The organism is Kribbella sp. NPDC104740, from assembly GCF_055583505.1.
Genome location: NZ_JBVJNV010000002.1, coordinates 1,089,740 through 1,146,224 on the forward strand (window position 1 = coordinate 1,089,740; position 56,485 = coordinate 1,146,224).

General features: G+C 71.0%; 53 protein-coding genes and 1 pseudogene (2 of these 54 cut by a window edge). 15 read left to right on the forward strand and 39 right to left on the reverse strand.

What is annotated here, in order from left to right:
* On the reverse strand, positions 1-29 hold the start of the coding sequence (locus tag ACZ6Z4_RS14555) for an HAD family hydrolase (RefSeq protein WP_465562822.1). The gene continues 595 nt to the left of window position 1, outside the view; only the first 29 of its 624 coding nucleotides appear in the window; its start codon is at positions 27-29; its stop codon lies beyond the left edge, outside the window.
* Between the two features lie 80 nt (positions 30-109).
* On the opposite strand from ACZ6Z4_RS14555, the gene ACZ6Z4_RS14560 reads away from it, so the two are divergent.
* The gene (locus ACZ6Z4_RS14560; protein WP_465562824.1) at positions 110-1,171 is read left to right on the forward strand and encodes a hypothetical protein; all 1,062 of its coding nucleotides are present in this window, start codon (positions 110-112) and stop codon (positions 1,169-1,171) included.
* Here the strand turns inward: ACZ6Z4_RS14560 and ACZ6Z4_RS14565 are convergent.
* Positions 1,106-2,326: an MDR family MFS transporter gene (locus ACZ6Z4_RS14565; protein ID WP_465562827.1), complete on the reverse strand. Its 1,221-nt coding sequence runs from the start codon at positions 2,324-2,326 to the stop codon at positions 1,106-1,108. The two genes, ACZ6Z4_RS14560 and ACZ6Z4_RS14565, sit on opposite strands and share 66 nt — an antisense overlap.
* Positions 2,327-2,420: 94 nt before the next feature.
* Here ACZ6Z4_RS14565 and ACZ6Z4_RS14570 point away from each other — a divergent pair, with 94 nt between their 5' ends.
* On the forward strand, positions 2,421-3,719 hold the full coding sequence (locus ACZ6Z4_RS14570) for an ArsR/SmtB family transcription factor (RefSeq protein WP_465562830.1): 1,299 nt from the start codon (positions 2,421-2,423) through the stop codon (positions 3,717-3,719).
* Here ACZ6Z4_RS14570 and ACZ6Z4_RS14575 read toward each other — a convergent pair whose 3' ends face one another.
* From ACZ6Z4_RS14575 to ACZ6Z4_RS14605, 7 genes are all read right to left on the reverse strand, one after another.
* Positions 3,720-4,193: a hypothetical protein gene (locus tag ACZ6Z4_RS14575; RefSeq protein ID WP_465562832.1), complete on the reverse strand. Its 474-nt coding sequence runs from the start codon at positions 4,191-4,193 to the stop codon at positions 3,720-3,722.
* Positions 4,194-4,322: 129 nt separating this feature from the next.
* Positions 4,323-4,853: a GNAT family N-acetyltransferase gene (locus tag ACZ6Z4_RS14580; RefSeq protein ID WP_465562837.1), complete on the reverse strand. Its 531-nt coding sequence runs from the start codon at positions 4,851-4,853 to the stop codon at positions 4,323-4,325.
* Between the two features lie 128 nt (positions 4,854-4,981).
* Entirely contained in the window at positions 4,982-7,015 is a 2,034-nt protein-coding gene (locus ACZ6Z4_RS14585) for a primosomal protein N' (RefSeq protein WP_465562838.1), read from the reverse strand.
* Positions 7,016-7,111: 96 nt separating this feature from the next.
* The gene (metK, locus tag ACZ6Z4_RS14590) at positions 7,112-8,305 is read right to left on the reverse strand and encodes a methionine adenosyltransferase (protein WP_465562841.1); all 1,194 of its coding nucleotides are present in this window, start codon (positions 8,303-8,305) and stop codon (positions 7,112-7,114) included.
* A 202-nt stretch (positions 8,306-8,507) separates the two neighbouring features.
* A complete protein-coding gene (locus ACZ6Z4_RS14595; protein WP_465562844.1) occupies positions 8,508-8,810 on the reverse strand; it encodes a winged helix-turn-helix transcriptional regulator in 303 nt (100 codons plus the stop codon).
* Positions 8,811-8,890: 80 nt separating this feature from the next.
* Positions 8,891-9,934 carry a winged helix DNA-binding domain-containing protein gene (locus tag ACZ6Z4_RS14600; RefSeq protein ID WP_465562847.1) on the reverse strand — a complete coding sequence of 348 codons (1,044 nt, stop codon included), beginning with the start codon at positions 9,932-9,934 and terminating at the stop codon, positions 8,891-8,893.
* A 434-nt stretch (positions 9,935-10,368) separates the two neighbouring features.
* Positions 10,369-11,379 (reverse strand): 1-aminocyclopropane-1-carboxylate deaminase, encoded by a 1,011-nt coding sequence (locus ACZ6Z4_RS14605; protein ID WP_465562851.1) that lies wholly within the window; start codon positions 11,377-11,379, stop codon positions 10,369-10,371.
* 342 nt (positions 11,380-11,721) lie between these two features.
* On the opposite strand from ACZ6Z4_RS14605, the gene ACZ6Z4_RS14610 reads away from it, so the two are divergent.
* The 3 genes from ACZ6Z4_RS14610 to ACZ6Z4_RS14620 are packed head-to-tail and all read left to right on the forward strand — an operon-like array spanning position 11,722 to position 14,063.
* On the forward strand, positions 11,722-12,510 hold the full coding sequence (locus tag ACZ6Z4_RS14610; RefSeq protein ID WP_465562854.1) for an ABC transporter ATP-binding protein: 789 nt from the start codon (positions 11,722-11,724) through the stop codon (positions 12,508-12,510).
* Complete coding sequence (locus ACZ6Z4_RS14615; RefSeq protein ID WP_465562857.1) at positions 12,507-13,268, forward strand: ABC transporter permease; 762 nt, start codon at positions 12,507-12,509, stop codon at positions 13,266-13,268. Before ACZ6Z4_RS14610 ends, ACZ6Z4_RS14615 begins: the two co-directional genes overlap by 4 nt.
* A 15-nt stretch (positions 13,269-13,283) precedes the next feature.
* Complete coding sequence (locus ACZ6Z4_RS14620; protein ID WP_465562860.1) at positions 13,284-14,063, forward strand: MerR family transcriptional regulator; 780 nt, start codon at positions 13,284-13,286, stop codon at positions 14,061-14,063.
* A 39-nt stretch (positions 14,064-14,102) separates the two neighbouring features.
* On the opposite strand, the gene ACZ6Z4_RS14625 is transcribed toward ACZ6Z4_RS14620, so the two are convergent.
* Both ACZ6Z4_RS14625 and ACZ6Z4_RS14630 read right to left on the reverse strand, forming a co-directional pair.
* Positions 14,103-15,062 carry a hypothetical protein gene (locus ACZ6Z4_RS14625; RefSeq protein ID WP_465562862.1) on the reverse strand — a complete coding sequence of 320 codons (960 nt, stop codon included), beginning with the start codon at positions 15,060-15,062 and terminating at the stop codon, positions 14,103-14,105.
* Between the two features lie 75 nt (positions 15,063-15,137).
* Entirely contained in the window at positions 15,138-16,148 is a 1,011-nt protein-coding gene (locus ACZ6Z4_RS14630; protein ID WP_465562865.1) for a helix-turn-helix transcriptional regulator, read from the reverse strand.
* A gap of 54 nt (positions 16,149-16,202) precedes the next feature.
* On the opposite strand from ACZ6Z4_RS14630, the gene ACZ6Z4_RS14635 reads away from it, so the two are divergent.
* Positions 16,203-16,589 carry a VOC family protein gene (locus tag ACZ6Z4_RS14635; protein WP_465562868.1) on the forward strand — a complete coding sequence of 129 codons (387 nt, stop codon included), beginning with the start codon at positions 16,203-16,205 and terminating at the stop codon, positions 16,587-16,589.
* 39 nt (positions 16,590-16,628) lie between these two features.
* On the opposite strand, the gene coaBC is transcribed toward ACZ6Z4_RS14635, so the two are convergent.
* The 15 genes and pseudogenes from coaBC to pyrR all read right to left on the reverse strand — a co-directional run.
* Complete coding sequence (gene coaBC / locus ACZ6Z4_RS14640) at positions 16,629-17,972, reverse strand: bifunctional phosphopantothenoylcysteine decarboxylase/phosphopantothenate--cysteine ligase CoaBC (protein WP_465562870.1); 1,344 nt, start codon at positions 17,970-17,972, stop codon at positions 16,629-16,631.
* Positions 17,973-17,981: 9 nt separating this feature from the next.
* A complete protein-coding gene (gene rpoZ, locus ACZ6Z4_RS14645) occupies positions 17,982-18,293 on the reverse strand; it encodes a DNA-directed RNA polymerase subunit omega (RefSeq protein ID WP_363668670.1) in 312 nt (103 codons plus the stop codon).
* Between the two features lie 2 nt (positions 18,294-18,295).
* A complete protein-coding gene (gmk, locus tag ACZ6Z4_RS14650; protein WP_465562875.1) occupies positions 18,296-18,964 on the reverse strand; it encodes a guanylate kinase in 669 nt (222 codons plus the stop codon).
* Between the two features lie 50 nt (positions 18,965-19,014).
* Complete coding sequence (gene mihF / locus ACZ6Z4_RS14655; protein ID WP_184795637.1) at positions 19,015-19,329, reverse strand: integration host factor, actinobacterial type; 315 nt, start codon at positions 19,327-19,329, stop codon at positions 19,015-19,017.
* Positions 19,330-19,388: 59 nt separating this feature from the next.
* Entirely contained in the window at positions 19,389-19,760 is a 372-nt protein-coding gene (locus ACZ6Z4_RS14660) for a hypothetical protein (protein WP_465562879.1), read from the reverse strand.
* Positions 19,761-19,838: 78 nt separating this feature from the next.
* Positions 19,839-20,207: a hypothetical protein gene (locus ACZ6Z4_RS14665; RefSeq protein ID WP_465562882.1), complete on the reverse strand. Its 369-nt coding sequence runs from the start codon at positions 20,205-20,207 to the stop codon at positions 19,839-19,841.
* A 142-nt stretch (positions 20,208-20,349) separates the two neighbouring features.
* A complete protein-coding gene (locus ACZ6Z4_RS14670) occupies positions 20,350-20,787 on the reverse strand; it encodes a hypothetical protein (RefSeq protein WP_465562885.1) in 438 nt (145 codons plus the stop codon).
* Positions 20,787-21,623 carry an orotidine-5'-phosphate decarboxylase gene (gene pyrF / locus ACZ6Z4_RS14675; RefSeq protein WP_465562887.1) on the reverse strand — a complete coding sequence of 279 codons (837 nt, stop codon included), beginning with the start codon at positions 21,621-21,623 and terminating at the stop codon, positions 20,787-20,789. Before pyrF ends, ACZ6Z4_RS14670 begins: the two co-directional genes overlap by 1 nt.
* 17 nt (positions 21,624-21,640) lie before the next feature.
* The gene (locus tag ACZ6Z4_RS14680; protein WP_465562890.1) at positions 21,641-22,699 is read right to left on the reverse strand and encodes a quinone-dependent dihydroorotate dehydrogenase; all 1,059 of its coding nucleotides are present in this window, start codon (positions 22,697-22,699) and stop codon (positions 21,641-21,643) included.
* Positions 22,696-26,004, reverse strand: coding sequence for a carbamoyl-phosphate synthase large subunit (gene carB / locus ACZ6Z4_RS14685; protein WP_465562892.1), 3,309 nt, complete (start codon positions 26,002-26,004; stop codon positions 22,696-22,698). Before carB ends, ACZ6Z4_RS14680 begins: the two co-directional genes overlap by 4 nt.
* A complete protein-coding gene (gene carA / locus ACZ6Z4_RS14690) occupies positions 26,004-27,125 on the reverse strand; it encodes a glutamine-hydrolyzing carbamoyl-phosphate synthase small subunit (RefSeq protein WP_465562895.1) in 1,122 nt (373 codons plus the stop codon). The genes carB and carA overlap by 1 nt, the downstream gene beginning before the upstream one ends.
* Positions 27,122-27,610 carry a PH-like domain-containing protein gene (locus tag ACZ6Z4_RS14695; RefSeq protein ID WP_465562897.1) on the reverse strand — a complete coding sequence of 163 codons (489 nt, stop codon included), beginning with the start codon at positions 27,608-27,610 and terminating at the stop codon, positions 27,122-27,124. Before ACZ6Z4_RS14695 ends, carA begins: the two co-directional genes overlap by 4 nt.
* Complete coding sequence (locus ACZ6Z4_RS14700) at positions 27,607-28,899, reverse strand: dihydroorotase (protein WP_465562900.1); 1,293 nt, start codon at positions 28,897-28,899, stop codon at positions 27,607-27,609. The genes ACZ6Z4_RS14695 and ACZ6Z4_RS14700 overlap by 4 nt, the downstream gene beginning before the upstream one ends.
* Positions 28,896-29,837, reverse strand: a complete 942-nt coding sequence (locus tag ACZ6Z4_RS14705) for an aspartate carbamoyltransferase catalytic subunit (protein ID WP_363668648.1) — start codon at positions 29,835-29,837, stop codon at positions 28,896-28,898. Before ACZ6Z4_RS14705 ends, ACZ6Z4_RS14700 begins: the two co-directional genes overlap by 4 nt.
* 386 nt (positions 29,838-30,223) lie before the next feature.
* Positions 30,224-30,784, reverse strand: a pseudogene (gene pyrR / locus ACZ6Z4_RS14710) (bifunctional pyr operon transcriptional regulator/uracil phosphoribosyltransferase PyrR); the annotation flags it as partial.
* Between the two features lie 215 nt (positions 30,785-30,999).
* Here pyrR and bldD point away from each other — a divergent pair.
* The gene (bldD, locus tag ACZ6Z4_RS14715; RefSeq protein WP_344173399.1) at positions 31,000-31,515 is read left to right on the forward strand and encodes a transcriptional regulator BldD; all 516 of its coding nucleotides are present in this window, start codon (positions 31,000-31,002) and stop codon (positions 31,513-31,515) included.
* Positions 31,516-31,977: 462 nt separating this feature from the next.
* Here the strand turns inward: bldD and nusB are convergent, their stop codons facing one another.
* A complete protein-coding gene (gene nusB, locus ACZ6Z4_RS14720; protein ID WP_184795649.1) occupies positions 31,978-32,388 on the reverse strand; it encodes a transcription antitermination factor NusB in 411 nt (136 codons plus the stop codon).
* Positions 32,389-32,421: 33 nt separating this feature from the next.
* Complete coding sequence (gene efp, locus ACZ6Z4_RS14725) at positions 32,422-32,985, reverse strand: elongation factor P (RefSeq protein ID WP_363668645.1); 564 nt, start codon at positions 32,983-32,985, stop codon at positions 32,422-32,424.
* A gap of 139 nt (positions 32,986-33,124) precedes the next feature.
* Between efp and ACZ6Z4_RS14730 the strand changes: the two genes are divergently transcribed.
* Complete coding sequence (locus ACZ6Z4_RS14730) at positions 33,125-33,937, forward strand: hypothetical protein (protein ID WP_465562907.1); 813 nt, start codon at positions 33,125-33,127, stop codon at positions 33,935-33,937.
* Between the two features lies 1 nt (position 33,938).
* Here ACZ6Z4_RS14730 and ACZ6Z4_RS14735 read toward each other — a convergent pair whose 3' ends face one another.
* Both ACZ6Z4_RS14735 and fxlM read right to left on the reverse strand, forming a co-directional pair.
* Positions 33,939-34,373, reverse strand: coding sequence for a VOC family protein (locus ACZ6Z4_RS14735; protein ID WP_465562910.1), 435 nt, complete (start codon positions 34,371-34,373; stop codon positions 33,939-33,941).
* Between the two features lie 9 nt (positions 34,374-34,382).
* Complete coding sequence (fxlM, locus tag ACZ6Z4_RS14740; protein ID WP_465562913.1) at positions 34,383-35,585, reverse strand: methyltransferase, FxLD system; 1,203 nt, start codon at positions 35,583-35,585, stop codon at positions 34,383-34,385.
* 460 nt (positions 35,586-36,045) lie between these two features.
* Here fxlM and ACZ6Z4_RS14745 point away from each other — a divergent pair, with 460 nt between their 5' ends.
* The gene (locus ACZ6Z4_RS14745) at positions 36,046-39,198 is read left to right on the forward strand and encodes an ATP-binding protein (protein ID WP_465562916.1); all 3,153 of its coding nucleotides are present in this window, start codon (positions 36,046-36,048) and stop codon (positions 39,196-39,198) included.
* On the opposite strand, the gene ACZ6Z4_RS14750 is transcribed toward ACZ6Z4_RS14745, so the two are convergent.
* The 3 genes from ACZ6Z4_RS14750 to aroQ form a co-directional block, all read right to left on the reverse strand.
* Positions 39,175-39,813 (reverse strand): histidine phosphatase family protein, encoded by a 639-nt coding sequence (locus ACZ6Z4_RS14750; RefSeq protein WP_465562919.1) that lies wholly within the window; start codon positions 39,811-39,813, stop codon positions 39,175-39,177. The two genes, ACZ6Z4_RS14745 and ACZ6Z4_RS14750, sit on opposite strands and share 24 nt — an antisense overlap.
* 760 nt (positions 39,814-40,573) lie before the next feature.
* Positions 40,574-41,245 carry a helix-turn-helix transcriptional regulator gene (locus ACZ6Z4_RS14755; protein ID WP_465562922.1) on the reverse strand — a complete coding sequence of 224 codons (672 nt, stop codon included), beginning with the start codon at positions 41,243-41,245 and terminating at the stop codon, positions 40,574-40,576.
* Positions 41,246-42,497: 1,252 nt separating this feature from the next.
* On the reverse strand, positions 42,498-42,938 hold the full coding sequence (gene aroQ, locus ACZ6Z4_RS14760; RefSeq protein ID WP_465562925.1) for a type II 3-dehydroquinate dehydratase: 441 nt from the start codon (positions 42,936-42,938) through the stop codon (positions 42,498-42,500).
* A 60-nt stretch (positions 42,939-42,998) separates the two neighbouring features.
* Between aroQ and ACZ6Z4_RS14765 the strand changes: the two genes are divergently transcribed.
* The gene (locus ACZ6Z4_RS14765) at positions 42,999-43,646 is read left to right on the forward strand and encodes an RNA polymerase sigma factor (protein ID WP_465562927.1); all 648 of its coding nucleotides are present in this window, start codon (positions 42,999-43,001) and stop codon (positions 43,644-43,646) included.
* Positions 43,643-44,611 (forward strand): hypothetical protein, encoded by a 969-nt coding sequence (locus tag ACZ6Z4_RS14770; protein WP_465562930.1) that lies wholly within the window; start codon positions 43,643-43,645, stop codon positions 44,609-44,611. Before ACZ6Z4_RS14765 ends, ACZ6Z4_RS14770 begins: the two co-directional genes overlap by 4 nt.
* 609 nt (positions 44,612-45,220) lie before the next feature.
* Here the strand turns inward: ACZ6Z4_RS14770 and aroB are convergent.
* The 3 genes from aroB to aroC are packed head-to-tail and all read right to left on the reverse strand — an operon-like array spanning position 45,221 to position 48,242.
* The gene (gene aroB, locus ACZ6Z4_RS14775) at positions 45,221-46,414 is read right to left on the reverse strand and encodes a 3-dehydroquinate synthase (protein ID WP_465562933.1); all 1,194 of its coding nucleotides are present in this window, start codon (positions 46,412-46,414) and stop codon (positions 45,221-45,223) included.
* Positions 46,411-47,040 (reverse strand): shikimate kinase, encoded by a 630-nt coding sequence (locus tag ACZ6Z4_RS14780; RefSeq protein ID WP_465562935.1) that lies wholly within the window; start codon positions 47,038-47,040, stop codon positions 46,411-46,413. The genes aroB and ACZ6Z4_RS14780 overlap by 4 nt, the downstream gene beginning before the upstream one ends.
* On the reverse strand, positions 47,037-48,242 hold the full coding sequence (gene aroC, locus ACZ6Z4_RS14785) for a chorismate synthase (RefSeq protein WP_465562939.1): 1,206 nt from the start codon (positions 48,240-48,242) through the stop codon (positions 47,037-47,039). The genes ACZ6Z4_RS14780 and aroC overlap by 4 nt, the downstream gene beginning before the upstream one ends.
* 312 nt (positions 48,243-48,554) lie before the next feature.
* Between aroC and ACZ6Z4_RS14790 the strand changes: the two genes are divergently transcribed.
* Genes ACZ6Z4_RS14790 through ACZ6Z4_RS14805 form a run of 4 tightly spaced genes read left to right on the forward strand, consistent with a single transcriptional unit; the run spans position 48,555 to position 53,768 of the window.
* Complete coding sequence (locus tag ACZ6Z4_RS14790) at positions 48,555-50,654, forward strand: DUF4135 domain-containing protein (protein WP_465562944.1); 2,100 nt, start codon at positions 48,555-48,557, stop codon at positions 50,652-50,654.
* Positions 50,651-51,694: a hypothetical protein gene (locus ACZ6Z4_RS14795; protein ID WP_465562947.1), complete on the forward strand. Its 1,044-nt coding sequence runs from the start codon at positions 50,651-50,653 to the stop codon at positions 51,692-51,694. Before ACZ6Z4_RS14790 ends, ACZ6Z4_RS14795 begins: the two co-directional genes overlap by 4 nt.
* The gene (locus tag ACZ6Z4_RS14800) at positions 51,691-52,650 is read left to right on the forward strand and encodes a JmjC domain-containing protein (protein WP_465562950.1); all 960 of its coding nucleotides are present in this window, start codon (positions 51,691-51,693) and stop codon (positions 52,648-52,650) included. The genes ACZ6Z4_RS14795 and ACZ6Z4_RS14800 overlap by 4 nt, the downstream gene beginning before the upstream one ends.
* Before the next feature lie 20 nt (positions 52,651-52,670).
* On the forward strand, positions 52,671-53,768 hold the full coding sequence (locus ACZ6Z4_RS14805) for an ADP-ribosylglycohydrolase family protein (protein ID WP_465562953.1): 1,098 nt from the start codon (positions 52,671-52,673) through the stop codon (positions 53,766-53,768).
* A 114-nt stretch (positions 53,769-53,882) separates the two neighbouring features.
* Here the strand turns inward: ACZ6Z4_RS14805 and ACZ6Z4_RS14810 are convergent, their stop codons facing one another.
* The 3 genes from ACZ6Z4_RS14810 to ACZ6Z4_RS14820 form a co-directional block, all read right to left on the reverse strand.
* Positions 53,883-55,466 (reverse strand): FAD-binding oxidoreductase, encoded by a 1,584-nt coding sequence (locus ACZ6Z4_RS14810; RefSeq protein ID WP_465562955.1) that lies wholly within the window; start codon positions 55,464-55,466, stop codon positions 53,883-53,885.
* A 100-nt stretch (positions 55,467-55,566) separates the two neighbouring features.
* The gene (locus ACZ6Z4_RS14815; RefSeq protein WP_465562958.1) at positions 55,567-56,265 is read right to left on the reverse strand and encodes a prepilin peptidase; all 699 of its coding nucleotides are present in this window, start codon (positions 56,263-56,265) and stop codon (positions 55,567-55,569) included.
* Between the two features lie 54 nt (positions 56,266-56,319).
* Positions 56,320-56,485, reverse strand: the 3' end of a protein-coding gene (locus ACZ6Z4_RS14820) for a DUF2330 domain-containing protein (RefSeq protein ID WP_465562961.1). The gene runs 854 nt beyond the window's last position; 166 of the gene's 1,020 nt are visible here — the last part of the coding sequence; its start codon lies off the right edge, out of view — the gene reads right to left on this strand; it ends in the stop codon at positions 56,320-56,322.

Genomic DNA, 56,485 nt, shown 5'->3' on the forward strand with positions numbered 1-56,485 from the left:
ACCACCACGTCGATCGTCGGCTCCGTCATGGGGCAACCCTATGCGACGGGGTTGGCGAGGAGTCGCCGCGTCCGGGCGGGTGGCGGGGGTCGGTGGGTAGGTTCGGAGAGTGGTCGCGGAGGAGCTGCACGAGGTGGTGCGGAGGTTGCTCGAGGTCGACCAGCGGTGGGGTGGGGCGGAGGCGGCGCGGGTGGCGCGGCCGGTGGTGCGTACGGCGTACGAGCGGTTGGCGAGGGCGGCGGTCGGGCGTGGGGCCGGCGCGGTGGCGGAGCGCGGGGAGAGCGCGGCCGCGGAACGCGGGGAGAGCACGGCCGCGGAACGCGGGGAGAGCGCGGGTGCGGCCGCGGAACGCCGGGCGAGTGCGGCCGCAGAACGCGGGGAGAGCGCGGCCGCGGAGCGCGGGGTCGGGCGGGACCTGCTGGCGGGGCTGGGCGAGTTGCTCGAGGTGTACGGGTGGTTTCTGCACGATGCGGGGCATGCGGCAGCGGCTGAGCGGGTGAGCTGGCAGGCGCTGGGGTTGTTGCGGCGGGCTGGGCATCGGAGCTTGGAGCTGCTGACGGTGCAGAACCTCGCGTTGCAGGCGCAGACGTCCGGGCACCCGGAGCGGGTGCTCGAGTTGGTGCGGCCGGTGCTGGATGGGGCGAGTGGGCTGGTGTCGGCGTTGTTTCTGGCGCGGGAGGCTCAGGCGCTGGCGCTGATGGGGTTGCGTCGCGAGGCGACGCGCGCGTTCGCGCGGGCTGAGAGCCGGTATCTGGATGGCCTCTCGGCCTCGGATCCGGAGTGGGCGGGGTGGGTGGATCCGCGGCAGTTCGCGATCTTCGAGGCGACGATGTGGGCGGGGCTCGGGGAGGACGAGCGAGCGGCCGGGATCTTCGCGGAGACGCTGGAGACGGCAACGGGTGCGCGGAGTCGGTACAGCTTGTCGGGGTATCTGCTGGCGTCGCTCGTACGGGCCGGGGACCTGCGGAGTGCTGTCGAGCTGGTGCCGGAGATCGTGCCGCAGGTCAGCGGGTTCGCGGTGTCGCGGGACTCCGAAGTCTTGCTGCGTGCAGCTTCAAGAATGGGTTCCAACGACGCCGGCCAGCATCTGCAAGAGATCCTGTGGTCAGGGCGCGGGAACAGTGGCGGCGTTCTCGGCGGCTCTTGCGTGCAAGGCCGGGGAGAGCGCTAGCTGGCCGAGGAACAGCACGGCGCCGAGCCCGGCGCAGGCCAGCCAAACGACGATCGGGCCGGCGTGCTCCAGCGTGTTGGTGCCGAGGAGCGGGCCGATCACGCTGCCGAGGCCGAAGGACATGCTCCCGGCCAGCCCCATGTACCCACCCCGCAGATCGACCGGCGCGAGGTCCGCGAAGACCGCGCCGATCACCGCCGCGAAGCCGATCTCACCCACCGTCCACACGACGACCGACAAGCCATACCCCCACCAACTGTCGACCGCAGCCCCGATCCCGAAGCCAACGCCGACGATCAGCATCGAGCCTGCCAGCAGCTTCGGGCGGTCCAACGCGGCGAGCCGCCGGTTGACGAACGGCTGCACGACGACGATCACCACGCCGTTCAGCCCGATCACCAACCCGTACGTCGAGCTCGGCAACCCGTCCGCGGCCATCGCGAGCGGGAGGGTCGAGTAGCCCTGGAAGTAGATCGTCGCGTAGCCGATCTGCAGCAGGACCATCAGCAGGAACGTCGTGTCGCGCAGGACGACGGGCAGCAGCGCGCGCCGCGGGGTTTCGTCGTCGAGCACCGGCCGGGTCTCCGGGACCATCCGCCAGATCACCAGCGCCGCGATCACCGACGTACTGGCGTTGATCCAGAACAGCAGGTTGTAGCCGATGCTCGCCAGGACGCCGGCGCTGACCGTGGAGACCGAGAAGCCGAGGTTGATCGCCCAGAACAGCAGTCCGTACGCGCGAACGCGCTCTCTCGGCTGGAGCAGGTCGGCGACCGTGGCCTGCACGGCCGGGCGGAACAGGTCGCCGGTCAGGCCGACCACGAACGCGGCGGCGGCGATCGTCTCCAGCGAGCGCGCCGAGCCGAGCAGGATCAGCGCGGCCGCGGTGCCGAGGAAGCCGATCAGCATGGTCCGGCGGCGGCCGATCCGGTCCGAGAGCCAGCCGCCGACGAGCTGGGAGACCACCGACCCGGCGCCGACGGCCGCGGCGACGGCGCCCGCCGTACCGGCGGACAGGTGCCGGTCCTGGGTCAGGTAGAGCACGAGGAACGGCTGGACGAAGCTGCCGAGGCGGTTGACCAGCTGGCAGACCCAGAGCGCCCAGAACGCGGTGGGCAGCGGAGAGCGCTCCCTCGGAGAGCCGATCACAGTCATGGGACCAAGCCTTCCGGTACGTCGCGACGCTGTCGAACATTAGTTCCTGGGCTAATCCTCGCCCGGGCGTCAAGCGGGTTTTAGAGTGGTGGGCGTGATCAGCATCAGGCTCAACACCGACGACGTCAGCCGGATCCGGTTCGCGTTCTCGCCGGTCTGGGAGACGGTCACCAGTGTGCGGGCCCTGAGCAACAACTCGTCAGGCAGCGTGCACGGGCCGTGGTTGCGCAAGGTCCGCCCGCTGCTCGGCGACGACGTCATCAACCGCACCTCGACGTCGTCCAGCGCCGCGATCCGCCCGCGCAGCAACACCGCGGACCGCCGGGGCACCAGCCCACGCGCCGGCGACGACCGCCGGGGCACCACCCCGCGAGCCGGCGACGACCGCCGGAGCACCACCCCGCGAGCCGGCGACGACCGCCGGGGCACCACCCCGCGAGCCGGCGACGACCGCCGGAGCATCACCTCGCGCGCCGGCGACGACCGCCGGGGCTCCACCTCGCCTGCCGGCGATAAGCCCCAGGGTTTCGCTGCAGGCGGCGGCGACGAGGTCGCGGAGGCGCTGCGGTTGCTGCGGGCCCTGATCCCGCCGGTCGGCTACATCCCGGACTTCATCACGCCCGCGCCGCCGCGGCGGTCTACCGGGTTCGACGCCGGACTGGCCGCGATTGAGGCGACGCCGTACGAGCTGGTGGTGGACGAGCTCGGGCGGACGCACGAGGGGAACCCGAACGCGCTGCTCCCGGAGCTGATCGCAGATCCTGGGGAAGCGCTCTCTCGGATCACGGCCGCGCTCCGGACCTACTGGCAGCGCGCGGTCGAGCCGGACTGGCGGCGGATGCGCGCGCTGCTGCAGGAGGATCTCGCGTTCCGCCTCGACGAGCTGGCGGCGGGCGGGCTGGATCGGTTGTTCCGGAATCTGCATCCGTCCGTGCGGCTCCGCGGCGATCGGATCGAGATCGATCGGCCGTTCGTGTGTCCGGACGGAGTGCCAACGGCTGGGCAGGGAGTGTTGCTGGTGCCGTGCGTGTTCACGTGGCCGGCAGCGCTGCCGGTGACGGGAGCGCCGCACGTGCCGACGATCACCTATCCCCCGCGGGGGCTCGGGAGGTTGTGGGAGAGCCAGCAGGAGACGACAGGTTCACCCCTGGCGGAGTTGGTCGGCCGGACGCGGGCGGCGATCGTCAGCCATTTGGATCTGCCGATGTCGACTACCCATCTGGCGCACGCCCTGGATGTGTCGGCGCCGACGTTGAGCGTGCACTTGGGGATTCTGCGGAACGCGGGTGTGGTCGACTCGCGCCGCGACGGGCGCACGGTGCTGTACTCGCGGACCGCGCTGGGCAACCACCTGCTCGCGGCGTCGGGGTACGAGATGAGCGAGACGGCCTGATCAGGAGCAGCGGCGGCGGTAGTAGGCCCAGGTGACGAGGCCGAGCAGCGGGCCCCAGAAGATCAGCGGCAGGTACGCCGTGGCCATCAGGATCTGCCAGCCGCCTTGTGGTTCGAGGGGGTCGTGGAAGAGGTCCGTGTACATCAAGGGGTTCAGGCCCCAGAGCAGCGTGAGTGCGATCGCTCCCAGTGAGGCCGGTACGACGGCGGCCATCGGGCGGACGCGGCGGCCGCCGATGAGCGGGATCCCCGACGGGACGATCTCGCCCCAGGGGCGGACGAGGCCGAGGGTCAGGAGTGCGAGGCCTTCGGTGAGCAGGCTGAGCGCGATCAGGTAGATCTTGTCCGCCGCGTCGCCGGCGTTGGCGGCCATCCACTCGGGCTGGTAGCCCATGGAGAAACCGGCGGCGAGGAACAGCCGCCAGATGCACGAGGGCAGGGCGGTCAGCGCGGCGACATGCGCGACGCCGACCACCCAAGCCTGCGGCTGAAGACCGCCGTGCGAACGTACGGCTGAGCTGTGCCTGTCATACCGACGACTCTTTCAGCGCAGCCCGCCGTACGGATCCCCCACCCGAGGGAACAGGGTCCCCCGTTCGATGGACTAGCGGTGCTCGTACCGAGCCGTCTCCTGATCAGCACTGACCCGCCGGAAGCCGGCCTTCTCCAGCACGCGGACCGACGCCAGGTTCGACAGCTCGACGCCGGCCTGGACCGTGTGGACCTCCGGCGAGTTCAGCGCGTACGTCGTGAGCGCGGCGGTCGCCTCGGTCGCGTAGCCGCGGCCGCGGACCGACTCGACCACGCCGTACCCGAGCTCGACCACCCCGTCAGCGGGCGGCCAGAACAAACCGATCGACCCGACCACCAGACCGCTCGCGCGTTCGACGACGAGCCGGTGGCCGAAGGCGCCGAGCCACTCGGGTTGTGTCGCGAGCAGGCCCGCGATCACGCGGTCCCCGTCGGACGGGAAGTCGCCGGCCCAGTGCTCCGGGCGCAGGCCCGGCCGCAGGACCGCGAGTTGCGACGACTGGCTCGCGCTGCTCGCGTCGAGGACGGCGGCGACGTCGGCCGGGGTCCACGACCGCAGGACGAGGCGCTCGGTGGTCAGGTCGGCAGAGATGACGTGTGACATGAAGAATCTCCTGGTTCAGCGAAAGAGGGCATGACGAACACGGCTGCCGCGGCAGTCATATTCATCGACCTCCTTCGGGAAACCAGGTCCGGCGACCCTAACCGGGCGCACCACACCGAGCCATCGAATTATCCGAAGCTCGCCGGGTCCACCTGCACCCGCAGCGGACCGGGCAGCTTCTTCGTCCCCCGCGCCGCGGTCGCCTCCTTCAGCACCCGCGCGAGTCCGTAAGCCCGCGGCGTCCGTACGACGGCCCGCACGGTCTCGTCGTCGACGTCGACCGGCCCGAGCACCTCCAGCCCGGCCCCCGGATCGACCAGCTCCCGAACCCGCGCGACCATGTCCGCCACCGCGTCCGACGACCCGACCAGCTCCGCGAGTTTCGCCGCAGGCGCGAGCCGAGCGACCCGCCGCTCCTCCAGCTCCCGCGTCGCATACCCCTCAGGGCTCCACCGGACGACGGCCTGCAGCGGCATCGCCGACGGCTCGCCGACCATGATCACCTTGCCGCCGTCCCGCGCCGACCGCACCATCGCCGCCGCGTTGAACCACCGCCGCACAGCCTCCTCCGGCGCCCGCAGATCGGGCCGCGCCAGCAGCAGCCAGGTGTCGAGCAGCAAAGCAGCCGAGTACCCCTCGGGCGCGACCGGCTCAGCCCCCGGCGTCGTCACGATCAGCGCCGGCTCCGCCTCGATCTCGTCGAGCATGTGATCCCCACCCGACGTCCGTACGACGACACCCGGGAACGCGCGCCCCAACTCCTCCGCCGTCCGCCGAGCACCCACAACCGCCGCCCGCATCCGCGTATCGCCGCACTCAGGGCACCGGTGATCGGTCGCCGGACGACCGCACACGCTGCAGCTCGCCGGCCCCGACGACCCCGTACGCCGCAACGACCCGCCGCACGTCGTACAGCGCGACGGCGTCCGGCACGTCTGGCACACCAAGCTCGGCAGGTACCCGGCGCGCGGCACCTGCACGAGCACCGGCCCGGTCTTCAACCCCTCCCGCGCGACCTCGAACGCCTGGTGCGGCAGCCGCGCCGCCCGGGCGCCGGGATCGCGCGCGAGATCGCGGTCCGACTCCCCCGCGATGTGCACCGCGGGCGCGGCCGCGCGGATCACGGCACGGTCGGCGATCAGCTCGTTCGCCCACCCGGATTCGAGCAGCGCCGCCGTCTCGGCCGATCGCGCGAAGCCGCCGAGCAGCGCCGCACACTTCTGCCGGTGCGCGCGCAGCAGCAGCACTTCCCGGGCATGCGGGTACGGCGCGCGCGGCTCGGCGTACGAGTCGTCGCCGTCGTCCCAGAGCGCGACCAGCCCGAGGTTGGTGACCGGCGCGAACGCGGCCGCGCGCGTCCCGATCACGACACGGGTGCAGCCGCGGAGGGCGGAGATGAAGGCGCGGTACCGCGCGGTCGGGCCGAGGTCGGCCGAGAGCGTGACGAAGCCGTCGCGGCCGAGCACCGCCGTACAGGCTTGAGCGAGGCGTTCGAGATCGCGCGCGTCGGGGGCGAGCAGCAGCGCACCCCGGCCGGTCGCCGCGCACACCGCCGCGGCCTGGGCGAACGCGAGCGCCCAGTCGGCGCCCGGCACGGCGGTCCAGATCGCGCGTGGTGCTTCGGTACGGCGTACGGCGTCGAGGAAGCCGTCGGCGTGCGGGTACGGCGACCACTCGGAGCGCGAGGTCGACTCGACCGGGCGGGTCGGCTGGGTGCAGCGCAGGGCCTCGGCCTCGACCTTCGCTAGGCGTGGCGGAACGGCCAGGCGGGTCACGTCGGCGAGGACTCCGGCGTACCGGTCGGCGACCGCGCGACAGAGATCCGCGACCTCGGGCGTGAGCACCTGCTCGGGCGAGACCACCTTGCGCAGTCGCGCCAGCTTGCCGTCGTGCTCCGAGGTCTCCAGCCGGTCGAGCACGAACCCGTCGAGGTCCTTGCCCGCGAACCGGACCTTCACCCGAGCGCCCGGCTGGGCCTCGGCCGCGAGGTCCTCGGGCACCAGGTAGTCGAACGGGCGGTCCAGGTGCGGCAGCGAGACGTCGACCGCGACCCGGGCGATCGGAAGTGTCGTGGTGATGTCCGCGGGCTGCTTGGTCCGGGAACGCCGGACGGTCTCACGCAGCAGCGTCAGCTGCTCTGGAGAGTCCCCGTTCGGTGCCACTCGGGAACTCTAGTCCGCCGGTCCCCCGACGACACGCACCCTGTGGAAAACGCCGATCGCCCGGACCCAGCGGGTCCGGGCGATCGGCAGGCAGGACTACTTCGCGGCGGCGGCCTTCAGCGCGTCGACACGGTCGAGCTTCTCCCAGGTGAAGTCGTCGCCGGTGCGGCCGAAGTGTCCGTTGGCGGCGGTCTGGGTGTAGATCGGGCGGAGCAGGTCCAGGTCGCGGATGATCGCGGCCGGGCGCAGGTCGAAGACCTCGAGCACGGCGTCGGTGATCTTGTCGACGGCAACGGTCTCGGTGCCGAAGGTGTCGACGTAGAAACCGACCGGGGCGGCCTTGCCGATCGCGTAGGCGACCTGGCACTCGGCGCGCGCGGCCAGGCCGGCGGCGACGATGTGCTTGGCGACCCAGCGCATCGCGTACGCCGCGGAACGGTCGACCTTCGACGGGTCCTTGCCGGAGAACGCGCCGCCACCGTGGCGGGCCATGCCGCCGTAGGTGTCGATGATGATCTTGCGGCCGGTCAGGCCGGCGTCGCCCATCGGGCCGCCGATCTCGAAGCGGCCGGTCGGGTTGACCAGCAGCCGGTAGTCGGTGGAGTCGATCTCGAACTGCTCGAGGATCGGGTCGACGACGTGCTTCTTCACGTCCGGCGTCAGCATCGAGTCCAGGCTGATGTCGGCGGCGTGCTGGCTGGAGACCACCACGGTGTCGATCCGGACGGCCTTGTCGCCGTCGTACTCGACCGTGACCTGGGTCTTGCCGTCGGGCCGCAGGTAGGCCATCGTGCCGTCCTTGCGGACCTCGGACAGCCGCTCGGACAGCCGGTGCGCGATGGTGATCGGCAGCGGCATCAGCTCCGGGGTCTCGTTCGACGCGTAGCCGAACATCAGGCCCTGGTCGCCGGCGCCCTGCAGGTCGAGCGCGTCCTGCGAGGAGTCCGCACGGGTCTCGTAGGCGGTGTTGACGCCCTGCGCGATGTCGGGCGACTGGCTGCCGATCGCGACCTGCACGCCGCAGGAGGCGCCGTCGAAGCCCTTCAGCGACGAGTCGTAACCGATCTCGAGGATCCGGTTCCGGACGATCCCGGGGATGTCCACGTACGCCGACGTGGTGACCTCGCCGGCCACGACCACCAGTCCGGTCGTGATCAGGGTCTCCACCGCGACGCGGCTCTTCGGGTCCTCGGCCAGCAGTGCGTCGAGGATGGAGTCGCTGATCTGGTCAGCGATCTTGTCCGGGTGACCTTCCGTCACCGACTCGGACGTGAAAAGGCGCCGTGCCACGGTTCTCCCTCAGGGTTGTTCGGTGTCCACACGGCGGAGCCTGAGCCCCGCCCCACACGCACCGCCACCGGCGATGCTCCTCGGCAGTATGCCAGCACTTCGGGCCGGGTGCGGCGCCGGACACCGGATTCGTCCGTCTCGTGGGACTGTCGTCTCATTTCGTGGGCAACGGTGCTCGGATGAGCGTGGTCGAGCGACTGTTTCAGCGCCGGTTCTCGGCCGCCCAGCGCTCCGACCAGGCCAGCAAGGGCTTGAGTGAACGAGACAGGTCGCGGCCGGTCGCGGTCAGCTGGTGCGCCTTCGACTCGTCCTGCCAGAGCAGCCCGGCGTCGCGCAGCTCGGCCAGGCGGGCGTTCAGCACGGTCGGGGAGACGTCGTCGCAGCGCTCCTGCAGCGCACGGAAGCCGATCGGTCCGTCGCGCAGCTCCCAGAGCACGCGCAGCGCCCACCGCCGGCCGAGCAGGTCGAACGCGGCCGTGATCGGTGCGGTGTGTGTCGGCGCCATCGCAACCCCTTGCGGTGCAGGTGTCTTGCGCTATCGAATCGGTAGCAGTTTAGCCGATCGTCCTTGTCCGGCAGGGATTTTCAGGCGTGCGGCCCGACGGTGATCGGGCCGAGCGTGAGCGTCGCGCGGGCGTCGACGATCTCGGCGAGGCGTTCGACTTCGTTGTCCAGGGCCCTTAGTTGCGCGGGCTTCAGGGTGCGGAGCGGCTCGACGGTGACGTGCAGCTTGCGGCCGGACAGGCGCTGGTGCCAGACGCCGGCGACGAGTCCGTCGACGAGGAGCACGGGGTAGTTGCCGGCCTGGCCGCCGGCCAGGGCGCGGGTCGAGGCCTCGCCGGGGAACACGAGGTCGCGCGGGTGGCTGCCGACGGCGTACGCGTCGAAGTACGGGAGCAGGCGGACGCCCTTCACCGGTACGTCGGGGAAGTCGGTGTCGCCCTCGACCAGCCAGGCCGGCTGACCGTCGAGCTCGACCTCTTCGAGGCCGCTGCTCTCGAACAGCTTCGCGATGAAGCCCGGCGTGGTGCTGAGCCATTTCGCGAACTGCTGCGGGGTCGCCGGGCCGTAGGAGTGCAAGTAACGCCGGAGCAACTCGGAGAGCGCTTCCTCGCCGTTCTCGGGCTGGAACGGCGGCGTGAAGCGGTGCGGGTTCGTGTACGTCGTCTTGCGGCCGCGGTTCGGTCCGTAGCAGAGCACGCCCGCGGTCGCGGCCGCCGGGATCACCTGCCGCCAGCGCGGCCAGAACTCCTGGAACGCGGGCATCACCAGGTCGCCCGCCCACGGGCCGGTGCGTGCGACGACCTCGTCGGTCAGCTCGTCGACGGTGAGATCGTCCTCGGAGAGCGCTCCCCCGATGGCCTCGATCACCTCCGCGATCTGGTCGGGTGTCATCCGCATCTCCGGCGTCGCCGCGCCGCCGGACCTCGGTAACGCGGAGAGCGCTCCCGTCCAGAGCGGGAGGTCCTCGGTCGGCAGCAGGTGCACGGTGCCGCGCGGGCCGAAGGTCTTCACCAGGGAGCGCTCTTCCCAGAGAGCTTGCTGGACTGTGCGCCTGGTTGCGTTGTCCAGTCTGGTTGCCACCGACACCTCGGCGGCCGACAGCACTTGTGCATGCGCACCGGACATCGCCCGAACGATCTCCGCCGGGCCAGACGACGTTCCGCCTCTGGCGAGCCCCGCCGGGCCCGAAGACTCCCCGCCTCCGGCGAGCCCCGCCGGGCTCGAAGACGTCCCACCTCCGGCGAGCCCCGCCCGGTCCGAAGACGTTCCGCCTGCGGCGAGGCCCGCCGCTCCGCGTCCGGCTCCCGCCACTCCCCCTCCCGTAAGGTCCGCCGGGCTCGTCGTCGGTCCGGCGGTCAGGTGGTGTCGTTGCATTCTTCGGGCGACCACGGCCGGCCAGGAGAGCTTCATCTGGTCAGGCTAGGAGGGAAAGCGGTCAGCTCCTGGCCTAGCTGCTGGAACGGGCCGCACTGCTGGAACGGGCCGCACTGCTGGAACAGGTCGCACTGCTGGAACAGGTCGCACTGCTGGAACGGGCCGCGCCGCTGGAACAGGCCGGGCTACTGGAACAACCCGCTGTACGCGTTGAGCGCCGGCTGCCCTCCCAGGTGCGCGTACAGCACGTTCGAGTCCTTCGGGATCTCGCCGGACTTCACCAGGTCGATCAGCCCGGCCATCGACTTGCCCTCGTACACCGGATCGATGATCATCGCCTCCAGTCGCCCGCTGAGCCGGATCGCGTCCATCGTCGACTCGACCGGGATCCCGTACTTCTCCCCCGCCCAGCCCTCCAGCACGGTGATCTCGTCCTCGCGCAGCGCCCGGCCGAGGCCGATCAGCTCCGCGGTCGCGTGCGCGACCTTCGCGACCTGGGCCCGGGTCTCGGCGAGCTTGGCCGACGCGTCGATCCCGAGCACCCGGCGCGGCCGGTCCTGCCCGGCGAACCCGGCGATCATCCCGGCGTGCGTGCTGCCGGTGACGCTGCAGACCACGATCGTGTCGAAGAACACCCCGAGCTCGCGCTCCTGCGCGGCCACCTCGTCCGCCCAGTTCGCGAACCCGAGCCCACCCAGCCGGTGGTCGGACGCCCCCGCCGGGATCGCGTACGGCGTACCGCCGGCCGCGCGGACGTCGTCGAGCGCCTGCTGCCAGCTCTCCTTGAAGCCGATCCCGAAGCCGGCCCGGACCAGCCGGACGTCGGCGCCCATGATCCGCGACAGCAGGATGTTGCCGACCTTGTCGTTGACCGGGTCCGGCCAGTCGACCCAGCTCTCCTGCACGAGCACGGCCTTCAGCCCCGCCTTCGCGGCCGCGGCGGCGACCTGACGGGTGTGGTTCGACTGGACGCCGCCGATGCTCACGAGCGTGTCGGCGCCTTGGGCGAGCGCGTCCGGAAGCAGGTACTCGAGCTTGCGGGTCTTGTTGCCGCCGTACGCGAGACCGCTGTTGACATCCTCGCGCTTGGCCCAGATCCGCGCGCCCCCGAGGTGCGCGGTCAACCGGTCGAGCGGGTGGACCGAGCTCGGGCCGAAGAGCAGCGGGTAGCGCTCGAAATTCTTGAGTTGCGACATGCAATATATTGCACACTGCGATGGTCGGGTTGTCCAGTCGCGGCGGGTTGACCTTGATGCTGCATCAACCCCGCACTCTGTTCGCAACCGAACAGGAGAGCCACCATGACCAGCACAAGCGACCCATCAACCGGCGTGGCGAGCCCAACCGATGTGGCCGGCCCAGCTGGCGAGGCCAACCCAACCGATGTGGCTGACCCAGCCAGCGTGGCTGACCCAGCCGGCGTGGCTGACCCAGCCGGCGTGGCTGACCCAGCCGGCGTGGCTGACCCAGCCGGCGTGGCGGACCCAGCCGGTGCGGCCGACCCAACCGGCGTGGCCGCCCCAGCCAGCATGCCCAGCGTGGACGATCCACCCGGCGCGGCTGACCCGGCGATCAGCGTCACGGGCTTGCGGAAGGCGTACGGGAAGCTCGAGGTCCTCCGCGGCGTCGACCTCGCGGTCGCCCGCGGGAGCATCTTCGCGCTGCTCGGCTCGAACGGCGCGGGCAAGACGACCGTCGTGAAGATCCTGTCCACGCTGCTCTCAGCCGACGCCGGATCGGCGACCGTGAACGGCTTCGACGTCGGCACCGAGGCGGCCGACGTCCGGCGGTCGATCAGCCTCACCGGGCAGTTCGCCGCGGTCGACGACGTACTCAGCGGGCGGGAGAACCTGGTGCTCGTCGCCAAGCTGCGGCACCTGCCGGACCCGGGCGTTGTCGCCGACGACCTGCTCGCGCGGTTCGCACTCACCGAGGCCGGCCGGCGGCGGGTGGCGACGTACTCGGGCGGGATGCGGCGCCGGCTCGACATCGCGATGAGCCTGATCGGGACGCCGCCGGTGATCTTCCTCGACGAGCCGACCACCGGTCTCGACCCCGAGGCCCGGATCGAGGTCTGGCGGACCGTCGAGACGCTCGCCGCGGCCGGGACGACGGTGCTGCTGACCACGCAGTACCTCGACGAGGCCGAGCACCTCGCCGACCGGATCGCGATCCTGCACCAGGGCCGGATCCTCGTCGACGGCACGCTCGCCGAGCTCAAGCAGCTGTTGCCGCCCGCGAAGGTCGAGTACGTCGAGAAGCAACCGACGCTCGAGGACGTGTTCCTCACCCTCGTCGGCTCTGAGACAGCAGGAGAACTCCGATGAACTTCCTCCGCGACACCGTCGCGCTCACCGGGCGCTCGCTGCGCCACATCGCGCGCAGCCCGGACACCATCATCACCACCGCGATCATGCCGATCGGGTTCATGCTGCTGTTCGTCTACGTGCTCGGCGGCGCGATCGACACCGGATCGCGCTCTCCGGCGTACATCAACTACCTGCTGCCCGGGATCCTGCTGATCACGGTCGCCTCCGGGATCGCCTACACCGCGTTCCGGCTGTTCCTCGACCTGCAGAGCGGCATCTTCGAACGCTTCCAGTCGATGCCGGTCGCGCGCTCGGCCGTGCTCTGGGCGCACGTGCTCACCTCGGTCGTCGCCAACGTCGTCTCGCTGGTCGTCGTCACCGCGGTCGCCGTGCTGATGGGCTTCCGCACCGGCGCGAGCATCGGCGCCTGGCTGGGCGCGGTGAGCATCCTGGTCCTCTTCACGCTGGCGCTGACCTGGATCGCGGTGATCCCCGGCCTGACCGCGAAGTCCGTCGACGGTGCGAGCGCGTTCTCGTACCCGCTGCTGTTCCTGCCCTTCATCAGCTCGGCATTCGTGCCGACGGCAACGATGCCCGGCCCGGTGCGCTGGTTCGCCGAGAACCAGCCGATGACCTCGATCGTCAACACCGTCCGCGACCTGTACGCCGAACAACCGGTCGGCAACGGCCTCTGGGTCGCCCTCGGCTGGTGTATCGGCGTGCTCCTCGTCGCCTACGGCCTGGCGATGGCGGCCTACCGCCGCCGGTTCGCCTGAGGCAGGCTGGCTCTCGTGCTCACCATCAGCCGGCTCGCCGCGTACGCCGGGGTCACGGTGCCCGCGATCCGTCACTACCACCGGATCGGGCTGCTGCCCGAACCCGCGCGCGACCACTCCGGCTACCGCACGTACGACGCTACGGCCGTCGTACGGCTGATCCGGATCCGCACCCTGGCCGACGCGGGCGTGCCGCTGGCGCGGGTGCAGGAGCTGCTCGACGCGGGCACCGACGAGTTCGCCGAAGGCGTGCAGGAGATCGACAAGAAGCTGCGCGCGGAGGTCAGCCGGCTGCAGGACACCCGCCAGCGGCTCGCCCGGCTCGCGGCCGGCGAGCATCTGGCGCTGCCCGCGAGCGTCGTCAGCTACCTCGACCGGCTGCGCTCGCTGGGCGTCGGCGACCAGTACATCGAGCTGGAACGCGACGCGTGGATCATGGTCGCCGCGCAGGTGCCTCACGCAATCGAAGGGGTGATCGCGGCCAAGCACGACGAGCTGAACGACCCGGACATGGTCGCCTTCTACCGCCTCGTCGGCGGCGCACTCGACTGGGAGCTCGACGACCCGCGCATCGTCGAGGTCGCCGACATCGTCGAGCGCCAGCTGATCCGCGCCGTCGAGGCGGGCGCCCTCCAGGTCGACGGCTTCGACGACTCGTTCGTCGACCTGCTCGACACCACCACGATGCTGGAGTCGTCGCCACTGGCCGGGCGCCTGCTGGAGATCCTCGCCGAGCGTGGCTGGAAGGGCTGGACGCGGGTGGAGCAAGTGCCGAGCAGTGCGCCACGAGTTTGAGGCTCGCAGCAGTAGTCTCTACATGCCTGGGGCAACTACTCAGCGGTGCGCCACCAGTCTGAGGTTCGCAGCAGCGGGCTGTACGCCGAGGCGGGTCTCGGGGTCGGTGCCGTCGTTCCAGACCCGGAGCTGGTGAACGCCGCGGGTGGTCGGGCGGTAGGTGAGGCGGTACCGGCCGTTCGCCGCGGCGGTGACGGTGGGACTGACCTTGACCCACTCGGTGCCGACCAGGCGTTCGAGCCACACCGGTACGGCGCCCGGCGCGACCTTGCCGGAGATGAGAACGCGCTCTCCGACGTTCGGCGTTCGGTCGCTGGCCTTCGCGTCGACCAGACCGTGCACCTGGATGTCGTTGAAGCTGGCGCTGCCCAGCCACTGCTCGTCGCCGGCGAAGACGGCGGCACCGCCGTACGTGTTGTAGAGCGGGACTGTCAGGCGGTACTCGCCGGCAGCGTTGGTGACCGTCGGGACGGTCGGGTTGCCGTCCCAGCCGTTGCCGGTCCTGATCGTCAGGGCCCGTCCGGGCATCCGCTGCCAGCCGTCGGCCGGGGTCCAGCCTTCGAGGTAGCCGGAGACGGTGAACCGGTCGCCGTACGCCGCGAAGCCGGTCGGAGCGGTCGAAGTGATCCGGGTCAGGTCGAGGACCCGGAGGAGGTTCGGCGCCACCGGCTCGAAGGTGCGGGTGTCGCCGGGCCAGGTGGTGATCGACGCGAGGTACCAGGTCCCGGACTCGGTACCGAGCGGGAGCTCGAAGGTGTCGCCCTCGAAGCTGACCTCGGCGCTGCCGTCGAGCTTCTTCAGCGTGGCGATGGTCGGGCAGGCGGGGAGCGGTTGGATGCGTCCGGTCAGGGTGGTCGCGTCCGGGGTTTGATAGGCGTAGACGTCGGCGACCGGAGGGATCGGGCACTCCGGGTCGTCGGCGGCTGCCGGAAGCGCCGGGCCGAGCAGTACGGCGGCGAGCAGGACCGCGAGGAATCGGCGCGGGGACGAACTGTTCATGGTGAACCTCCTGGTCTCACCACGCTCGATGCCTCTATTGGGCGGGATGTTGCGTTGCCCGGTGGCGGGTCAGTGTCAGGACGACTCAGGCGAGGTCGCGTTGAAGTCGGTCTTCGAACGCGGCGTCGCGCCGGCTGAGGTCTGCGGCGTCGACGCTTCGGCCCAGGTCGCCAGGCGGTGTGCGAGGGCGGCGACCTGTTCGCGTAGTTCAAGCGGATGCTCGACGACGAAGGGGCGGTCGAGGCCGGCGAGGAGGGCGGGGACCCAGTCGAGGCGTTCGGCGCGCAGCTCGACGCGGACCTCGGACGAGTCGAGCGGGGTGACGATCGCGAGACCGAGCGGAAGACGTCGCTCGATGTCCTCAGCGGCGCCTTCCACCCGAACAGATACATGGTGTGCCCACGGGGTGGTGGCCAGAGATTCCAGTACGGCGCTCGCAGGGTCTACCGCAAGCTCTTCATTTGTTGCTTCTAGCAACATTGCATTGGTGATCCGGTCAAGGCGGAAGGTGCGATCCGGAGTCGCGACGTACCAGCGGCCGGCGTGCGCGACGACCCCGGCCGGGGAAATCGTTCGCGTGCTGGAGCGGCCCTGGCGATCGGTGTAGTCGAGGTCGACCAAGAGATGGTCGCGGGCAGCGGTGGCGAGGGTCAGCAGGATGTCGGTGCTGACCGGCGGTGTGGGGCGGAGGGGTGCCGTGAACGACGAGGTGGCGAGCAGCGCGCCCAGGCGGTCGGCCAGCCGCGCTGGGAGAACGCGGTGGAGCTTTGCGAGAGCGCTCTCCGATGCGCTGGAGTCGGGGACGAGGCCTGCACGCCGGCCGACCACCAAGCCGATCGCCACCGCCACGGCTTCGTCGTCGGTGAGCATGAGCGGCGGCATCCGGTAGCCGGGAGCGAGCCGGTAGCCGCCGTACCGGCCTCGGATCGAGCGGACCGGGATGTCCAGGTCGACCAGATGCTCGGCGTACCGGCGGACCGTTCGCTCGTCGACGCCGAGGCGGTCGGCGAGATCCCCGACGCGGCGGGTACCGCCGGCCTGGAGCAGTTCCAGGAGGGCGAGCACTCGGGAGGTCGGCCTCGTCACACTCCTGAGAATACCGGGCGGATCTTGTCCGGTATCGGTTCTAGCCTCGGGGGCATGACAACCTTCGCCTCCGTCCGGATCGTGACCGACGACGTCGACCGGATGACCGCCTTCTACGAACGCCTCACCCAGCTCACCGCCACCCGGCCGGCGCCGGTCTTCGCCGAGCTGCGGACAAGCGCGGGCACGCTCGCGATCACCGGCAGCACGCTGACCACCACCCTGTACGGCGACCAGCTCGTCCAGGCGGTCGCCAACCGCGGCGTGTTTCTCGAGTTCGAGGTGCCCGACGTCGACGAGGAGTTCGCTCGCCTGCAGGACCTGGAGTTCGTTCAGGGGCCGAGGACGATGCCGTGGGGCAACCGCTCGGCAATCCTGCGCGACCCGGACGGCAACCTCGTCAACCTGTTCGCGCGACCGGAGGACAGCCCCGCGACCTAGTGACAGCGGCCCGCGACTCGACTGCCAGTGCGGCGCGGCCTAGTGCCAGTGCGTCGCGACCAAGTTCCAAATGACGCCCGCGAGAGCGTCCTTGCTCCCCGACGGGACCGGCACAGCCGTCCCCTCGCGGTCCAGGATCACGGCCTCGTTGATGTCGCTCCCGAACACCTTGCCACCTGACACATCGTTCACGACCAGCAGATCGCACCCCTTGCGCTCCAGCTTGGCGCGACCGAGATCGAGCACCGAGTGCTCAGCATCACCGGTCTCGGCGGCGAACCCGACGATCACCTGGTCCTCGCGCTGCCGATCGTGCGCGACCGTCGCCAGGATGTCCGGGTTCTGCACCAGGCTGACCGCGGGCACCGCGCCGTCGTCGGTCTTCTTGATCTTGTGCTCGGCGAAGCTCGCCGGGCGGAAGTCGGCGGGCGCGGCCGCCATCACGATCGCGTCGGCGTCGGCGGCGCGGCCGGTGATCTCGTCGTACAGGTCCTGCGTCGAGGTCACCGGTACGACGTGCACGCCGGCCGGGTCAGGGAGCTCGGAGTTCGCGGCGACCAGCGTGACCTTCGCGCCGCGCGCGGCGGCGATCCGGGCCAGCGCGTAGCCCTGCTTGCCGGACGAGGAGTTGCCCAGGTAGCGGACCGGGTCGAGATGCTCACGGGTGCCGCCGGCGCTGACCAGGACGTGCCTGCCGGTCAGGTCGGCGACCCGCTCCCCCGCGGCGCGGGAGGCGGAGTCGGCGAGCATCAGCTGGCTGATCGCGAAGATCTCCGACGGCTCGGGCAGCCGGCCGCGGCCGGTGTCCTTGCCGGTCAGCCGGCCGACGGCCGGGTCGAGGACCGTGATGCCGCGGGCCCGCAGCGTCGCGACGTTCGCCTGGGTGGCCGGGTGCTCCCACATCTCGGTGTGCATCGCGGCGGCGAACAGGATCGGGCAGCGCGCGGTGAGCAGCGTGTTGGTGAGCAGGTCGTCGGCGAGGCCGTACGCGGCCTTGGCGATCAGGTTCGCGGTCGCGGGGGCGACGACGACCAGGTCGGCGCCCTTCCCGATCCGGACGTGCGGGACCTCCTGCACGTCGTCGAACGGGTCCGCGGTCACCGGCTGGCCGGACAGAGCCGCCCAGGTCGCCGCGCCGACGAACTCGAGCGCGGCCGCGGTCGGTACGACGCGAACACTGTGCCCCGACTCGGTCAGCCGCCGGAGCAGGTCGCAGACCTTGTACGCCGCGATCCCACCGCCGACGCCGAGCACCACCGAAGTCTTCTTCGGAGCCGGAGCCGGAGCCAAGTCCGGAGCCGAGCCCTCCGGCGTACCGGAGGAAACACCAGAAGCCCCGGTGACCACGTCACCAGGGCTGTCGGGCGTCTCACCCACGGTCATCGGGAGTGACTACTCGGCGGACTTCTCCGCGGCGGCCGCGGCGGCCTCCGCCTCGGCCTCGGGGTCGATGTCGGTGCAGGTCAGCACGCCGTCGTTGATCTCGCGCATCGCGATCGACAGCGGCTTCTCCTGGACGTGGGTCTCGACCAGCGGTCCGACGTACTCCAGCAGGCCTTCGCCGAGCTGGGAGTAGTAGGCGTTGATCTGCCGCGCCCGCTTGGCCGAGTACAGGACCAGCTTGTACTTGGAGTCGGTGTGGGTGAGCAGGTCGTCGATCGGCGGGGAGGTGATGCCGATCGCGACAGGCTGGTTGCCAGACAAAGTCAGCTCTTTCCAGAGATGTTGGGTGATCGGATCAACTTTACCAACTGATCGGCCGCCTCCCGAACCGAGGCGTTCACGATCGTCACGTCGAACTCCTTCTCGGCCGCCAGCTCGAGCACGGCGGTCTCCAGCCGGCGCTCCCGCTCCTCGGCGGTTTCGGTGCCCCGGCCGACCAGCCGGCGGACCAGTTCGTCCCAGCTCGGCGGGGCCAGGAACACGAAGTGCGCCTCCGGCATCGTCTCGCGGACCTGGCGGGCGCCCTGCAGGTCGATCTCCAGCAGCGCCGGGCGGCCGTCAGCCAGCTTGTCCAGCACCGGCTGCTTCGGCGTCCCGTACCGGGCCGCCTTGTGGACCACGGCCCACTCCAGCAGCTCGCCGTCGGCGATCATCCGGTCGAACTCCTCGTCGGAGACGAACAGATAGTGCACTCCGTGCTGCTCACCAGGCCGCGCCTTGCGCGTGGTCGCCGAGACCGAGATCCAGACGTCGGGGAAGCGCTCACGGATCTCCGCGGCCACCGTGCCCTTGCCGACCGCGGTCGGGCCGGCCAGCACGGTCAGCCGCGCCTCCCCCGGCGCCTCACCACTGCCCGTCGGGGCAGCACCGCTGCCCGCCTGGGCAGCAGCGTCCAGTACGGCGTCCTGCGGGGTGGCGCTCGGCCTGTCCATGGTCATCTTCATACCAGTGTCCAACGACGCAGCGCGGATTTCGGTCCGGGTCACTCGGCGAATTCGCGCATCAGCGCGGCGATCTGGTTCGAACCGAGGCCACGGACGCGGCGGGTCTCGGAGATCCCGGCCCGCTCCATGATCTGCTGCGCGCGGACCTTGCCGACCCCGGGAACGCACTGCAGCAGCGCGCTCACCCGCATCTTGCCGATCACCTCGTTGGTCTGCCCCTCGTGCAGCACCTCGGTGGGAGACGCTCCGGAGTGCCGGATCCGGTTCTTGATCTCCGCACGCTCACGCCGTGCGGCCGCGGCCTTGTCCAGAGCCGCCGCGCGCTGCTCCGGGGTCAAAGAAGGAAGTGGCACCGTTTCACCTGTCCCGTTGGGTTGCTTCGCAGGTGAACCTAACACGGCACCAGGCAGGCTCAACCCAGTGCCGGGACGTCGACTTTGCACGCGTCCTTGGCGTGCGCCGCGATCGCGGAGTACGCCGTGGTGACCGAGCCGGTCTCCTTGCTCAGCCGAGCCAGCTCGACACGATCCGTACCCGCCTTCTGCGCCTTCTCGGCGAACGCGATCACCGCGGCCCAGTCGTCCTTCACGTCGGCCGGCGCGCTCTCGCGCAGCTTCCGGGCGTCGTCGAGGATCTTCGGGTAGTCGGCGACGTTGGTCGGGTCGACGTTCGCCGCGGAGGCGACGTACCCGGCCAGGTCGACGCAGTAGGCCTGCTCCTCGGTGCAGGCGGTCAGGCCGGCGGCGGTGGCGAGCATCGTCGCGGTCAGTACTGCGGTACGCATCGTGGGTCCTCGGGGGGTCGTGGAGGTGTTGGTCACGACGTTACCGGCCGTGACCAACCCATCGTGAACAGATGCTTTTCAGCTACCGATCTCCACCTTGCAGGTGTCCTTGGCCTGCTTGCCGATCGCCGCCGAGGCGGCCGCGATCTTCTCGCCGTCGGCCTTGGCCAGCTCCTGCAGCTTGGCCGAGTCGCCCTTGGCGTCCTTGGCCTTGTCGGCGTAGTCGAGCACGACCTTCCAGTCGTCCTTGAGGTCGTCCGGCGCCGACTTCGACAGCTTCTTCGCCTCGCCCTGCATCCGGTCCACCGCCTCGGTGTCCTTGACGTCGAGGTTCTTCACCGCCTCGGCGTAGTTCTGCAGTTCGCTGCAGTAGTCGCCGCCCGAGCACGCCGTCAGTACCCCGGCGCTCATCGTCACCGCTGCCACCAGGGCTGCCACCTTGCGCATTGCGCGTTCCTAACTGTCGCTCGCGGGCGGCCCCTCGCCGCCCGTCGACGCAACAGTTCCGAATCCGGGGGTCAACAGCCACCACGGCACGCCGTGAACAACGTCGCACCCCCGGACCGGAACCGGCTCGTGACGTGACGCGTCAGGCATCTTCCGCGGGCGTCGTGCAGTTCTGCTGGCCGTCCGCCGGGATCGCCTGGAGGGCCTGGGCGATGCCCGGGTCCATCGACGCGTTCAGCTGCTGGAGCTTGGCCTGGTCGCCGCCGGTGGCCTTGATCTGCTCCAGGTACTGCACCAGCAGCCCCCAGTCGTCGGTCAGCTCGCCCGGTGCCAACTTCGACAAGTTGTTGCCGTCGGCGATGAGCTGGTCGAGCTTCGCGGCGTCGGAGGGGTCCTGGAAGGTGTTCAGCTGGGTGACGTACGTCTGCAGCCCGGCGCAGTACTCGGCCCGGCTGTCCTTGCCGCCACCGCCGCCCGACGTACCGGCCATCGGGCCGATCAGGGCCGTGACACCCATCGCGAGCGCCACGACGAGGGCGACACCGGCCGCCACCTTGCGGGTCGTGCCTGAGGCGGCCATCAGTAGCCCAGAACGGTGCGGTAGGCGTCGTTGGCGCGGGCGGCGGCGTCCCGCAGCGCCACGGCGTCCGGACCGGCTCCCAGGATCTCCCGGGAGCTCGACGGTACGACGTTGCGTACGGCGTCGCCGAAGACCTCCTGGAGGCTCTCAGCGGTCGCGCCCTGCGCCCCGAGACCCGGCGCCAGCAGCGGCCCGCGGATGTCGAGGTTCTCGGTGGTCTTCGCGATCGTCGCGCCGACCACCGCCCCGAACGACCCGAGGTCCTCGGCGCCGGCGTTCAGCTCCCGCAGCCCGTCCAGCACGGCGCCGGCGACGGTCGAGCCGTCGGCGGTCCGCGCGCTCTGGAACTGCGGGCCCTCCGGGTTCGACGTCAGGGCCAGCACGAACAGCCCGGCCCCCGAGGCCCGCGCCTCGTCGAAGGCCGGCTGCAGCGAGCCGAACCCGAGGTACGCGCTCACCGTCAGCGCGTCGCAGGCCAGCGGCGCCTTCTCCGACAGGTACGCCGCGGCGTACCCGGCCATCGTCGTACCGATGTCACCGCGCTTGGCGTCGATGATCACCACGGCACCGGCCTCGCGCAGCCGCGCGGTGGCCTGCTCCAGGACGGCGATGCCGGCCGAGCCGAAGCGCTCGAAGAACGCCGACTGCGGCTTGAACACGCCGACCTGCTCGGCCAGCGCGTCGACCACGCCGTCCGTGAACGAGGCCAGGCCCTCGGCGGTGTCGGGCAGGTCCCAGGCGTCCAGGAGGTGGGCGTGCGGGTCGATCCCCACACAGAGCGGCCCGCGCTCGTTCATCACCGCGCGCAGGCGCGTCCCGAAGGGCTGGTTGCTCATCGCAAGATCACGCTCTCTCATGAAAGTTCTCCCGGCTGGGAGTCGGAGGCCAGTCGCCGGTTGGTCGTCCGGACCAGGCCGGGACCGCGGTAGATCAGGCCGGTGTAGAGCTGCACCAGGCTAGCCCCGGCGTCGAACAGCCGCAGCGCGTCGTCGGGTTCGAGGATGCCGCCGACGCCGATGATCGGCAGCGCTCCCCCGGTTTCGGCATGGATGTGCGCGACGGTCTTGGCCGAGATCTCGCTCAGCGGCCGGCCCGACAGCCCACCGGTCTCGGTGGCGAGCCACTCGTCGGAGGGCGCGAGTCCCGACCGGCCGATGGTGGTGTTGGTGGCGATGATCCCGGCGATCCCGACGTCGGTGCAGACCCCGAGCAGCTCGTCGATCGCCGACTCGGTCAGATCAGGCGCGATCTTCACCAGCACGGGCTTCCCGCCGGCTTCCGCCTTCAGAGCCGTGAGCAGCTCGCGCAGATGCCCCGCGTCCTGCAGTTCGCGCAGCCCCGGCGTGTTCGGCGAGCTGACGTTGACCGCGAAGTAGTCGCCGTACGCGTGCAGCCGCCGCAGCGACGTCACGTAGTCCTCGACCGCGTCGGCCAGCGGCGTGACCTTCGACTTCCCGATCGAGACGCCCAGCGGGTACCCCAGGTCCCCGTACGCCGCCAGCCGCTTGGCCAGCGCCTCCGAGCCGAGGTTGTTGAACCCCATCCGGTTGATCACGGCCTCGCTGTCGACCAGCCGGAACAGCCGCGGCTTCTCGTTGCCCGGCTGCGGCAGCGCCGTCACCGTGCCGACCTCGACGAACCCGAACCCGAGCGCGCGCCACGCGGGCAGCGCGACGCCGTTCTTGTCCATCCCCGCGGCCAGCCCGACCGGGCTCGGGAAGCGCAGCCCGAACACGGTCCGGTCCACACCCGCCGGCAGAGCGCCGTACGTCGACGCCAGCACCGGCACCGCGCCCGGCACCTTCGACAGCCGCCGCAGCCCGTGCAGCGTCTGCTCGTGGGCGATCTCGGCGTCACCGCGGCCCAGCCGGTACAGGACCGGCCGGACCACCTTGCGGTACGCCGTACTCACTGCTGACCGCGGATCCGCGACACCCAGTCCTGCAGCGACCGGACCCCGATGTCACCGGCGCGCTGCGCCTCGATCCCCTGGACCGCGGCGGCCAAGCCCTGGACGGTGGTGATGCACGGGATGTTCCGCGCCACCGCCGCGCTGCGGATCTCGTAGCCGTCGATCCGCGGCGAGCCGCCCTGGGTCATCCCGATCGGGGTGTTGACGATCAGGTTCAGCTCACCGTCCTGGACCATCTGGACGATCGTCGGCTCGCCGTTCGGGCCGGGCCCCTGCGAGCTCTTCCGGACCGTGACCGCCTCGACCCCGTTGCGCCGCAGCACGTCGGCCGTGCCCTCGGTCGCGTAGATCTGGAAGCCCAGGTCGGCGAGCCGCTTGACCGGGAAGATCATGTGCCGCTTGTCTCGGTTGGCGACCGACACGAAGACCTTGCCCTGTCCCGGCAGCGGCTGCGAGGCCCCGCCCTGGGACTTGGCGAACGCCGTACCGAAGGTGTCGTCGATGCCCATCACCTCACCGGTGGAGCGCATCTCGGGCCCGAGCAGCGTGTCGACCGAGCCGCCGTCGATGGTCCGGAACCGGTTGAACGGCATCACCGCTTCCTTCACGGCGATCGGCGTCGACGGCGGCAGCGTCCCGCCGTCACCCTCGGCCGGCAGCATGCCCTCGGCGCGCAGCTCGGCGATGGTCGCCCCGAGCATCACCCGCGCCGCGGCCTTGGCCATCGGAGTCGCGGTCGCCTTGGAGACGAACGGCACGGTCCGCGAGGCCCGCGGGTTCGCCTCCAGGACGTAGAGCACGTCCCCGGCCAGCGCGTACTGCACGTTCAGCAGACCCCGGACGCCGACCCCGCGCGCGATCGCCTCGGTGGACTGCCGGATCTTCTCGATGTCGGCGTTCCCGAGCGTGATCGGCGGCAGCGCGCAGGACGAGTCGCCGGAGTGCACCCCGGCCTCCTCGATGTGCTCCATCACGCCGCCGAGGAACAGCTCCTCGCCGTCGAACAGCCCGTCGACGTCGATCTCGACCGCGTCGTCGAGGAACCGGTCGATCAGCACCGGGTGCTCCCAGGCGTTCGCCCCGCCGCTCAGCCGCTCCAGCGCGGCTGCCAGCTCGGCGTCGCTGTAGACGATCTCCATCCCGCGCCCACCGAGCACGTACGACGGCCGGACGAGCACCGGGAAGCCGATCTCCTCGGCGACCGCGTGCGCCTCCGGCGCCGACAGCGCTGTGCCGTGCTTCGGGGCGGGCAGGTTCGCGTCGGCGAGCACCTTGCCGAAGGCCCCGCGCTCCTCGGCCAGGTGGATCGCCTCCGGCGACGTACCGACGATCGGCACGCCCGCGTCCGCGAGCCGCTGGGCGAGGCCGAGCGGGGTCTGACCGCCGAGCTGCACGATCACCCCGGCCACCGGGCCGGCCTGCATCTCGGCGTACACGATCTCCAGGACGTCCTCGGCGGTGAGCGGCTCGAAGTACAGCCGGTCGGAGGTGTCGTAGTCGGTGGAGACCGTCTCCGGGTTGCAGTTCACCATCACGGTGCAGTAGCCGGCCTCGCGCAGCGCCATCGACGCGTGCACGCAGGAGTAGTCGAACTCGATGCCCTGGCCGATCCGGTTCGGGCCGGAGCCCAGGATCAGCACGGCCGGCTCGGTGCGCGGCGCGACCTCGGTCTCCTCGTCGTACGACGAGTAGTGGTACGGCGTCGTCGCCGCGAACTCGGCCGCGCAGGTGTCGACGGTCTTGTAGACCGGCCGGATCCCGAGCGCCTGCCGGACGCCGCGGACGACGTCCTCGGTGAGGTCACGGATCTCGGCCAGCTGCAGGTCGGAGAAGCCGTGCCGCTTGGCCAGCCGGATCACGTCCGGCGTCAGCCGCGGCGCGGCCGCGACCTGCAGAGCGGTCTCGTGCAGCAGGAACAGCTGGTCCACGAACCACGGGTCGATCTTGGTCGCGTCGAAGATCTGCTCCGGCGTGGCACCGGCCCGGATCGCGTCCATGATCGTCCGCAGCCGCCCGTCGTGCGGAGTCCTGATCCGCTCGATCAGCGGCTCCAGCTCGGTCGCCGGCGAGCCCGCCCAGGAGAACCGGGCCTCGGGCTTCTCCAGCGACCGCAGCGCCTTCTGCAGCGCCTCGGTGTAGTTGCGGCCGATCGCCATCGCCTCGCCGACGCTCTTCATGTGCGTGGTCAGCGTCGCGTCGGCGGCCGGGAACTTCTCGAACGCGAACCGCGGCACCTTGACCACGACGTAGTCCAGCGTCGGCTCGAAGCTGGCCGGGGTCTGCTGGGTGATGTCGTTCGGGATCTCGTCCAGGGTGTAGCCGATCGCGACCTTGGCGGCGATCTTGGCGATCGGGAAGCCGGTCGCCTTCGAGGCCAGCGCGGACGAGCGCGACACCCGCGGGTTCATCTCGATCACGATCAGCCGGCCGTCGGCCGGGTTCACCGCGAACTGGATGTTGCAGCCGCCGGTGTCGACGCCGACCTCGCGGATGATGCCGATCGCCAGGTCGCGCATCACCTGGTACTCCCGGTCGGTCAGCGTCATCGCGGGCGCGACGGTGACCGAGTCGCCGGTGTGCACGCCCATCGGGTCGACGTTCTCGATCGAGCAGATGATCACCACGTTGTCGGCCTTGTCGCGCATCACCTCCAGCTCGTACTCCTTCCAGCCCACGATGGACTCCTCGATGAGGACCTCCGTGGTCGGGCTGGCGGCCAGGCCGGCGCCGGCGATCCGGCGCAGGTCGGACTCGTCGTAGGCCATCCCGGAGCCGACGCCGCCCATCGTGAACGACGGCCGGACGACCAGCGGGTAGCCGAGCTGGCCGGCCGCGCCGAGCACGTCGTCCATCGAGTGGCAGATCACCGAGCGGGCCACCTCGGCGCCGAGCTTCTCGACGATGCCCTTGAACGACTGCCGGTTCTCACCGCGCTGGATGGCGTCCACGGAGGCGCCGATCAGCTCGACGCCGTACTTCTCCAGGACGCCGTTCTCGTGCAGCGCGATCGCCGCGTTCAGCGCGGTCTGGCCGCCCAGGGTGGCGAGCAGGACGTTCGGGCGCTCCTTCTCGATCACCTTCTCGACGAACTCCGGGGTGATCGGCTCGACGTAGGTGGCGTCGGCGAACTCCGGGTCGGTCATGATCGTGGCCGGGTTGGAGTTGACCAGGACGACCCGGAAGCCCTCCTCCTTGAGCACCCGGCAGGCCTGGGTGCCGGAGTAGTCGAACTCGCAGGCCTGGCCGATCACGATCGGGCCGGAGCCGATCACCAGCACCGAGTCGATGTCTGTACGGCGCGGCATCAGTTCCGCCCTTCCATGAGTTCAACGAAACGATCGAACAGGTACGCCGAGTCGTGCGGACCGGCGGCGGCCTCTGGGTGGTACTGGACCGAGAAGGCCAGCACGCGGCCGTCGTTCCCGGTCAGCTTGAGCCCTTCGACCACGTTGTCGTTGAGCGAGACGTGACTGACCTCGGCGGTCCCGTACGGCGTCTGGATGCTCTCCTCGATCGGAGCGTCCACCGCGAAGCCGTGGTTCTGCGAGGTGATCTCGACCTTGCCGGTGGCCCGGTCGAGGACCGGCTGGTTGATGCCGCGGTGGCCGTACTTGAGCTTGAAGGTGCCGAGCCCGAGCGCGCGGCCGAAGACCTGGTTGCCGAAGCAGATGCCGAAGTACGGCTTGCCCTGCTCGAGCAGCTGCTTGAGCAGCGTGGTCGGGTGCTCGGTGGTCTCCGGGTCGCCGGGGCCGTTGCTCATGAAGATGCCGTCCGGGTTGACCGCCAGCACCTCCTCCAGCGAGGCCGTGGCCGGCAGCACGTGCACCTCGATGCCGCGCTCGGCCATCCGCTTCGGCGTCATCGACTTGATGCCCAGGTCGAGCGCGACCACGGTGAACCGCTTCTCGCCCTCGGCCGGTACGACGTACGGCTCGAAGGTGGTGACCTCGGCGGCCAGGTCGGCGCCGGCCATCGCCGGCTGCTCGAGCACCTTGGCCAGCAGCTGCTGCGGGTCGAGGATCTCGGTCGAGATCCCCGCGCGCATCGCGCCGCGCTCACGCAGGTGCCGGGTCAGCGCCCGGGTGTCGATCCCGGAGATGCCGACGATGCCCTGCGCCTTCAGCTGCTCGTCGAGCGAGCGGGTGGCCCGCCAGTTCGACGGGACCCGGGCGGGGTCGCGGACGACGTACCCGGCGACCCAGATCTTCTGCGACTCGTCGTCCTCGTCGTTGATCCCGGTGTTGCCGATGTGCGGCGCGGTCTGGGTGACGATCTGGCGGTGGTACGAGGGGTCGGTCAGCGTCTCCTGGTACCCGGTCATCCCGGTGGTGAAGACCGCCTCGCCGAAGGTCTCGCCGGTCGCCCCGTACGACGTCCCCGCGAACGCGCGGCCGTCCTCGAGGACCAGCAGTGCGTTCTGGCTCATTTCTCGGCTCCGATCAGGGTGGTGATGGATGCGGTCAGGGCGGCGGTGTCGGCCTTGTGCCGTGGGCGGAACCCGGTGTCCAGGTCCCGGCCGTCGTGCCGCCAGGTGACCACGAGCAGGCCGGAACGGTCGGCGGTGACCTTCCCGGCGATGCCCTTGTCGGTCCGTACGCCGGTCAGGTGATCGACCGGGATGAAGACGTCCGCGGCGCCCTGGCGGTGGAAGATCAGGCCGGCCGGTGACACGGCCAGGTCCGCGTGGCTGCGGACCCCGAGCTCGTGCACGGCGATCCGGTCCATCCAGTCGCCCGCGGTGGTGGTGGAGACGTACTCGCCCTCGACGCCCGCGGTGTCGTCCGCCGGTACGGCGGGCAGCGGCGCGAGGCCGGCCTGGCGGTTCTGGCGGTTCCGCCAGCCGCGCAGCATCCCGTAGTACGCGGCGGCGATGATCAGCAGCGTGCCTGCGATGCCCAGGAAGTTCTTCACTTCGCAGGCTTCCCGTCGAGGACGGTCGGCGTACCGCGCAGGAAGGTCGCGACCACCCGGCCCGGCAGCGTCATCCCCTCGAACGGCGTGTTCCGCGACAGCGACGTGCTCTCCGACGGGACGACCGTGCGCTGCGCGGCCGGGTCGATGAGCGTCAGGTTCGCCGCGGCACCGGCCTCGAGCGGCTGGCCGTGGTCGCTGATCTGCCCGATCGCCGCCGGGCGGTAGCTCATCCGGTCGGCCAGGTCGTCCCAGGTCAGCAGCTTGGTGTCGACCATCGTGTGCTGCACGACGCTGAGCGCGGTCTCCAGCCCGGTCATCCCGAACGCGGCCGCGCTCCACTCGCAGTCCTTGTCCTCGACCGGGTGCGGCGCGTGGTCGGTGGCGACGATGTCGATCGTGCCGTCGGCCAGGCCCTCGCGGACCGCCTCGACGTCGGCCTTGGTGCGCAGCGGCGGGTTCACCTTGTAGACCGGGTTGTACGACGCCGCCAGGTCCTCGGTGAGCAGCAGGTGGTGCGGGGTGACCTCGGCGGTCACCTCCAGCCCGCGCTTCTTCGCGGCCCGGACGATCTCGACCGAGCCCTTGGTGGACAGGTGGCAGATGTGCAGCTTCGAGCCGACGTGCGCGTTCAGCAGGATGTCGCGGGCGATGATCGACTCCTCGGCCACGCTCGGCCAGCCGGTCAGGCCGAGAACGCCGGAGAGCGCTCCCTCGTTCATCTGCGCGCCCTTGGTCAGCCGCGGCTCCTGCGCGTGCTGCGCGATGGTGCCGCCGAAGGCCTTCACGTACTCCAGCGCGCGGCGCATCAGCGCGGCGTCCCAGACGCAGTCGCCGTCGTCGGAGAACACCCGGACCCGCGCGGCCGAGTCGGCCATCGCGCCGAGCTCGGCGAGCTGGGTGCCCTGGCGCCCGACGGTGACGGCGCCGATCGGGAAGACGTCGGCGTACCCGGCCTCGCGGCCCAGCCGCCAGACCTGCTCGACGACACCCGCGGTGTCGGCGACCGGGTCGGTGTTGGCCATCGCGAAGACCGCGGTGAACCCGCCCATCGCGGCGGCACGGGTGCCGGTCAGGACGGTCTCGGCGTCCTCGCGGCCCGGCTCGCGCAGGTGGGTGTGCAGGTCGACCAGACCGGGCAGCGCGATCAGGCCTTGCGCGTCGATGTGCTCGACGTTCTCCGGCTTCTGAATGTCGTTGCCGACGGCCACGATCTCGCCGTTGTCGAGGAGGATGTCCGCGACCTCACCGCCGACGATCTTGGCTCCGGTGATCAGGTAGGCGGTCATGCGGTTTGCTCCTCGGTGGTTTCGTTGGTTCCTGACAGCAGCAGGTAGAGCACGGCCATCCGGATCGCCACGCCGTTCGTGACCTGTTCGACGATCACCGAGCGGGTCGAGTCGGCGACCTCGGCGCTGATCTCCATCCCGCGGTTCATCGGACCGGGGTGCAGCACGATCGCCTCGTCGGGCAGCTGCGCCATCCGGTGCACGTCCAGGCCGTACCGGCGGGTGTACTCGCGGGCGCTTGGGAAGAACGCGTCGCCCATCCGCTCGCGCTGGACCCGCAGCATCATCACCGCGTCGCTCTTCGGCAGCGCGGCGTCCAGGTCGTACGACGTCGTACAGGGCCAGCTGGTCATGTCGACCGGCAGCAGCGTCGGCGGCGCGACCACGGTCACGTCGGCGCCGAGCGTCGAGAGCAGCAGCACGTTCGAGCGGGCGACCCGGGAGTGCAGGACGTCGCCGACGATCGTGATCCGCCGGCCCTCCAGCGACCCGAGGTGGCGGCGCATCGTGAACGCGTCGAGCAGCGCCTGCGTCGGGTGCTCGTGGGTGCCGTCCCCGGCATTCACGACCGAGCCGTTCAGCCAGCCCGACGTCGCCAGCAGGTGCGGCGCACCGGACGACCCGTGCCGGCAGACGACCCCGTCGGCGCCCATCGCCTGCAGGGTCAGCGCGGTGTCCTTCAGGCTCTCGCCCTTGCTGACGCTGGAGCCCTTGGCCGAGAAGTTGATCACGTCCGCCGACAGCCGCTTGGCCGCGGCCTCGAACGAGATCCTGGTCCGGGTGGAGTCCTCGAAGAACAGGTTCACCACCGTGCGCCCACGCAGCGCGGGCAACTTCTTGATCGGCCGGTCCGCCAGCGAGCGCATCTCCTCGGCGGTGTCCAGGATCAGGTGCGCGTCGTCGCGGGACAGATCGCCCGCACTCAACAGATGCCTCACCGCGCCTGCACCTCCTGGTCGGTCTTGCTCCGCTCGCTGCCGGACTCCTTGTCGGAGGAGGCGACTCCCGTGGACGCTTCGCCGGAGGCGGACGCTCCCGATCCCTCCCCCGCAGACCGGCCGCCGGAGGCGGCCGGACCCGAACCGGCGGAGGCCGGCGTGCCCTGCCCCTCTCCCCCCGCTGACCGGCCGCCGGAGGCGGCCGGACCCGAACCGGCGGAGGCTGGCGTGCCCTGCCCCTCTCCCCCCGCAGACCGGCCGCCGGAGGCGGCCGGACCTGTACCGGCGGAGGCTGGCGTGCCCTGCCCCTCTCCCCCCGCAGACCGGCCGCCGGAGGCGGCCGGACCTGTACCGGCGGGGCGACGCTCGGCGGCCGGCTTGTCGGCGATCACCACCGCGTCCTCCTCGTCGTACTCGCTCAGGTGCACTGTGACGCGTTCCACCAGCGAGGTCGGCAGGTTCTTGCCGACGTAGTCGGCGCGGATCGGCAGCTCGCGGTGGCCGCGGTCGACCAGGACCGCCAGCTGGACCGCCTTGGGCCGGCCGATGTCGCCGATCGCGTCCAGCGCGGCGCGGATCGTCCGGCCGGAGAACAGCACGTCGTCGACCAGGACGACGACCTTGCCGTCGATCCCGCCCGGCGGGATGTCGGTGTGCTCCAGCGCGCGGGCCGGCTTGAGGCCGATGTCGTCGCGGTACATGGTCACGTCGAGTGACCCCGTGGGCACACTGCGCCCCTCCACCGCGGCGATCCGGTCGCGGATCCGGGCCGCGAGGCCCACACCACGGGTGGGGATGCCGAGCAGGACGACCGGGTCGGCACCCCGGTTGCGCTCGAGGATCTCGTGCGCGATCCGGGTCAGTGCCCGGGAAATGTCGGATGCATCAAGAACAGTGCGCGCGGCGTGCGGGTCGGGTGACTCGTGCGTCGTCGGGGCAGGGTTCATCGCAACCGTTCCTCCTTTCCCGCCTCACCGGACGGGTCTTTAAAGGACGTTCGGACCACTTGACATGGTATCGGAAGTGACACGCCGTCTTGACGCTGGCCTCCGGGCCGGAATATTGTTACTCTGTGTAACCGTGGGGGGTTCGACCGACGGCCCATACCTGGGGTCGTTGGTTTTCACCGAGAAATGACCACAAGTCGGAGGGAAGAACCAGCGTGCCTAGCGAATACGCGAAGACACTGGGTGGCAAGCTACGCGCCATCCGCCAGCAGCAAGGACTGTCGCTGCACGGCGTGGAAGAGAAGTCCAAGGGTCGCTGGAAGGCGGTCGTCGTCGGCTCGTACGAGCGTGGCGATCGGGCCGTCACGGTCCAGAAGCTCGCGGAGCTCGCCGATTTCTACGGCGTGCCGATCCGTGAGCTGCTGCCCGGATCCGCCAGCGCGGCCGCCGCGGCTGCCGCTCCGCCCAGGTTGATCCTGGACCTGGAGGCTCTGCAGCACCTCGACGCGAGCGAGGCCGGTCCGCTGACGCGGTACGCGGCCACGATCCAGGCTCAGCGTGGGGACTACAACGGAAAGGTGCTGTCGATCCGGCAGGACGACATGCGCACGCTCGCCGTGATCTACGACGAGTCGCCGACCACACTGACCGAGCGCTTCATCTCCTGGGGCGTGCTGAACCCGGAGGCGAAGGGCGACGTCGACGACGCGTCCGAGGCCGCCGGAGCCTGAGCACCACGGCGTGACCATGACGGTCGGGGCTCGTAGCAGCTTGCCCACGGCCGCCTGCCCGCCCCACTTCACTGTGGTGGGCCCCCTGAACGAACTGCTGTCAGCAGCTGGACGTGCCCGTCGCTCGCCCAGCTGACCCGCAAGTCCTCGGCGCTCCACGGCCGGGGAACCACCTCTGCCGGCCACGCACCCTGAAAACAGCGTGGCGGCGTACGGGTCTCAGCAGGAAACACCTAGTGAGGAAGAGCTGCACACACGGCAGCACGAGCCGGCACCGGTCACGGTGGCTGCTCGATCAGGCCGGGGCCGTTCCCCCCGCGCCGCACCGGAACGTCAGCAGGCCCGGCACCGCACCGAGGCGGTACCGGGCCCGAATCCTTCGCGGGTCACGAACCCCGCCTTCGCGCGCGTCTTTCAAGTAGTCGCCACCCACTCATCCAGGCAGCGACGACCTTCGCGCGCTCAAACCCCCAGCGTCGGCTTCAGCTGAAGCAGCCGGGCCAGCAGCCCGTTGACGAACGCCGGGGACTCGTCGGTCGACAGGTCCCGCGCCAGCGAGACCGCCTCCGAGACCGCCACCACGTCCGGCACCTGCTCGTCGAAGAGCAGTTCGTACACGCCGATCCGCAGGATGTTGCGGTCGACCGCCGGCATCCGGTCCAGCGTCCAGCCGACCGAGTGCGTCCCGAGCAGGTCGTCGATCGCGGAGATGTGCTCCGCGACCCCCTCGACCAGCGCCACGGTGAACTCGTTCACCGGCGGGTCGTTGTCGGCCACGCGATCGGACAGGGTGCCGCCGACCGGCAGGCCGCGCACCTCCGACTCGTACAGCACGTCCAGCGCGCGCTTGCGGGCCTTGCTACGGGCAGACATGATCGGTTGTCAGCTCCAGCCGAAGACGGGCGGTCAGGACGTGACGCGGCCGAGGTAGTCCCCGGTCCGGGTGTCCACCTTGACCTTCTCGCCGGTGGTCAGGAACAGCGGGACGTTGATCGTGTACCCGGTCTCCAGCTTGGCCGGCTTGGTGCCACCGGTCGAGCGGTCGCCCTGCAGGCCCGGCTCGGTGTACTCGACGGTGAGCTCGACCGAGGCCGGGAGCTCGACGTACAGCGGCAGCTCGTTGTGCACCGCGACGATGGCGTCCTGGTTCTCCAGCAGGAAGTGCGACGCGTCGCCGACCGTGTCCGGCTGGATCGACAGCTGCTCGTAGGTCTGCTTGTCCATGAAGACGTACGCCGAGCCGTCGTTGTACAGGTAGGTCATGTCGCGCTTGTCGACGTTGGCCACCTCGACCTTGACGTCGGCGTTGAAGGTCTTGTCGACCACCTTGCCGGACAGCACGTTCTTGAGCTTGGTCCGCATCACGGCACCGCCCTTACCGGGCTTGTGGTGCTGGAACCAGACGACGGACCACAGCTGCCCATCCAGGTTGAGCACCATGCCGTTCTTGAGGTCGTTCGTCGATGCCACGCGTGGGAACCCTTCGAAATCGATCAGCGGTACACCGGATTGTAGCGGGCGCGACGCCGATCGGCCGATTCGTGCGGACCCGGCGGGCCCTAGGCTGGAACCGCAGGTCCGCAACCGCCGTACGAGAGGGGTCCGCACGATGGAGTTCCTGATCCCGCTGATCGTGGTGATCGTGGTCACGGTCGTCACCCGCCGGCTCAACGCGCAGGACCGTGGCGGGCGGAATCCCGGGACGCCGTCGCCGCGGGTGCAGCGGCTGATCGAGCGGATGCAGGCGCAGCAGGGTGTGCAGCCGAAGATGCTGGGGCAGTACACGCAACCGGCCGGCGGGCAGGCGATGCCGTACGGGCAACCGGCCGGTGGGCAGACGATGCCGTACGCGCAGCCGGGGCAGTTCCAGCCGCCGCAGCAGTACCAGCAGGGGCAGTACCAGCCCGGGCCGTTCCAGCAGCCTGTGCAGTTCCAGCAGCCTCAGCAGTCGTCCCCGTGGCCTGCGCCCCACACCTCTCCTCAGCGTGGCGTCCAGGCCCGGCCCTCCCAGCGCGACCTGGACAGCCAGGTCCGGGAGCTGATGAAGTCCGGCAACGAGGTCGCGGCCGTCCGCCTGCTCTCGGACGAGCTGGACCTGGGCATCATCGACGCTCAGAAGCGCGCTCGTGCGATCGCCTCCAACGGCAACGGCAACGGCGGCAACGCACCCGGCCGTCAGGCCTCCACCGCCTCGAGCTCCTCGGCTGCCTCTCCCTCCACCGACTCCGCCCCCGAGCAGGAGACCCGGTACGTCGGCTCCGCGGCGTTCGCCGACTCCCTCTTCGACACCAATCGCGACGACCAGGAGACCTGGGCCAGCGGCTGGACCGACGTACCGGAAGCCGACGACCGCTCCGACATGGACGAGCTCTGGCAGACCGTCCGCGACCACGGCCGCTCCCCGGGCCGCGAACCGAGCTAGCTCAGTCGAGACAGAACTCGTTGCCCTCGACATCCCGCATCACGATGCAGGACTCGTTGATCCCGTCCGCGACCAGCACCCGCTCCTCGACCGCGCCGAGCGCGATCAACCGGTCGCGCTCGGCCTCCAGCGTGCCCAGCCGCTCGGCACCGACCAGCCCGGTCCCGACCCGTACGTCGAGGTGCACCCGGTTCTTCACGACCTTGCCCTCGGGCACCCGCTGGAAGAACAGCCGCGGCCCGGCTCCGTCCGGATCGACACAGGCGAACGCCGACCCCTGAGCCTCGGGCGGCAGTGACGCGTTGAACGCCTCCCAGCTGTCGAAGCCCGGCGGAGGCGGCGGTACGACGTACCCGAGCACCTCGCACCAGAAGCGCGCGACACGCTCCGGGTCGGCGCAGTCGAACGTGACCTGGAACTGCCTGACCGTTGCCATCACGCCACCCTAGTGCGCCCAGATCGGCGTGACGACGCAGTTTCTGGTCCGGAAGTGCGGCCCCTCCGGCAGGTCCGGCGTACTGGCCGGATGCACCAGAAACACCGGATCGGGCCCACCGCGCAGTACGGAATCCCAGTGCCGAACCTGCGCCGCGACCTCCTCGGCGAGCAACACCGCCGCCGGCCCGTGTGCCCGAACACCGACCTCGACCTGATTCCGCTTCGGCCCCGCCTGCGACGTCAGGTACGCGATCGACCCGTCCTTGGCGACCGCCGCCCCACCCCACCGCAACGCCGGCCGAACCAGCCGCCGCTTCACCGCCGCCCGGCTCGCCGCCAGCACGCAGTACTCCTCGAACACCGACGCCAACCACAGATCCAGCTGACAGAACGGCTCGTCCCGATCCATCAGCACTCGCGTCCACCGCACGAACCCCGGCCCGTCGAGCACCGGCGGCTCGATCTCCTGATCCTGATCCGTCCGCAGCACGACGTCGTCGCCAACCACCCGCACCGCTCTCTCGTACTCCGCCCGCGGCCCCTGCATCGCCACGAACCCACAGTTCACACTCGACCGACTCCGCAACGAGCCGTCTGGTTGAAGGTCGAGCGCCAGCGACCGGGTCTGCCCCCGGACCCGCAGCGGCACCACGATCCGCCCACCCACCGCGAGCTGCCCCACCCAAGCCGGCGCCACGTCAGCCGCCGTCACCGTCACCACGATCCGGTCGTACGGCGCGTTGCCTTTCCACCCCTCGACCCCGTCCGCCCGCACGACCTCCACCCCGTCGTACCCAGCCGTTCGGAGCGTCGCGGCCGCCCGCTCAGTCACCTCTCGATCGATGTCAACCGTCGTCACCGCACCCTCCGGCTTCGCGAGCTCCCACAACAACGCCGCGTTGTACCCGCCGGACCCCACCTCCAGCACCCGCTGCCCCGGCTCCACCCCCGCCTGCTCCAACATCAACGCCACCATCGAAGGCTGCGACACCGAACTGATCGCCACGCCTGCGTCGTCCTGCTTCATCAACACCACGTCATCGGCGTACGCCGCCTCAACCGCCACCCCCGGCACAAACACATGCCGCGGCACGGTGGCGAAGGCCTCGGCCACCCGCGCGTCGGACAGCACCCCCTGCTTCCGCAGCCCCACGACCAGCCCGGCCCGCAACGCCGCCGCATACTCAGACTCGTTGCCCAAAGCACCCATCAGCCGCCACCCGTCCCGGGACTCCCGTGGGCCCTCCACGCTACTAGCCCCGGCGCCGCCACACCTCCCCTCACCGACGCCCGTTGCCCACCCAGCTCCGTCTTCCCCCGCCCGTCGGTTGCCCGCCCAGCTCCGTCTCCCCCGCCCGTCGGCTGCCCACCCACCTCCGTCTCCCCCGCCCGTCGGTTGCCCACCCACCTCCGTCTCCCCCGCCACCGTTTCCCACCCAACCCCGTCTCCCCACCTCCCGCGCAACTCCGCCCTCCCTCCCCGGTTGCCGACGCCGCCGCCTCCTCTGCCCGCGCCACTCCGCTACAGCTCCCTCCCGCTGCCCGCCCCACTCCGCCCCATCTCCTCCGACTTACCGCCCACCGACTCCGTCGCACGTCTCTCCCCTCCCGTGACGAAGACGACCCCAACACCGCTGACTCCCCCACCACCCCCGTGGGAGGATCTCCAGATGGCAGCCCGGCAAGGTGGTGACAACCCGCAGCACCAACCCCCGAGGCTCCTCTTCCGCGTACTCGGCCCGACCCACATCACCCCCACACCAGGCGCCACCTCAGCGGCCGCCCCGTCCCCCGCAGTCGCCCCAACCCCGGCCGCGATCGCGCCCTCCCCGAGCCCCACCGACACCGTCGCATCCGCCACCCCCGCGACCCCGCCCTCGGCGGATCACACCGGCGCGACCGTCCCCACCGTCCCAGCCGCCCCCAGCGAGATCGTCCTGCGCCAACCCCTCGTCCGCGCCCTCGCCGTCCGCCTCGCCCTGGCCCACGGCGACGCCCTCTCCGACGAGATCCTCGTCCGCGACCTCTGGGGCGACGCCGAGCTCTCCCGCCCGTCAGCCCGCCTCCGCGTCCTCGCCTCTCGCCTCCGCGGCGCCCTCGGCGACCACAGCGACGCCCTCGACCGCACCGCCGCCGGCTTCCGCCTCGACGCCGCCGCCGTCGACCTCACCGAAGTCGAGCACCAAGTCACCCAGCTCGGAGCAGCCCGCCGTACGACGAACTGGCCCGCCGCCCACACCGCCGCCTCCGCCGCCCTCGCGGCCTGGCGCGGCGACCCGCTCCAAGACCTCCCCGATCTCCCCTTCGTCCTCGCCGAACGCCAGCGCCTGGACTCTCTCCGCGTCGAGCTCAGACTCGACCGCGTCGAGAGCGGTCTCGAGGTCGGTGCCACCGGCATCGACTCCGAGCTCCACCAACTCATCGAGCAGTACCCGCTCCACGAACGCCCCGTCCGCCTCGCCGCGACCGCCGCGGCGCGCGCCGGAGATCTCCAGGGAGCGCTCTCCCAGCTCCACCACCTGCACGAGCGCCTCGCCGACCAGCTCGGCATCGATCCCTCCCCCGAGACGGTCGCCCTCGAAACCCAACTCCGCACCGGCACCGCGCCAACCGCCGTACCGGCCCCTCCGCGCCCCGCCATCACCATCTCGTTGCCTCAGGCCCACAAAGCCTTCGTCGGCCGCGATCTCGAGTACGCCGACCTGCTGGCCCAGGTCAGCGGCGAGGGCCCGTACGCCGGGGTCGTGACGCTGACCGGCGGCGCGGGCGTCGGCAAGACGCGCCTGGCCCGCGAGGTCGCGTACCGAGAGAGCGCCCGCGGCCGCCGGGTCGGCTGGGTCGACCTCGGTCCGCTCGGCGCGACCGACAGCCTGGTCGCCGTACTGGCCGCGATCCTCGGTGTCGACGGCAGCTCCGAGGACCCGCTGGCGCGTTGCGCCGACGAGCTGGCCGGCGGGCTGCTGATCCTCGACAACGCCGAGCACCTCGTCGAGAACACCGCCGCGCTGGTCGAGAATCTGCTCAAGTTCGGCGAGGCGACGTCGATCATCGTCACCTCCCAACGTCTGCTCCGGATCTCCGCCGAGGAGGAGCGCCGCGTCGGCCCGCTCGAAGCAGCCGCCGCCTCCGAACTCTTCTGCAACCGCAGCGGCGCCGAACCCGGTCCCGAGGTCGACGCGATCTGCGCCGCCGTCGACCGCCTCCCCCTCGCGATCGAACTGGCAGCCGGTCTCACCCGAACCCTCTCGGTCGCCCAGCTCGCCGAACGCATCGACAACCGCCTCCGCCTCCTGGTCCGCGGCCCCCGCGACGCCGGCATCCGTCATACGAGCCTCCGCGCCGCCCTCGACTGGAGCCACGAACTCCTCGACCTCCCCGAACGAGTGGCCCTGAGACGCCTGGCCGTCTTCGCCGGTGGCTTCACCGCGGAGGCCGCCCAGGCAGTCATCGCCAATCCGCCGGGGGCTCAGCCCTCCACTCCCCAGCCCGCTGATCCACCCGGCCACCGCCGACATCCAGAACGTGCTCGGGTTCGCCCAGCTGCGGCCGCGGGCGCGTCCCCGGCGAGCAACAGCTCCACCGCCACCCCCGCGAACGAGCCCGGTGGGTCGACCGTCAGCTCGCCGACGCCGTTCTCCCCGGCGTACGAGCCCTCCGAGCACCTCTCCCCCGAACAAACTGGCGATGTGCTCGCCGAGCTGGTCGAGCGCTGCATCCTCACCATCGAAGGCGGCGCCGAGAGCATCCGCTTCCGGCTGCTCGAGACCGTCCGCGACTACGCCGCCGAACGTCTCCGCGAAGCCGCCGAGGAAGAACCCCTCCGCGACCGCCACGTCGAGTGGTGCGGCTACTTCGTCCGCCAGTTCGAGGGCATGGGCGCCCGCAACAACACCGGCGTCGGCGCGGAGGAGGCCAACCTGCTCGCCGCCATCGACTGGTGTCTCACCGCCGGCGACCAGCCCGCGAAGGTGAGCGCCCTCGTCTCCCCGCTCTGGTGGTACTGGCCCGCCCGTGGCCTCATGGTCGAGGCCTCCGACTGGCTGGAGCGCTCTCTGGCCGTTCTTCCCGAGGACTCCGAGGAGTACGCCGCCGGCCTCAGCACCCTCGCCAGCCTGACCCGTAACCGCGGCCTGATCCCCGAGGCGAGATCCATCGGGGAGCGCTCTCTCGCGGCCTTCCGCGCTCTCGGCGACGAGGAGCGCGTGACGATCGGCCTGATGTCGCTCACCCGCACCTGCCTCGCGCAGGGCGACATGGTCGCGACCCTCACCCACGCCGAGGAGGTCGAGCAGCGCTGCCGCGCCACCGACCGCGTCACCCGCCGCGCCCGCGCGTCGGCCCTCAACTACATGGGCCTCGCCCACCGCAACCTCCGCCACGCACCCCAGGCCACCGTCCTCTTCGAGGCAGCCCGAGACCACTGGCAGGAGATGGAGGACTTCGGCGGCGTAGCGATCGCCCTCGAGAACCTCGCGATCGTCGCCCGCCAGACCGGCCAGCACGACCTCGCCCGCACCTGGGCGATCGAGAGCCTCCGGAGAGCACGAGAGAGCGCGTTCTCGATGGGCATGTGCGGCGCCCTGGAGTCGATCGCCTGCCTGGCCGTCGCCGAGGACCGCCCCGAGGAAGCCCTCCAACTCCTCGCGGCCACCACCCACCACCGCGACAAGTTCGGCCTCCCCGTCCAGGTCCCCGACGAACTCGCAGACCTCGCGGCAGTCCGCAGTACGGCGTACGCCGCCCTCGGCCCCGTCGCCGACCAGATCACCGAGTCCTCCCGCGAACTACCCCTCGACGAACTAGCCGCCCGCTACCTCCCCTAAGTGCGCGGTCTCGTTCAGCGCCACCACCTGATGGCTGAAATGACTGTCGTTCCGCACCAACGTCGTGATGCTCCCCGCCTCGAGCGGAAAGTACCCGAGCCCGGTCGCCTCCATCGGCATCCCGATCCAAGCCGAGATCAGATAACTCGACGCCGACCCGTGCGAAACAATCACCTGCTCCTCCACCGGCCGCCGCAGGATCTCCTCCAGCACCGGATACAACCGCTGCACCAACTCCCGCCGAGTCTCCGCCCCAACCGGCCCGTCGCGATGCCCCAACCGATCCCCAACCTCCGGCAACGGCACCCGCCGCTCCTCCAACCAGGCCTGCGACTTCCCGTCAGCTTCCCCGTTCGACCGCTCCCGAAGCCGAGCATCGGTCGTCACCCCCACCCCCAACCGCCCCCCGATCACCTCCGCAGCTTCCGCCGCCCGCCGCAGATCCGAAGCCCAAATCTCAACCCCCCGCCCACCAACCCGCCCCGCCAAAACCTCAGCAATCCGCCCCGCCTGCACCCGCCCCCGTGCAGTCAGCTCAGAGTCGAACCACCCACCCACAACCCCATCCACATGATGCCGAGCCTCAGGATGAGTCACCAGATGAATCCGCCGCATGCCCGGAGACTTCCACACGCCCGGTGCACTCCCCGCCCGCACGCCGCACGGGCGTCAGCGCATCCCCTCACCGAGTTGCTGCGGATCCTGGAGCACCCGAGGGCAATCGCCCAGCTGACCCCGCCAAGCGCTCCAGATCAGCACCCCACCATCCGGCATCAGCAGGCGCTGGGTCAGCCCTCCACGCGACACGCCGCTCACGCCGCGCCGACGCCGCACCACAAGCCCAACGCCAAGGCACGGGCGGCAGCGCACCCCGTCCCGGGCTGCTGCAGATCCCGGCGTACACGCGAGCAGCCGCCCAGCTGACCCCGCGAAGCGCCCCACGATTCAGCAACAGCAGGCGCTGGGTCAGCTCACCACCCGACACCGGTCGTACGAGGCAGGACGTGCCGCTCACGCCGCCTCGGCCGGCCCCACCACAGGCCAACGCACGCCGCGTGAGCGTCAGCCCAACCCATCCCTGGGCTGCCGCAGGTCCCGGCAACCCCGCGAGCAAGTCGCCTAGTTGACCCCGCGACGCGCTCCAGGTCAGCGCCCACGATCCAGCAGCAGGCGCTGCGGCAGCTCCACCAACGCACGCCGCGTCAGCGCCTCGCCGTCCACACAACGCACACCGCGTCGGCGCCTGCTTGCGGCGCCGACGCGGTGACCGAAGGGCCGGTGGGCTGGCCGGCGTTCGGGTGTGACTTCTCCTCCCGGCGTCACCCTCCAGCGCCGGGTGGAGAAACGAGGGCCGTCGGTGGGGACGGCGGGTGGGTCAGATCAGGCCTTCGCGGAGGGCGTAGGCGACGGCGTGGGAGCGGTTGCGGAGTTGCAGGCGGCTGGTGACGTCGTGGAGGACGTTCTTCACCGTGCGTTCGGAGTACGAGAGCTCGCGGGCGATCTCCTGGGTGTCCTTGCCGTCGGCAACCAATCTGAGGACCTGGGTCTCGCGGTCCGACAGGCCCGTGCGGGACAGGCCGCGCGGCGCGAGGACGTGCCGCTGCATGCGGGAGACCTGGCCGAGGAGCCGGCCGAGGAGGTCCGGCGGGAGGCTGCCGTCTCCCGCGGCGGCGGTTTGGAGCAGGTGGACGATCCGGTCGCCGGTTGCTTCGGCGCGACGGAGTACGCCGGAGACGCCGAGCTCGACCGCGGTCATCAGCGCGTCGTCGTCGATCGTGCTGCTGATCAGGACCGTACGCCGGCAGCCGCGCTGCGTCGCCGAGCGGAGCAGCTGAACCGCGACGGGGTCGAGCGAGTCGACGGCGATCAGCGCGACCACTGGCGGGGCGGTGCGCTGGTCGGTCGGCTGCTGGATCCCGGGCAGGTCGGCGTCGCTGACCAGCGCGACCTCCGGGCGCGGGCGGAGCGCGTGCACCAGGCCGAACTGCGAGAGCGGATCGGCCGCCTTCACCCAGACCGGTATCCGGCGCTGTTTCACGGGCAGCACTCCCCCAGAGTGTTGAACGGAACGGATCGCATCCGCAGTCACAGGAACCCCCAAGGCTCGTCGATTCGTCGTGGTCCCGAACGGTGTGCCCGTACGGGCAGCTCCGGCACTCGCCGCGGGCCGCCACGGCCGTGCCCTGAGGTCCCCCGATGGATCCGCAAGGTTCGACCGCCGCGGCCCGGCGGCTTGCGCCGTTCCCCCGGGACCCCGACCCGCGACACAGCCTGCCCGAGCGCCGTTTCACGGGCGTCTCACACCGGTTTCATGCCCTTGCGCGCGTGAGATCTGCCCGGTGGGTCTGCCCTCGGGGCCAGCCGATCGGGCAAGTCGGTCGCTGCGTGCAACCTGCTGGGGACGTTCTGCATGCGCATTTGGGCCTGCGCCCTCGCGCTCACGAGCGCCGGCCGGATGGGCGCGACCGAGGGTCTCGGCTCGGCCGCTCAGGGTCACCTAGCTCACCTGCTCCGTCGGTTCGGGTCGGTTCGACTGCGCGAGCGGATCTCCACCACTCACCAACGCGCATCCGCCGAGTGGGAGCCCGCCTGACGAGTTGGCATTCGCGTCTGCCGCGAGGACTTGGTGAGTGGTGGGCGTCCGGCGAAGCGCAGGTGGTCGACGTGCACCACCGATCAACGTCTGGATCGCTGCCGCCGGCCGAGGTTGGTGAGCGGAGACCGGGGGCGCGCGTGGTGCTTGGTGGGTGGTGGGCGTCGGAGGCGCAGAGCCGGAGCCGGAGCCGACGAGATCGGGCCGGAGCTGGGCCAGCTGACGCCGGGCCGAGCCGCGCTGCGTCGGGTAACGCCGGGCTGGTGAGCTAGGAGGTGCGTGATCGACATGCACCACTGATCAAGAGTCGGTACACGGCGCCTGATAGGCGTGGGCGGGCAGCGCCGGCTGCGGTGAGCAGTACCTAGTCAGTGGTGGGCGTCGCGCTCTGCCCGTTGGCGGAGGACAGGCGGGCCGGAGTGGCGAGCCCGGGCGGGCTGGAGCGGGTGAGACAGGTCGGCTGGAGCGGGTGAAGTCGGACTGGGCTGGCGCGTGTGAAGCCGGGCCGAGCTGGCGCGGCTGAGGCTGGGCCGAGCTGGCGCGGCTTCGGCCAGACTGGGCTGGCGCGGGTGAAGCCGGGCCGAGCTGGGGCGGGTAAAGCCGGGCTGGGCTCGGCGGTCGAAGCCGGGCTGGGAACTGGCAACCCAATGCCGAGCTGGATAGGCGAAGCCGGGCCGACCGACGGATCGGCGGGCAGCCTTGGCGGCTAGTCCGTCAGGGTGGTGAGCGCGCGGAGCGCCAGGCGGTACGAGTCGAGGCCGAAGCCTGCGATTGTGCCTGTTGCGACGGCGGCGACGACGCTGGTGTGGCGGAACTCCTCCCGCGCGGCCGGGTTGCTGATGTGGATTTCGATCAGGGGGGCGGTGCGTTGGGCGCAGGCGTCGCGGAGGGCGTAGGAGTAGTGGGTGAACGCCGCCGGGTTGAGGACCACCGGGTACTTGTGGTCGGCGGCCTCGTGGAGCCAGCCGACGAGTTCGGACTCGTCGTCGGTTTGGCGGACCTCGACGGTCAGGCCCAGGTCGGCGCCGGTTTTCTCGCAGTCGGCGACCAGGTCGGCGAACGTCGTCGCGCCGTACACGTCGGGCTCGCGGGAGCCGAGACGGCCTAGGTTGGGTCCGTTCAGTACGAGTACCTTGCGCGCGGTCACGAGGCAACCTTAGTGGGCACCGAGCGAACCGGCCGGGAGGGTGCCGGACTCTCCAAGGACATGAGCACACAATCGGCGGCGCTGGGGGTACGGCGGATGGGGCGACGAGCCGGGGCGGCACCAGGCCAGGTGAGCGGGCTGGAAACCGACCGAGAGGCGTGGGCGGCGCTGCGCGAGGGTGACGAGGCCGCGTTGACCGTCCTGTTCCACCGGTACGCCGACGCGGTCTACAACTTCGCTTTCCGGCGGACCTCGTCCTGGGCGGCGGCCGAGGACGTCGTCCAGGCGACCTTCACCGCGCTCTGGCGGCGGGCCCGCGCGCGGAAGGTCGACGCGTTGCAGCTGGAGTCGGCGCGGCCGTTGCTGCTGGTGATGGCCGGGTACGAGTGCGGGAACGTGCTGCGGTCGGCGCGGCGGCAGTCAGCGCTGGTCGGGCGGCTGGAGCTGGTCGACCGGGACGGCACGGTGCCGGATCACTCGGCGGCCGCGGTCGCGCGGGTCGACGACGAGCGGGCGATGAGCGCGGTCCGGCGGATCCTCGACCGGATCCCGGCCAAGCAGCGCGAGGTCGTCGAGCTGGTGGTCTGGGCGGACTGCTCGATGGCCGAGGCGGCGCGGGCGCTCGGCGTACCGGAAGGCACGGTCAAGTCTCGGCTCAACCGCGCGCGGAAGTCGTTGCTCGAGTTCGACACGGAGGGACTGGTATGACGACACGGATCCCGGGAGAGCGCACGCTGCCGAACCGGCAGGAGATCCTCGAGCGGGTGCTCGCCGATCAGGAGGTCGCGGTACGGCGGCGGCGCGGGTGGGTGGTGCCGGTGTCGGCCGCGGCGGGGATCGCGGTGATCGTCGGCGGGGTGGTTGCCCTGGGCGACGATCCGCGGGTGGGTGGGGAGCCGCCGGTCGCTGGTACGCCGACGGGTGCTGCATCGAGCGCCGGTACGCCGACAGCGCCCGCGGAGAGCGGGAAGCAGCCCGCGGACGTCGTACTGAATCTCGGGCCTTCGAGCCCCGCCGATGCGAACGCGCTGGCTCGGGCGTGCGCCGACTCGGTCGGGCGGATCAGCCGCGCGCTGAAGCTGCGGAGCTGGGCCGAGGGAGCGCAGACGGAGAACAGTGTGGTGGTTGAGGATCCGTCGACCGATCGCGTGTACGGGTGTGTCGGCGAGCCGACGAAGAAGACCCGCACCGGGCAGACGGTCGACGGCTTCGAGTTGACGCTGCTGCAGGGGAAGGCCCCGAAGACCACCATCGAGGCGCCGGACGCGCGGCACCCGGCGGCGCCGCGGGACTCGACGGGGTCGGTGCAGGCGTACATCGCGTACGACCGGGAGCCGGATGTGTTGATGACGGCGGGGTGGTATCAGGTGGACGCGCGGGTGGCGCTGGTGCGGCAGCGGTATGTGTTCGCTGATCGGGTGGGGCCTTGGTACGTCGGTGGGGCGGTCGACGGGTATGTGTTCCTGCGGTCGTGGGACAAGCAGCAGGTGCTGCGGAAGGGCGACCGGGTGCGGGTGGAGACGCAGGTGGTCGATGCCCAGGGCAACTTGCTGGACGCGCCGGCGCAGCTCAAGGGTGGTGGCGGGTTGACGCCGAGCCCGGGGACGACGCGGGTGGATGTGGGGACTGTTGTGGACGGCCCGGACGGGTTCCCGACGCTGGCGTTCCCGTAGTCGCCGGTCGCCGGAAGTGCAGGCTGCTACCTCCGGCGATTGGCCGACGGCTGGTCGTCGTTGTCCCGCCGGGTGACGTCGCTGGAACGTCCCGCCGCTGCCGGCAGAAGAGCAGCGGAGTAGTTCAGCAACCGTGCTTCCGGGACCGAGGGCCCCGGCATGAGCTTTCATCGCGCCGTATGGCGCGGTGCCGAGGGCCCGCCGGGGCCGGTCGCCGCTGTGCCGCCGGGAACCGTCGCTGGAACTTCCCGCCGCTGCCGGCGGGAAGAGCCGGGGGGGGTTGGGAGGGGCGCCGCAGGAACCCGTGCAGCACCGCGGCCGGGCCGGGGGCGCGGCGGGGTGCCGGGCGTTCAAGGCGCGGCGCAGTGCGGGGTGTCCAAGGCGCGGCGCAGTGCCGGGCGTCCAAGGCGCGGCGCAGTGCCGGGCGTCCACGGCGCGGCGCAGTGCCGGGCGTCCACGGCGCGGCGCAGTGCCGGGCGTCCACGGCGCGGCGCAGTGCCGGGCGTCCACGGCGCGGCGCAGTGCGGAGCGTCCACGGCGCGGCGCAGTGCCGGGGGCCGAGGCGCGGTGCGGGTTCCGCCGCGTAGTACGCGGAGGGCCCGGCGCGGGTCAGCTGACTTCGGCGTACGCCGCGATCAGGAGGCTTGGGTCTGGGGCTTCCAGGATCGTGGGCTTGGCGAGGGCGTCGAGGATGACGAAGCGGAGGCGGTCGGCTCGGGTTTTCTTGTCGAGCTTCATGGCGTCCTGGAGGTGGGGCCAGGCGTCGGGGCGGTAGGTGACGGGGAGGCCGAGGGACTGCAGGACGGTGCGGTGGCGGTCGGCGGTGGGGTCGTCGAGGCGGCCGGCGGCTCGGGCGAGTTCGGCGACGAAGACCATGCCGATGCTGATCGCGGCGCCGTGGCGCCACTTGTAGCGTTCGGTGCGTTCGATGGCGTGGCCGAGGGTGTGGCCGTAGTTGAGGGCCTCGCGGCCGATCGCGCCGCCGGCGGTGGTGGTGCGTTCGCGGAGGTCGGCGCCGACGGTGTCGGCCTTGACCTGGATCGCGCGGGCGATCAGTTCCTCGGTGTGCTCGTACGCCGGGGTGGTGGCGCCCTCGGGGTCCTTCTCGATCAGGTCGAGGATCGTCGGGTCGGCGATGAAGCCGCACTTGGCGACCTCGGCGAGGCCGCTGATGTAGTCGTTCTTCGGGAGGGTTTCGAGGGCGGCCAGGTCGCAGAGGACGCCGGCCGGCTCCCAGAAGGCGCCGACGAGGTTCTTGCCCTCGGCGGTGTTGATGCCGGTCTTGCCGCCGACCGCCGCGTCGACCATGCCGAGGAGGGTGGTGGGGATGTGGACGACCTTGACGCCGCGCAGCCAGGTGGCGGCGACGAAACCGGCCAGGTCGGTGGTGGTGCCGCCGCCGATGGAGACGACCGCGTCCGAACGGGTGAAGCCGGCCTGGCCGAGGACCGACCAGCAGTACGCGAGGACCTCGGCCGACTTGGCTTCCTCGGCGTCGGGGATCTCGATCGCGTGCGCGGTGTAGCCGGCCGAGACGAGGTCGTCGCGGATCGCGTCGCCGCTGGTGCGGAGGGCGCGCGGGTGGATGACGGCGACACGCTGGACGCCGTCGCCGAGCAGGCCGGGGAGCTCGCCGAGGAGGTTGTTGCCGATGACAACGTCGTACGGCGCGGCCGCCGCGACCTGGATCCGCCGGGCGACGCCGGAGGCGTCGGGCGAAGAGCCGACCGAACCGGAACCGCCCGAGTCAGAGTTGGCCGGGTCGGAGTTGGCCGGGTCGGAACTGGTCGAGCCTTGCGTCATCCGAGCAGCTCCGCGATCTCTTCGGCGATCTCTTCCGGGGCGCGGTGGTCGGTGGTGACCGTGTGCTTCGCGACCTCGGCGTACAGCGGGCGGCGGGCGTCCATCAGGTTCTTGAGCTGGGTGCGGACGTTGCCGAGCAGCAGCGGGCGGGCCACGCCGAGGCCGACGCGCTTCGCGGCCTCGCCGACGGAGACGTCGAGGAAGACGACGGTGTGGCCGGCGAGGTCCGCGCGGGTGTCGGCGTCGAGGATGGCGCCGCCGCCGAGGGAGAGGACGACGCCGTCGTCCTTCAGAGCGGCGACGATCGCTGCGCGTTCGAGTGCGCGGAAGGCCGGTTCGCCGGAGTCGACGAAGATGTCGGAGATCGGCTTGCCCGCGCCCGACTCCACGTCGGTGTCGGTGTCGCGATGAGCAACACCGAACTTGGCTGCCAGCAGCTCAGCAACCGTGGACTTGCCAGAGCCAGGCGGGCCGACCAGGACGACCACCGGCCCGGCGAAGCTGGAGGCCCCGGCAGAGCCGGAAACCTCGGCGGAGCCGGAAGCCCCAGCCGAGCCCGAAGCCCCAGCCGAGCCCGAAGCCCCAGCGGAGCCAGGAGCAGCAGCGGATCCGGCCGAGTCACTCACTCCGCACCCCACTCGCGCGGCTGGATCGTCTCCGGAAGCCCAGCCAGGTACGACCGGTGGTTGCGCGTCGTCTCCACCACCGAGTCCCCGCCGAACTTCTCCAGCGACACCTCGGCCAGCACCAGCGCCACCATCGCCTCGGCGACGATCCCGGCGGCCGGCACAGCGCACACGTCCGACCGCTGGTGATGCGCCGCAGCAGCCTCGCCCGTGGCCGTGTCGATCGTCCGCAGCGCCCGCGGCACGGTGGCGATCGGCTTCATCGCGGCGCGCACGCGCAGCGTCTCCCCCGTGCTCATCCCGCCCTCGGTGCCACCCGAGCGACCGCTCGTCCGCCGTACCGTCCCGTCCTCGGCGACGATCTCGTCGTGCGCCTTCGAGCCGGGCGTGCGGGCCAGCTCGAAGCCGTCGCCGAGCTCGACGCCCTTGATCGCCTGGATGCCCATCAGGGCACCGGCCAGCTTCGAGTCGAGGCGGCGGTCCCAGTGCACGTAGCTGCCGAGGCCCGGGGGCAGGCCGTCGACGACGACCTCGACGACGCCGCCGAGGGTGTCGCCGGCCTTCTGCGCGGCGTCGATCTCGGCGACCATCGCCTTGCTCGCGTCCGCGTCCAGGCAGCGGACCGGGTCGGCGTCCAGCTTCTCGACGTCGGCGAACGACGGGAGCACGCCGTACGGCGCCTTGACCGTACCCAGCTCGACGACATGGCTGACGATCGTCACGCCGTACGCCTGCCGCAGGAACCGCGCGGCGACCTCGCCGAGCGCGACCCGGGCGGCGGTCTCCCGCGCGCTGGCCCGCTCGAGCACCGGGCGGGCCTCGTCGAAGCCGTACTTCTGCATGCCGGCCAGGTCGGCGTGGCCGGGCCGCGGCCGGGTCAGCGGCGCGTTCCGGGCCAGGTCGGCCAGGGTCTCGGGGTCGACCGGGTCGGCGGCCATCACCTGCTGCCACTTGGGCCACTCGGTGTTGCCGACCTGGATGGCGATCGGGCTGCCGAGCGACAGCCCGTGCCGGAACCCGCCGAGGAACGTCACCTCGTCCCGCTCGAACTTCATCCGGGCGCCTCGGCCGTAGCCGAGCCGACGACGAGCCAGGGCGTCGGCCACGTGGTCCGTGGTGACCTGAACGCCTGCGGGAAGACCTTCGAGTACGGCGACGAGCGCTTGTCCGTGCGACTCGCCGGCGGTGAGCCAGCGCAGCATGCCCCGATTCTTTCACGGGCGCCCCAGGATGCGAGACCGGGGTCCGGGGAGTGGGAATCAACCGCCGGACAAATGCCCGCATAACAAAGATCCGGCCGCACGTCCAGCTGTTGACAGCATGCTGCAAGGGGCAACTTTTCGGTGCTCGCATTCGTAGAGAGTGCGAACCGTTCGACAATTCGAGGAGGACAATCATGGACAACGCCCACGAGCTCGACCTGGTGATCGGCGACCTGGAGACGGAGCTGCCGGTCACCGGCGCGGAAGGTGCCAACGGCACCTGCGTGCGGATCTACTGCGACTTCTGACCCGGTGAGTGACCCGGCCGCCGCGCGAGCGGCCCGCGACGCGCTGGTGTCCGCGGTGCGCGCCCGTACGGCGGCCGGACTGCTCCCGCCTGTGGTGACGCCCGGACCGGACGGTCTGGTCCGGGCGTCCCGGCAGCTCGGCGGCCGGGGGGACGCCGACCTGGTCGCGGAGCTGCTCGACCGGACCGACTTTTCGAACCTGCTGCAAATGCTTGCGGTCCTCACCGAGGGCTGCGATAACCTGCGCGCGGAATTCCCACGGGCGACCGCGCCGGGAATTCTTCGAGCGACCAACGGCGCATTGTTCGGCCCGCTGGTCGGCCCGGTATTTCTCGGGTGTCTTTCCGGCGCCGCCGACCGTTTTCAGCCAGTACGCCGGGCCGCCGCGTTTCTGGCATTCCTGCGCGAGTTCCTGCAGCGCCTCGAGGACGACGCCGGCCGGCTCTGGTTCGGGGCGCGACTCCCGGTGACCGGCCTGACCGCCCACGACGGCGAGACCCACAACGGCGGCCGCCGGGTGCTCCGGGTCGACTTCGGCGACCGCAGCGTCGCCTACAAGCCGCGCCCGGCCGACGTGGACCGCCTGTTCCTGGCGCGGGAGGGGTCTGCCTTCGCCTTCCTCAACCAGCACGGCACCGTCCGGCTGCCGGTGACGGACCTCGTCACCCGCGACGGCTACTCCTGGCACGAGTGGATCGAGCGGCCCGACCAGTGGGGGACGATCCGGGAGGGGCTCGACGGCGCGGTGGTCGCAGACCCGACGCGGTTCTGGCACCGTGCGGGCTCGCTGACCGCCGCCTGCTTCGGCTTCGGCATCACCGACCTCAGCGAGGGCAACCTGTACGTCGGCGGCGCGGACCCGCTGCTCTACCCGATCGACCTCGAGCTGGCCTTCCAGGACGTCCGCCGCCTGCCGGAGACCGGCTTGATCGCCGGGGACGGCGCCCAGCACCACCACGTCGGACTGGAGACCGAGCCGCGCCTCTGCGCGGCCGACGGGCCGACCCTGTGCCTCACAGAAGATGATCAAGGCCTCAGCACCTGGCGCCGCACTCGTCCCTGGGCCCGGCAGGAGACCCGCACGGTCGTCGCCGACACCGCCGGCCATGTCGGCTACGGCGCGCACCTCCCCAGCCTCCTGCGCGGCATGTTCGACGCCTGGACGCTGATGTGCGGCAACCTCCCGCAGCTGCGCGCCGTACTCGACCAGCCCGCCACCACGCGAGTCCTGCTCCGCTCCACCGACCAGTACACCGAGATGCTCGACGACTGGCTCCTGGACGGCACCCCCTTCCCGGACGACCTCACCCCGAGTGAACGCGACCAGCTCGAAGGCCACGACGTCCCGTATTTCGCCGGCACCAGCAACCACGACTGGGCCAAGGGCCTCACCCTGTCCCGCCTCGGCGTCGCCCTGCGCGACGCAGCGGCACCTGTCGCCACCCCGTGCCTCCGGCTCGACTCAGCAACACGAGTAGCCATCCAGGACGCCGACCACGGAGCTGTGGCTTTTGAGTGGGCCGCGAGATTGATCAGCTACCGCTGGTCCGGCGAGAAGGTCCAGCTCAAGCTGGCCGCGCTCGCCGACCTCACCGCAGTACAGCAACGCCTGCTCAAGCTGAATCAGGTAGACGCAGGCTGGCGCTCCCAGTGGGCAGCAGGCGGGTTCACCGACGACACCATCGCCGAGCGCCTCACCAAGCTCACCACTGCCGGAGCAGTCTGGCTGCAGCAGGTCATCGACGAGCACGGCTGGCCCGGGCCGTTGCTGGTCGGCGAGGAGGCTGCCGAGGCCGCCTGCCGGCTGGTGCAACACCTGGAGGACCAGCCCGACTTCCAGCGCACCTGCCTGGAGCTGAGCACCGCAGCAGTCGACGTACCGAGGCGCCACGTCGCCTACCTCACCGACGCGCTGCACCTCAGCGAAGGACGCCCGCAGCTCTACGGCACCAAGTTCGAAGCCGTCGACGGCGAGCTCGTCCCCTGCCCGCTGCACGAACCCGGCACCGTCGACGACCGCCGCGCGGCGCTCGGCCTGGAGCCGATCGCCGACTACGCCGCACGCCTGCGGCAGCGCTTCACCCTCTCGGAGGAGGTTTCATGACCGACTGGACGGCCTTCACGGCACTCCCCTGGCCGACCGAACCACAGCATCTCCGGAGCCGGCCGGCACTCGACGCCGGTACGGCGTACGACGTGGTCCGGCGCGCGGCAGCGCCGTTCCGGGACGGGACGCGGTTCCTGGCGCTGCCGGAGGTGCGGTTCCAGCAGCGCAGCGGGCGGATCGGTGCGCCGGGTGAGCTGCTGCCGGGGCCGGAGGACGAGTCACTGAAGGAGTACCTGCATCGCCGGCAGGCTGAGCCGTTCGTACTGCGAGTGCGGGAGCCGCTGATGCTCGACCACGCGGTCTGGGCGCGGGTGCGGGAGCTGGTCGAGCCGCTGTGGCGGGAGATCGGCGTACCGGTGGTGCCGGTGGCGTCGGAGCTGGTCGTGACGGACGGGCTGCCGCAGCAGCTCAACGCTGACGGATACCTGGCGCTGGTCTGGGTGCTGCACGGTCAGCTCCAAGCTGGAGACGCGCTGGCGGAGGCGGGTGACCTCCTGTCCTGGCCGAGCGGCCCGGTCGAGGTGACGGGCACCGACTGCCTCTGGTTGCGGCTGCTCGTACCGGTCGACGCGAAGCTGGCGGCGAAGCAGGTGACCGAACTGCTGCTCGCCGGGCTCGACAGGAAGCGCGGGACCGACGCAACGCCGTACCTGCCGACAGCAACAACAGACGAGCTCATGCAGCCGCTCGTCGAGACAGCTGAAGGACTGGCCGAGTTGAGCAGCAGCAGTCAGACAGAGCGGAGTCTGCGCGTGCAGTGGGCGAGCCGGGTCAGTGCAGCAGCGCTGGAGCCGGTGCCGGCGCCACGGCGGTCGGAGCTGGCTGCTGGGCAGCGGGTGAAGCAGACAGCACCGATCTACCGGATGCCGGACGGCGACAGGTGGTTGTGGGCGGTCAACGGGCACGCCTTCGCGATCGGGGGCGGTGACGCGCTGCTGGCCGAGCTGGAGCGTGGTGAGGTCGACGTACGGGACGACGCGTACCTGCCGCTGCTGCGACGGCTGCACTCGCTACGGGCTGTGGAGGTAGTGGCATGAACGAGCTGGTGACTGTCGACCGGCTGGACTGGGCTGAGTTCGCTGAGCAGTACTGGGACAAGCGGCCGGTGCTGGTGCGTGGGGTGCAGCCGGTGCCGTTCGTGGCGGAGGAGGTGTTCGCGGCCGCCGTACGGGCTCAGGAGTACGACGGGGCGCCCACTGCGCAGTTCACCGTCGAGCGGACGCAGCAGGGTGAGCGGCAGGAGCTGCTGCCGCAGCGGGCCGACGGGTCGCTCGCGCAGTACGAGGAGCGGCTGGCGGACCGGCTGGGCGACCGCGGGTACGCGCTGATCATCAGCGGCTTCCACGCGTTCGACCACAAGCTGTGGAGCCGGGAGCGCGAGTTCTTCGCCGGGCTGTGGGCGCAGGTCGGGCTGCCGCTGACCGGCGCGATCACGACGATGTTCCACGGCAACTACGACCACAGCCCGGTCGGCGTGCACAAGGACCGGTTCGCCACGTTCATGTTCGGGCTGCGCGAGCGCAAGCGGATGCGGTTCTGGGCCGAGCGGCCGTGGGACGAGCCGGTCAGCAGCGTGGTCGACTACCAGCGGTTCGTGCCGTCGTCGTTCGCGGTCGAGGTGGAGCCGGGCGACCTGCTCTACTGGCCGTCGAGCTACTACCACGTCGGCGAGAACTGCGGCCGCAGCCCGGCGACCAGCGTCAACATCGGCGTCCCGCGCGACGAGCACAAGGTCGAGTACGAGTTGGAGGACCTGCTCGCCGATCTCGACCCGCGCTCGCTGGTCACTGCCGGCTCGCGGCTCGACCTGCTCGCCGGGGAGATCAGCGCGGCGGCGCGGGTCGACGTACCGGGTCAGGTCCTGGCGGCGGAGCTGCCGGAGGCGTTGCAGCAGGCGCTGCAGAACGCCCGGGAGCACTCGCTGACGCAGCGGGTGCGGGAGGTGTCGGAGCGGCGCTGGTCCGCGGGAGGGTTCGAGCCGGTGCCCTCCTGAGCCGACTACAGTCCCCCCGCATGATCGAGCGTGGGGTGGAAGAGGCGTACCGGTCGCGGGTCCGAGGCTGCCTGCTCGGTGGCGCGATCGGGGACGCGCTAGGCGGGCCGGTGGAGTTCTGGGACCGGGACAGCATCGACGGGGCGTTCCCGCTCGGCGTCCGGAGTTTCATTGCCGGAGGCAACAACTGGCCGCCGGGCACGGTCACCGACGACACCCAGATGACGCTGTTCGCGGTCGAGGGGCTGATCCGGGCCGGGGTCCGGACCGATCGTGGGCTCGGGCTGACCGTCGCGGTCACGCAGCACGCGTTCGACCGCTGGCTCGACACGCAGCTGCTCGACAAGCCGAGCGGTGAGCGCGACGGGTGGTTGCAGGCCGAGCAGTGGTTGTACGTACGCCGGGCGCCGGGCAACACCTGTCTGACCGCGCTCACCGCGGCGCGGGCGAAGGGGACGTTCGGGATCCAGGCGGTGAACGACTCGAAGGGATGCGGCGGGGTGATGCGGTCGGCGCCGTTCGGGCTGCTGCCGTACGAGGGCAACGGCGCTTGGGCGTTCGACGCGGCGGCGGAGTCGGCGGGGTACACGCACGGGCATCCGACGGGGAAGCTCGCCAGCGGGGCGCTGGCGTTGCTGGTGTACGAGATCACGCAGGGCGCTGGGCTCGACGCTGCGCTGGACGCCACGCTTGAGCTCCTTGGAGAGAAGGAGCAGCACGAGGAGACGACCGCGGCGCTGCTGAAGGCGCGAGAGCTGGCGGCTGCCGGATCGACCGACCTGGAGCAGCTCGGTGGCGGCTGGATCGCTGAAGAGGCGCTGGCGATCGGCGTCTACGCCGCGCTCAGGCATCCCGAGCCCGACCAGTTCCTCGACGCGCTCGCACTGTCGGTCACGCACTCCGGCGACAGCGACTCGACCGGTGCGATCTGCGGCAATATCCTCGGCGCACTGCACGGTGAGACCGCGCTGCCGGCCGAGCTGGTGTTCGCCGTCGAGGGTCGCGGCGTGATCCTGCAGCTGGCCGACGACCTGGTGCTCGAGTTCACCCGGCGCGAGCGGCTGCACGGGGAGTACGGGCCGGAGACCGCCTGGCGGAACCGCTACCCCGGTTGGTGAACGGCCGGGGCGTCCGGCCCGTCCCCCGAGGATCAGGCCCGGCGCCCCGGCCGGTCAGCACCCCGGCCGAGGCCGGGCAGCAGGCCCGTCAGCGCGACGGGCCGGGACAGCTTCTCACTCGGCGGGTTCGATGGAAAGCCGGTGCCGGAACACGTTTCCGGGATCCCACGCCTTCTTGATCCGCTGCAACCGCGGGTAGTTGCCGAGGTAGTACAGGTCGTGCCACGGGACGCCGGACGTGTTCTGCGCCGGATCGGCCAGATCGACGTCCGGGTAGTTGATGTACGACCCCGCGTTCACCGCGTTCGGCACCGGCACGCCGCCGGTCTCGCGGTAGATGTCCCGGTACGTCTTCCGCACCCACTCCAGGTGCACCGCGTCCTGTGCCGGGTCGTCCCAGCTCGCCGCCATCACCATCTTCATCATCACGTCGCGCTGCGCGGTCGCGGTCGCGTCCGACGGCACGGTGTTCACCTGGCCGCCGTACGGGACGAAGAGCAGGCTGGTCTCCGGTCCCTGGTACGCCGGGTCGGTGAGGTGCTGGTAGATCGTCTCGAGCTGCGCGTCGCTGTAACTGCGGCGCAGGTAGCCGGCCTTGTACTTCGCGCGCGACGGCGCGACGTCCTCCGCGATCGAGCGCTGGATCGTCCGCTGCAGGAACGGCCCCTCGCCCTGGTCGATCAGCTGCGGCGCGGGTGAGACCCCTTCGACCATCGCCGCGTTGAAGTCGGCGAGCAGCTTGGCCGCGTTCGGCACCCCGGCGTCGATCTGGGTCGAGAGCAGGAACCCTCCGGCCGACTTGTGGGTCAGGATGAACGGGCTGTACAGCGTCGCGTACGGCGAACCCGGCGCGTTGTGCCGCGCGTAGAAGCCGAAGAAGTTCCGCAGCGTGCGCAGGAACCCGTCCTTGGTGACCGTGTTCCAGTCGTAGACCGTGATCGTCGACAGCAGCGACGAAGGGGCCTTGGGCAACAAATCGGCCGGGTCCGGCCCGCGTGCGCCGGCGGTCCGGAGCAGGTACCGGGTGACGACGCCGAAGTTGCCGCCCCCGCCGCCGGTGTGCGCCCACCACAGGTCGCGGTGCTCGTTGTCCCGGGTCGCCAGCACCAGGCGGCCCCGGCCGCGGGCGTCGACGACGACCACCTCCACGCCGTACAGGTGGTCGACGACCGAGCCGTAGCGGCGCGACAGCGGCCCGTAGCCGCCGCCGCTGAAGTGGCCGCCGACGCCGACCCCGAGGCAGCCGCCGCCGGGCACGGTCACGCCCCAGCCGTAGAACAGCGCCTTGTAGACAGTCTCGAGCGTCGCACCGGCGCCGATCGAGAACGCGCGCCGGCGCTCGTCGAAGGTGACTTCGTCGTACTGCGACAGGTCGATCAGCACCTCGACGTCGCTGTGGTCGACGAAGTCCTCGAAGCAGTGGCCGCCGCCGCGGACCGCGATCCGCTTGTTCGCGCGGACGGCTTCCTGAACGGCGTCGACCGCGTCCTGCGGCGAGCGGACGACGCGCGCGTAGTCAGGCGCGGCAACGAAGCGGCGGTTGGTGCCGCGCTGGGTGAGGTCGGCGAAGCGGGCGTCGGTGGGGAGAATCTTGTCGCCGCCACGACTCACGGCGGCGGTGGCGGTGGATGCGGTGGCGGGGACGGCGATCAGGGCGGCGCTGCCTGCGAGCAGCCCACGACGACTGAGGTTCGGCACGGCGGACTCCTTGGTCGGTGGAGCTCTCGACCGTAGTCGGCGCGACCGGGCCACGACATCACCCGGACGGTGGATCCCGAACATCCCCCGACCGGCCGGTTCACCCCAGGTAAAGGCGTTCCAGCGGTCCACCGGCGAACACACCGACCACCGCGCCGGCCAGCATGAACGGCCCGAACGGGAACATTTCCTTGCGTTTGAACACCCGCGCCAGCGTCAGCACGATCCCGAGCACCGCGCCGAGCAGGAACCCGCCGTACAGGCCGCTGACGAACTCGCCCCAGCCGAGCCAGCCGAGCGCGATCCCGAGCAGCCCCGACAATCGCACGTCCCCGAAGCCGACACCGCCCGGCAGCACGAACCAGAGCAGGTAGAACACGCCGAAGCCGATCAGCCCCGCGATCGCGGCTCGCCGCAGCGAGCCCCACTCCCCCGTCACCGCCGCCGCGACGACGAGCGCCCCCGACACCACCCCGTACGTCGGCCAGATGATCGCCGACGGCAGGTACCGCGTCCGCGCGTCGATGTACCCGAGCACCGCGCCCGCGATCGCCAGCGCGACCCACGCGACGTACCCGCCGGAGAACCCGATCCGCCAGCCGACCAGCCCGCCCGCGAGCCCGGCCAGCACTGCGCACCAGACCGCGGCCCGAGGCGTCGCGAGCTCGGCGTACAGGAGCTTGGTGTCGCCCTCGTCGAGGATCGGCTCCGGGATCCGCCGCAGCAGCCACGGGCCGAGCACGTACGCCGCGACGGCACAGACCACCGCAGCGACGACCCCGGCGATCAGTTCGGACACGATGCCGCAGCCTAGACGATTCCACGCGCGGATCGGGTGACCCTGTGGACAACCTCAGCGAAGACGCCGGGCGACCACCGCGGCGCCGCCGCCGATCAGCAGCAGGCCGCCGACGACGACCCCGAGGGTGCTCCAGAAGCTCTCGTTGCGGGTCACGTACGTCGTGCGCTGGAAGGAGTCGTCGGTCGCCGCGCGGGTGAACTCGTAGTCGTCGGTGATC

Bases quoted from the DNA above. Each gene is read 5' to 3' on its own strand.
- ACZ6Z4_RS14660 (WP_465562879.1), bottom strand. From the start codon at position 19,760: ATGCGTACCGCAGTACTGACCGCGACGATGCTCGCCACCGCCGCCGGC.
- ACZ6Z4_RS14635 (WP_465562868.1), top strand. From the start codon at position 16,203: ATGACAACCTTCGCCTCCGTCCGGATCGTGACCGACGACGTCGACCGG.
- ACZ6Z4_RS14665 (WP_465562882.1), bottom strand. From the start codon at position 20,207: ATGCGCAAGGTGGCAGCCCTGGTGGCAGCGGTGACGATGAGCGCCGGG.
- ACZ6Z4_RS14615 (WP_465562857.1), top strand. From the start codon at position 12,507: ATGAACTTCCTCCGCGACACCGTCGCGCTCACCGGGCGCTCGCTGCGC.
- ACZ6Z4_RS14625 (WP_465562862.1), bottom strand. From the start codon at position 15,062: ATGAACAGTTCGTCCCCGCGCCGATTCCTCGCGGTCCTGCTCGCCGCC.
- carB (WP_465562892.1), bottom strand. From the start codon at position 26,004: ATGCCGCGCCGTACAGACATCGACTCGGTGCTGGTGATCGGCTCCGGC.
- ACZ6Z4_RS14595 (WP_465562844.1), bottom strand. From the start codon at position 8,810: ATGGCGCCGACACACACCGCACCGATCACGGCCGCGTTCGACCTGCTC.
- fxlM (WP_465562913.1), bottom strand. From the start codon at position 35,585: ATGGGTGCTTTGGGCAACGAGTCTGAGTATGCGGCGGCGTTGCGGGCC.
- ACZ6Z4_RS14750 (WP_465562919.1), bottom strand. From the start codon at position 39,813: ATGCGGCGGATTCATCTGGTGACTCATCCTGAGGCTCGGCATCATGTG.
- ACZ6Z4_RS14605 (WP_465562851.1), bottom strand. From the start codon at position 11,379: ATGTCGCAACTCAAGAATTTCGAGCGCTACCCGCTGCTCTTCGGCCCG.
- ACZ6Z4_RS14565 (WP_465562827.1), bottom strand. From the start codon at position 2,326: ATGACTGTGATCGGCTCTCCGAGGGAGCGCTCTCCGCTGCCCACCGCG.
- carA (WP_465562895.1), bottom strand. From the start codon at position 27,125: ATGAGCCAGAACGCACTGCTGGTCCTCGAGGACGGCCGCGCGTTCGCG.
- ACZ6Z4_RS14765 (WP_465562927.1), top strand. From the start codon at position 42,999: ATGAGCACACAATCGGCGGCGCTGGGGGTACGGCGGATGGGGCGACGA.
- ACZ6Z4_RS14730 (WP_465562907.1), top strand. From the start codon at position 33,125: ATGGAGTTCCTGATCCCGCTGATCGTGGTGATCGTGGTCACGGTCGTC.
- ACZ6Z4_RS14805 (WP_465562953.1), top strand. From the start codon at position 52,671: ATGATCGAGCGTGGGGTGGAAGAGGCGTACCGGTCGCGGGTCCGAGGC.
- aroB (WP_465562933.1), bottom strand. From the start codon at position 46,414: ATGACGCAAGGCTCGACCAGTTCCGACCCGGCCAACTCCGACCCGGCC.
- ACZ6Z4_RS14600 (WP_465562847.1), bottom strand. From the start codon at position 9,934: ATGTCCGGTGCGCATGCACAAGTGCTGTCGGCCGCCGAGGTGTCGGTG.
- gmk (WP_465562875.1), bottom strand. From the start codon at position 18,964: ATGGACAGGCCGAGCGCCACCCCGCAGGACGCCGTACTGGACGCTGCT.
- coaBC (WP_465562870.1), bottom strand. From the start codon at position 17,972: ATGACCGTGGGTGAGACGCCCGACAGCCCTGGTGACGTGGTCACCGGG.
- ACZ6Z4_RS14580 (WP_465562837.1), bottom strand. From the start codon at position 4,853: ATGTCACACGTCATCTCTGCCGACCTGACCACCGAGCGCCTCGTCCTG.
- aroC (WP_465562939.1), bottom strand. From the start codon at position 48,242: ATGCTGCGCTGGCTCACCGCCGGCGAGTCGCACGGACAAGCGCTCGTC.
- nusB (WP_184795649.1), bottom strand. From the start codon at position 32,388: ATGTCTGCCCGTAGCAAGGCCCGCAAGCGCGCGCTGGACGTGCTGTAC.
- ACZ6Z4_RS14745 (WP_465562916.1), top strand. From the start codon at position 36,046: ATGGCAGCCCGGCAAGGTGGTGACAACCCGCAGCACCAACCCCCGAGG.
- ACZ6Z4_RS14735 (WP_465562910.1), bottom strand. From the start codon at position 34,373: ATGGCAACGGTCAGGCAGTTCCAGGTCACGTTCGACTGCGCCGACCCG.
- pyrF (WP_465562887.1), bottom strand. From the start codon at position 21,623: ATGAGCAACCAGCCCTTCGGGACGCGCCTGCGCGCGGTGATGAACGAG.
- ACZ6Z4_RS14770 (WP_465562930.1), top strand. From the start codon at position 43,643: ATGACGACACGGATCCCGGGAGAGCGCACGCTGCCGAACCGGCAGGAG.
- ACZ6Z4_RS14670 (WP_465562885.1), bottom strand. From the start codon at position 20,787: ATGGCCGCCTCAGGCACGACCCGCAAGGTGGCGGCCGGTGTCGCCCTC.
- ACZ6Z4_RS14700 (WP_465562900.1), bottom strand. From the start codon at position 28,899: ATGACCGCCTACCTGATCACCGGAGCCAAGATCGTCGGCGGTGAGGTC.
- ACZ6Z4_RS14795 (WP_465562947.1), top strand. From the start codon at position 50,651: ATGACCGACTGGACGGCCTTCACGGCACTCCCCTGGCCGACCGAACCA.
- ACZ6Z4_RS14800 (WP_465562950.1), top strand. From the start codon at position 51,691: ATGAACGAGCTGGTGACTGTCGACCGGCTGGACTGGGCTGAGTTCGCT.